Consider the following 57,039-nt stretch of genomic DNA (forward strand, 5'->3'; position numbering starts at 1 on the left):
ATTTCAAGCTTCTAAAATTAAAAGGAAAATTCAATGTTCAGCTTCTTCCGCCGCAAGAAAAAACAGGAAACGCCCGCTCAAGAAGAAACCCGCATTCAGGAAACCGCCGCCGAAGCCGTAGAACACGCCGAAACTGCCGTTTCGCAAACGCTTGAAACGGTTCAGGAAAATATCGGCGAAAAAGTGGAAGAACTGACGGCGGCAGTCGAAACGGCGGTAGAAAACGCAAAAGAGCGCGCCGAAGAAATCCGCGAGACTGTGGTTGAACATGTTTCCGAAACGGTCGAACACATCCGCGAGGCAGTCGGCGAAACGTCGTCTGAAACGGTCGAACAAATGGAAGAACGCGTGGAAGCCGTCAGCGAAACCGTTGCCGAAAATGTTTCCGCAGCAGTAGAACACGTCCATGACGCGGTCAGCGACGGGTCGTCTGAAACCGCAGAAGCTGTCGAAGCCTTAGAAACCCAAGCCGAAGCCGCGCCTGCAACATCCGAAGAACATTCCGTAAAAACCCTTGAAAATACGGCCGTCTCAACGTCGTCTGAAACCGAACCCAAACTAGGCTGGGCGGCGCGTTTAAAACAGGGTTTGACCAAATCGCGCGACAAAATGGCGAAATCGCTGGCGGGCGTGTTCGGCGGCGGGCAAATCGACGAAGATTTGTACGAAGAGCTGGAAACCGTGTTGATTACCAGCGACATGGGTATGGAAGCGACGGAATACCTGATGAAAGACGTGCGCAACCGCGTCAGCCTCAAGGGTCTGAAAGACGGCAACGAATTGCGCGGCGCATTGAAAGAAGCCTTGTACGACCTGATTAAGCCGTTGGAAAAACCGCTGGTCTTGCCCGAGACGAAAGAGCCGTTCGTCATCATGCTGGCGGGCATCAACGGCGCGGGCAAAACCACCTCCATCGGCAAACTCGCCAAATATTTCCAAGCGCAGGGCAAATCCGTGCTGCTTGCCGCCGGCGACACCTTCCGCGCCGCCGCCCGCGAGCAGCTTCAAGCATGGGGCGAACGCAACAACGTAACCGTCATCTCGCAAACCACGGGCGATTCCGCCGCCGTCTGCTTCGATGCCGTCCAAGCCGCCAAAGCGCGCGGCATCGACATCGTGCTTGCCGATACTGCCGGCCGCCTGCCCACTCAGCTTCATTTGATGGAAGAAATCAAAAAAGTGAAACGCGTGCTGCAAAAAGCGATGCCCGACGCGCCGCACGAAATCATCGTCGTCCTCGATGCCAACATCGGGCAAAACGCCGTCAACCAAGTCAAAGCCTTCGATGAGGCGCTGGGTCTGACCGGGCTGATTGTGACCAAACTCGACGGCACGGCAAAAGGCGGCATCCTCGCTGCGCTTGCCTCCGACCGTCCCGTCCCTGTCCGCTACATCGGCGTGGGCGAAGGCATAGACGATTTGCGCCCGTTTAACGCACGCGCGTTTGTGGACGCGTTGCTCGATTGATACTGCCACACGGTAAAACAGTAAACAAGAAGGTCGTCTGAAAAGTTTTCAGACGACCTTTTTCTTTTTGAGGCTGCCCTAGCAAATACGGCAGCCCCACTAATACATTGCTCTCGAAATGCGAATCTTGATTGCCATCAGCTTATGCAACAACCAAAATACCTTGTTCCAGCCAGTCCGACCATTTTTGCGTTAAGGCATCCTGCCAGCCGTTTTCAGACGACATGAACTCTGCCAGCATGGCTTGCAGTCCGTTCAGGGAAGTGGGGGTGTCTGCCAGCACTTCCAGCAATAATGCGTCGAAATAGTCGAGGGTTTGGTACATCACGTCGTCTTCACTGTTGCGCCACACCAAAACGGCGGTTTCGGTCGCCTGCAATTCGTCGGTCACGTCGCAGTGGTAACGGCGGACAAAGGAGGCGGGAGAAAGGGTGTACGCCAAATCGTCTGAATCGGCGGACGAGGCTTGGCTGTCGGTTTGGGCGACTTCGGCGAGCAGTTGAGTGTGTTCAAAGTCCATCAGTGCCAAGAGGTCGTCTGAAAGCGGCAGGCTTTGGCAGTATTGGAGGAATTCGCCGGCAATTTCTTGGAAATAGGGGGTTTGGGCGCGCGCGTCGTGGACGAAACCTTCTTTCAGACGACCCCATTCTCCGCTGTCGAGATATTGCGGCGTTTCGGTATAACAGCGGTCGATGAAGCTGTGGATATTGTTGCGTATCAGGCGGATATAGACGTTCAGGCGGTCTTGCGGCAAGCCGTCGGCGGCTTCGCCTTCGCGTATTGCTTGGGCAAAGCGTTGTTGATATTGGGCGGAGGTTTCAGGCTGCACGGCGGTATTCCTTTCCGGCGCGCGTTTGATATTCGGCGATTTTGGCGACTTCGGCTTCGAGTTCGGCAAAAGGCGGGAAATTGAAATCGCGTTCCAACAGGGTGGGCGGGATGGTCGGCAGCTTGGTGTAGGCGAGTTCGAGCAAGTCCCAAACGGTCGGTAAAACCGCCGCGCCGTGGGTATCAATCAAAAGCTCGGGGGTTTCGACGTCGTGTCCGGCGATGTGGATGTAACACACGCGACCTGCGTCAACGTTTTCCAAAAAGGCTTCGGGCGACAACAGTCCGTGATTGACGGCGTTGACGTAGATATTGTTCACATCGAGATGAATGCCGCAGTCGGCCTCGCGTGCAACGGCGTTGAGGAACTCGACTTCGTTCATTTCGGCAAGCGGGGAATGCAGGTAGTAGGAGGTGTTTTCTACGGCGATGCGGCAGCCCAACCGGTCTTGCACTTCGCGGATACGCCGCGCGGTATGCCGCACCATTTCTTCAGTGAAGGGCAACGGCAACAGGTCGTAGAGATGGCCGCCGTCGTGGCAGTAGCTCAAATGGTCGGAGAAAAACGTGCAATCGTAACGGCGCATCATCTCTTTGATGCCGTCTATCAAGGCGGTATCCAGCGGGGCTTGTCCGCCCAGCGACATGGATAATCCGTGCAACGCCAGCGGCAGCCGTTCCGCCACGCGGTCAAACTGTTTGCGCGCCCTACCGCCCATTTTCAGCCAGTTTTCGGGTGCGGCTTCGATAAAGCGTATCGGGCTGTCGTCTGAAAGCGAGAGGAAGTCTTCCGCCAAGTCGCGGCGGTAGCCTAAACCTGCGTGTTGAATCATGATGTTGCTCCGTTTTGGATGGTGTTCCGACGGTTTTGGTACGAAATTGCTGTCAAAATCATATAAAAAGCCGCATTTATCAATAAAATGCGGCTTTTTGTTCTAAATTATTTAGAACCGCATTTGCCTTCGCCGCATTTGCCTTCAACTGCTTTAGCTTTGGCTTTTGCTGCTTTGGCGTTTTTAGCGGGGGTTTTTTTCACAGTTGAACCGCATTTACCCTCGCCACATTTGCCTTCGCCTGCTTTAGAAGCAGCGGCGCCGCATGAACCTTCGGCAGCTTTAGCCGCACCGCAAGAGCCTTGGGCAGATTTTTGAACACCTGCTTTGCTACTTACCGGTTTGTCAGCGGCAACAACGCCGGCGGCCAAAGACAAAGACAAAGCACCTGCAAGGGCAGCGGCTACATTTTTTTTCATGTTGATTTCCTTTTTAAAGTATCAAGTTAAACAGATTAAAAATTTGAGTTGGCGCGTTTAAAGTCCGCTCCCCGACCTTTTTCATTGATTTCCGACGCGACATTTCGGGCAGAAGCGTTTTTTCAACAGCGCATCCAGCGATAAACAGCCCGCGCCTTGCAGCAGAATCGGGATTAAAACCACGATATAAATCAAAGCCATTTTATAGCCGTTGTCGCAGACATTATAACCCGCACCCGCATGGACTGCCGCCCATGCTACCCCCGTTACAATGATTAATCCCAAGGCAGACAGGCGGGTTGCCAATCCTAAAAGCAGCAAAACCGGAAAAACTAGCTCCGCCCACATCGCCAAGTTCCAATTCATGCTGTCGGGCAGTAAATTGAACGGAAAGGGGAATTGGTCGTTGATTTCGGCAAACCAGTTTTCGCCGTTCCATTTCTGCATGCCCGATTCCCAAAATTCGTAAGCGGCAAACAGGCGCAAAACCAATAAACCTAAAGCTGATTGCCACGGGGCTGTGATATTCGTTTTCATGATAACCGTTTCATAAAATCATTTCATGCCCGATTAGACGCGACAGCTTGAAAATGCTTACAAGCCAATTGAAAAAATTTTGTTTGTTATTGTTTTATAACGATATTAATATTCAGAAGGTCGTCTGAAATAGGTTTTCAAGGTTTCAGACGACCTTTTTCTGTGTCTTTTTAACGGTCAATCTTGCGTGCAGATTTCTACGATTTCTTCGCCGTATTTTTCCAACCATTCCCCGCTCACGTCATCAATTTTGGAAAGCGCCGTCAAAGTTTGCGGCCGGGCTTTGGCGATGGCGCGTAAAGTCTGTTTTCTGGCGACGGCGTGCATCTCTCCGCCTTCATATCGGGCGGTATCGAAACACCATTGGAACAGGCGGCGGGCGAGCTGGCGTTCTGCCTGTTTCGGCTCGGAAAGCCCGTCTGCGTAGGGGCGGCAGATGTCGAGTATTACCTGCCCGTATTGGGCAATTCTTTCGCTGCCTATGCCGTGAATACCGAGCAGGTCGGCTTCTTCGGCGGGCGTGAAGACGACAAGGTCGGTCAGGCTGATGTTGGAAAGGATTTTGCCCAAGGCGCATTGTTTGGCGGCTGCCTGCTCGGCACGCCAGGTTTCCAGCTTTTGCTGTAATTGCTGTTCGCGCTCGGTTTGGGGGGTAAATAGGGGGTCTTCGTTGCCCGCTTGTCCGCTTTGGTTTTCGGCTGCGTTCTTGCAGACATTGAGGATATCGATGCCGAATTTTTTGATTTTCGCCTCACCCAAACCGTAGATTTGGTGCAAATCTTCCAGCGTTTGCGGCATTTTTTTGACGATGTCGCGCAGGGTTTTGTCACCGCAGACGACATAAGCAGGGACTTCTTCGGAATGGGCGCGCTGCTGCCGCCAATGCCGCAATGCTTGCCATAGGCGTTCTTCGCGTTCGGTACGCAGCCAGTTGTCTTTGGGCTTTTGAGTGGCGGATTTTTCGCGGCGCAGCGGGCGCAACATGACTTCGGTTTCGCCTTTAAGGACTTTTTTTGCAGCTTCGGTCAGTTGCAATGCCTGATATTGTGCGGTATTGACGGTGAGGTAGCCGAGGCTGATGCACTGGCGGATGACGCTGCGCCATTCTTTGTCGGTTTGCCCGTTGCCGATGCCGAAGGTGGAGAGTTTGTCGTGGCCGTTGCGCTCTATCCAGTCGTCGCTTTTACCGCGCAGCAGGTTGGTGATATAGCCGGCGGCAAAGCGTTGTCCGGCGCGATACACGCAACTGAGGAGCTTTTGTACGAGGACGGTGCCGTCGAAGCGTACGGGCGGATGCAGGCAGTTGTCGCAATGCCCGCAGGGGGCGGATTCTTCGCCGAAATGCTTGAGCAGAAGGACGCGGCGGCAGGCGGCGGTTTCGCAGACGGAAAGCATGGCATCGAGCTTCTGCATTTCGATTTGCTTCTGCACTTCGTCGCTGTTGCCTTCGGCGATACGTTCGCGCAGCAATACCCAGTCGTTCAGCCCGTAACACAGCCAACTCACGGCAGGCAGCCCGTCCCGCCCGGCGCGGCCGGATTCTTGGTAGAAATGTTCGACGCTTTGGGGCATATCGAGATGGGCGACGAAGCGCACGTCCGGTTTGTCTATGCCCATACCGAAGGCAACGGTGGCGACGACGATGATGTTGTCTTCGCGGGTAAAACGGCGTTGGTTTGCTTCGCGCACTTCCATGCTCAAGCCGGCATGGTAGGGAATCGCGTCCAATCCGTTTTCGCAGAGGAATTGAGCGATGTCTTCGACCTTTTTGCGGCTGAGGCAATAGACGATACCGCTTTGCCCTTCCATTTCTTTGCGGATGAAGTCGAAAAGCTGCTTTTTACCGTTGTTTTTTTCGATGACCTGATAATAGATATTCGGGCGGTCAAAGCTGGAGATGAATTCGGGCGCGTCTTCGAGATGGAGGAAATGTTTGATGTCGGCGCGGGTCGCCGCATCGGCGGTCGCGGTCAGGGCAATGCGCGGCACTTGCGGATAGCGTTTGGCAAGCAGCCCTAATTGCTGGTATTCGGGGCGGAAATCGTGCCCCCATTGGCTGACGCAATGTGCTTCGTCTATGGCGAAAAGGCTGATGGTTTGCTGATCGAGAAAACGCAGGAAACGGTCGGTAACGAGCCGCTCCGGTGCGACGTAGAGCAGTTTCAGACGACCTTGGGCGAGTTTGTCCGCCACTTCGCGGGCTTCTTCCACCGTTGTACTGCTGTTGACCGCTGCTGCTTCTATGCCTGCGGCGTGCAGGCTCGCCACTTGGTCGTTCATCAGGGCAATCAGCGGCGAAACGACGATGGCGACGCCTTCGCGCATCAGCGCGGGAATTTGGTAACACAGCGACTTGCCCCCGCCCGTCGGCATCAATACCATCAGGCTTCCGCCGCCTGCCAATGTATTGACGACAGCCTCCTGCTTGCCGCGAAATTCGGGATAGCCGAATACTTCGTGCAAAATCTGTTGGGCGGAAGGCTGGGGCATGATGGTTCCGTAGGAAGGGAAAAACGTTATTTTAGCGGTTTTAGACACTGCCTGCATGGGGGATATTTGAGTTATCCACATGGGGTCATCTGAAAACGGATTATGCTTGGTTGGGTATCGCAGATTGATTTTTGATTGAGACAAGATGGCGGAACTGCCGACAATACGGATATGGGAAACTGGTTTACCCAATGCGTTACCGTTCTTTTTAATCTCCGGCAAAGCGGCGGCATACCGGTTTCCAGTCAATCGGCTAGAAAACCTGTTTTCAGACGACCTTTTCATTTTTTGGCGGTTTTAAGACTTTGCAAAGCCGATTTACTGCCCCGCCGTCTTCGCGCATAATACGGCAGTCTAATAATTTATCCTAAGCACCCGAAACTTATGAACATCAAACACTTTTCCCTTATTTCGACTTTATCGACAGCCCTGCTCCTGAGCGCCTGTCAAACGACTACGACCACAAGCGGCGGCGTCAGCGGCAACTGGGACAACATCGGCACGATTTCCGACGGCAATATCAAAGTGGCGATTGATAAAAACAGCATCAAGAAAAACGGTACTTTGGTTACTTTCCGCGATAGAAAAACCGTGTCAAAGATGAAAGAAGAACGCTTCGTCAACACGCCTGCCTACAAAACCGCCATCGGCGACTGGGAAATCCACTGCACCAACAAAACCTACCGCCTGACCGCTTTGCAGCTCCTCGACGAACACGGCAAAGAAATTTCCAAACACAGCTACACGGCGACGAATATCCGCCCGATGAGCGTAATGAACGGCACAATTACCGAAAAACAATTCGAAGCCGTATGCGACAGCAAGCTCTAATACTCAACTTATCTACATACTTATCCACAAGATAGTTAAATCAAAAGGTCGTCTGAAAACCATGAATATGGGGATTCAGACGACCTTTTTGATTTTTTTCGGGAAAGTTATATTCAGGATTATCCACATTTTATTGAAGTCGCGGTTTATCGGTTCAAACCATAATTTCTGCTCATCTCATCCATCCGATTTCTAACGCAAACGAACACCTGTTTCCCCATCAATAATCTGACTCGGCAACTTTTGTTTGCCGATTAAACCGTCGACTACCCATACATCTCTTCCAAACTGCCTTCTTACTTCCCGCTCCGTCCTACACGCGCGTTTGCCTGCGCGGTTGCACGAAGTCGAAACCAAAGGTGTTTTCAAAGCCTGACACAAGCGGCGCGCACCTACATGGGCAGGAACCCTGACCGCCAGTTTGCTGCGCCTTTTTCCGCGTAATGCGGGCAAAACGTCAGCAGCAGCAGGAAGCAGAAAGGTTTTGGGCGCAGGCCATTCGTTTCTGAGCATAGTTTGAATGTTTTCAGACGACCTTTTGAGCAGGGGCTGTAATTGCTCCAATTGGTTGCCAATGACAATCATGCCTTTATGTTGCGGTCTTTTTTTCAGATGAATCAGTCGGTTAAGTGCTTTAGGCAAGGTCGGGATACAGCCTATGCCATAGCAGGACTCGGTAGGATAGGCGACCAAGCCGCCTTTTTTAAGATGGGATTGCAGCTTGCGAAGCGTCGAAGCTGAAAGGATTCTGGGGAATGACATGACAGGGAAGGTCGTCTGAAACACAATCATGTTTTCAGACGACCTGTTTCTTTGATTAACGGTTGATGGCTTTGTCGGCAATGTCTTTACGGTATTGCATACCGTCGAAGCTGATTTTTTCCAATGCGCTATACGCCTTGGCTTTGGCTTGAGCTACATCGTCACCCAATCCTACGACACACAATACGCGACCGCCGTTGGTCAATACATCGCCTTTCTCGTTTGCCGTTGTGCCTGCATGGAAAACTTTGCCGATTTGGTTGGCTGCATCCAGACCGGAAATAACCTCACCTTTTTTGGGCGTTTCGGGGTAATTTTGCGCCGCCAGCACTACACCTACGGCAGTTTGCGGGTTCCATTCCGCTGTTATGCTATCGAGTTTGCCGTCTATTGCCGCTTCGACCAAATCCGACAAGTCGCTGTTCAGACGACTCATAATCGGCTGGGTTTCGGGATCGCCGAAACGGCAGTTAAACTCAATCGTATAGGGTGCGCCGCTTTGATCAATCATCAAACCTGCGTACAGGAAGCCGGTGAACTCATACCCTTCCGCTTTCATTCCCGCTATGGTCGGCAAAATAATCTCGTTCATCGCGCGCTCGTACACGGCGGGCGTTACCACAGGCGCGGGACTGTACGCGCCCATACCGCCCGTATTCGGGCCTTTATCGTCGTCTAAAAGACGCTTGTGGTCTTGGCTGGTCGCCATAGGCAACACATGATTGCCATCAACCATGACGATAAAGCTCGCTTCTTCGCCTTGCAGGAAATCTTCAATCACAACGCGCGCGCCGGCATTGCCCATTTTGTTGCCCAGCAGCATATCGTCAATCGCGGCATGCGCTTCATCTAAAGTCATCGCCACAATCACGCCTTTACCTGCCGCCAAACCATCGGCTTTGATGACGATAGGCGCACCTTTCTGATTGACGTAATCGTGTGCAGCATCGGCGTTTTCAAAGGTTTGGTATTGCGCGGTCGGAATATTGTATTTCGCCATAAATGCTTTGGCAAAATCTTTAGAACTTTCCAACTGCGCTGCATATTGTGTCGGACCAAATATTTTTAGCCCTGCGGCACGGAAATCATCCACAATACCCGCCGCCAAAGGCGCTTCAGGACCAACGACGATAAAAGCAATATTTTCTTTGCGGCAGAATTCAATCAAATCCTGATGCGCAGTCAAGGCGATGTTTTGCAATTTAGGTTCAATCGCCGTACCGGCATTACCGGGTGCAACAAATACTGTTTCCACTTTAGACGACTGCGCCAATTTCCAAGCCAACGCGTGTTCGCGACCGCCATTACCGATAACAAGCAACTTCATCCCATCTCCTTGACAAATATGTACTTTTAACGAAAACTCGACACAAAGGGACTATTGTCCCATTTAAAGAAATTTTAGTGGAATCAAACAAAAACCGCTTCATTCCACTCTGCAACCTATTTAACTTATCCACAAAATTGAAAAAGGACAAGCAGCTATGCAAAAACGTATTGATGAAATCCAAAGTAAATACCGCGAATGGTGTCATTTACTACCGCAATTGGAAGAAGACATCCGGCGTTGGAAACATGCCGTCGCTTTGATTCGCGATATGGATAATTTCTATACCCACGAATATCAGGCTTGCCATCGGGCTATTGAAGATGGAGTGGAGGTGGATTTGCGTACAGAAGGCGAATATAGCATTATGAGCGAAGATGCCTTATGGAACGCGCTGGGCGAATTCCATCAATTGGCTTGGCTATATTTGCGCTCCAGCGTCGATGCCTTGGACAGATATACGCAAGAAGATTAATCAGCAAAGAGGTCGTCTGAAATACCATCACAAAGCATTTCAGACGACCTTTCATTCAAAAGGCTTTTCCGTATTTACTTCAATCTGCCGTGTATTCTTCCAAGCTGCAACACAGGCCTCATAATTTGCCAACGATAAACTTACCGTCAATCGGCAATCCAACTGTAAATCCTGCTCCAATATATCCGCCTGATATTGTTTAGCAATGCGTATTGCTTCATTCAAAAACGGATATTCACATTTCAGCCAAACGGTTTTTTCAATATTCTTTTCAACCACTTCCGAAATTGCCAACGCCTGAGCCGTCGCCTCTTTGTATGCGTGAATCAGACCGGGAACACCCAATAAAGTACCGCCGAAATAGCGCACGACAACGACCAAAACATCGGTTACACCCACCGAATCAATCTGTCCTAAAATTGGTCGCCCAGCGCTTCCTGACGGCTCTCCATCATCATTGGCACGAAATTGCATGCCATCTACGCCCAAACGATAGGCATAGCACCAATGCCGCGCTTTATGATGTTCTTCCTTTAACGGATCGAGGTATTTTTTCACATCAGCAAACGTCCGAATCGGATAGGCAAATGCAATAAAACGGCTGCCTTTATCTTTAAACTCAGCCTGCGTCGGGGAAGTAATGGTTTTATAAGTCGTAATCATGCTGAAATGTTTTCAGACGACCTCATTAATAACAAGGTCGTCTGAACGTTTCACGTGAAACATCAATTTTTCAATGCTTCTGTTAATTGCGGAACGATTTCGAATAAATCGCCTACCAATCCGTAATCGGCTACATTGAAAATCGGCGCATCGGCATCTTTATTGATTGCGACAATGACTTTGCTGTCCTGCATACCGGCAACGTGTTGAATCGCACCTGAAATACCGATTGCAAAATAGAGCTGCGGTGCAACCACTTTACCAGTTTGTCCGACCTGCACATCATTCGGCGCATATTCGGCATCAACCGCCGCACGGGATGCTCCGATTGCCGCGCCTAAAACATCCGCCAACGGTGTCAGCACTTCATTGAATTTTTCCGCACTACCCAAAGCACGGCCACCGGAGACAATGACTTTTGCCTGAGTCAGCTCAGGACGATCGGAATGGGAAAGCTGGCGGTTCACAAAACGGCTCAGGTTTTGGGCAGGGGTTGCTTCAACATTAATTACCTCAGCATTACCACCTTGCGCCGCCGCTGCGTCAAAAGCCGTCGCACGGAAGGTCAGCACTAATTTTTCCGAATCAGCTTGCACGGTTTCAAATGCATTACCCGCATAAATCGGGCGCACAAAAGTCGTGTTATCCACAATCTCGGTCAAATCAGAAATTTGCGGGACGTCTAATAAGGCCGCTACGCGAGGCAAAAGGTTTTTACCAAATGTGGTTGCCGTTGCTGCAACATAGCGGTAATCCGCCGCCAATTTGACAACCAGCGGAGCCAGTTCTTCAGCCAAACCTTCGGCATAATGGGCAGCATCCGCAACCAAAACTTTTTCCACACCCGCAACTTGTTTCGCGGATTCCACTACGGCCGATGCACCGCTTCCGGCAACCAATAAATCGACTTTGCCCAGTTTGACAGCGGCGGTAACGGCATGCAAAGTGGCAGGATTCAACTGTTTGTTGTCGTGTTCAGCAATAATCAATACACTCATTTCAGTCTCCTCAAATCACTTTGGCTTCGTTTTTCAATTTTTCAACCAATTCGGCAACACTTGCTACTTTCACGCCTGCCTGACGCGCTTTAGGTTCGGCGAATTTCACCGTTTTCAGACGAGGTGAAATATCCGCAACCAAATCGGCAGGAGCCAGCTTTTCCAAAGGTTTTTTCTTTGCTGCCATAATATTGGGGAGTTTGACAAAGCGCGGCTCATTCAAGCGCAAATCAGCACTGATAACCGCAGGCAGTTTCAATGCGATGGTTTCTTCGCCACCATCGATTTCGCGCACAATCTGAACTTCGTCGCCTTCAATTTGTACTTTTGAAGCAAACGTACCTTGCGCCGCATTCAGCAAAGCTGCCAACATTTGCGCCACTTGATTGGCATCATCATCGATCGCCTGTTTGCCCAAAAAGAAAATTTGCGGATTTTCTTTGTCCGCAACAGCTTTCAACAGCTTGGCAACTGCCAGCGGCTCCAATTTCGCATGGGTTTCAACATGAATTGCACGGTCGGCACCCATCGCCAAAGCTGTACGCAACGTTTCTTCGCATTTTTTCTCGCCCAAAGAAACCGCTACGATTTCGCTTACTTTTCCGGCTTCTTTCAAACGGACGGCTTCTTCCACAGCGATTTCGTCAAACGGGTTCATCGACATTTTGACATTACCGATATCCACATCCGAACCATCGGCTTTTACACGAACTTTGACGTTATAGTCCACTACGCGCTTTACTGCGACCAGTGCTTTCATTGAATTCTCCTAAAAAGAACGCTGCTTTCACCATCCAGCGAAACCAAACCTTCTTCTCTATAAAATCAAATCCGTTTTTCTTAAAAACGAATTCATTCAGAAATCTTTCGGATAATGCTTGCCGATTATACCATTTTTAAAGCATTTACTCAGACTGGCGAATATACATTCCACACTCAACAAACTGAAAAATATCAAGCGCTATTTCAGTTTCAAACGACCTTTGAACCTTCATCGGCAGCCACACAATCCATCAACGTTTGATAAACCAAATCCACAGTCGGAATCTGCCCGATATTGCCTAAATTTTTTGCAACAGCCGAAACTTGAACGCCTGTTTTAATCGGATCGGTATCGGTATAAATACCGACCACAGGTTTTTCCAAGGCATTTGCCAAATGCAGCAAACCGGTATCCACGCCGACAATTCCGACCGCATGTTTCAGCAAATACGCTGCCTGCAATAAATTTATTTTGTCGCACACAATAGCAAACGGCAGTCCGTCTGCAATTTGTTTGGCACGCGTTTTTTCATTTTCATTTCCCCAAGGCAGGTAAATATTGCATTGCTGTTCTTCATTCAACTTTTGCAGCAACGCCCGCCAGTTTTCCACAGGCCATAATTTACTGTCTCGGCTAGTCGCGTGCAAAGCAGCATAATACGGTTGCTCCAAATTTTTCAGACGACCTGCTTCGGGAACGGTCAAGCCGAATACCTGCGTTTCCGGCATTGCATACCCAAATACTTGGGCAAACAGTTCACGGTTGCGCCAAACAGCATTTTTCCCTTTCGGTACAGCGTATGTTTTCGCATACGCCAGCGCAGCCAGTCCCTCGCGCGCGCTGTGTTTATCCAAACCATAAATAGGGGATTTTGCCATTTTGGCGAAACACGCGCTTTTAATCAGACCTTGACTGTCCAATACAAAATCAAATGCTTCCTGCCGCAAGGTCTGTTTCAGACGACCTATTTCCTGCCAAGTTTCTGCCTGAAAGAGATGTTTGCGCCATTGCCGCCATTTCATCACATGGATTTTTTTCACAAACGGATGCAGGCGCGCAATATCCGCAAATCCGGCTTCACACAGCCAATGGAGTTCCACATCAGGGCATTGTCGCGCCAAATCTTCGATTGCGGGCAAAGTGTGAATTAAATCGCCCATACTGGACAAGCGGACAAGCAAAATTTTCATATTTAGGAAGGGTGTTTCACGTGAAACAATTTTAACTTATTGATTATTAATATATTTTTTAATTTCTTCAGCGTTTTTTAAGATCATTGCACCGGCAGAACGCATTTCCTGCCATGCCGTTTCGATGGTATCCGGCGCAATGCCCCGACAAGCCGCTTCATTAACGATAACCTGCCAATTGCCGCCTTTGAGCAACTGCAAAACCGTTGTTTTCACACAATAATCCGTAGCCAAACCGCCGACAATGATCGTATCCGTATTTTGACAACGCAGCCATTCAATCAATCCAGTGCTCAGTTTTTCCTCGATATCGTGAAAACACGCGCCGTAAGGATGCAATTCAGGATCAACGCCTTTCCAAACGCAATAATCGTATTCCTTGGAAGAAGGCAGTCCGTCCAACAATTCATAGCCGCGCGTACCGACCATCGCATGAGCCACCCAAGTCAAATCCGCATCAGGCAAACCTGTCGGCTTCAACATATCAACAGGGTTATCCACAAGCCATTTCGCCGCCATATGATGCGCATCTTTCGTCATCACGCGCAAATCCGCCAAAGCGGCTTGGGCATTCAATTCTTCGACAATCAAATGCCCCTCTTTTACAGGCAGCTCTTTAGGACACAAAGGCGTAAAAGTTTTTTGTGCATCAACATCAATGGAAACAATCATCTCATCATTTCAAAGCGATTAAAATGCCCTGTATTATAACAAATTACTGCCCGAAAGCGGTAAAACCGGCTGTGATAAGATAACGTTTTTCCGAAAAACTTGTCCACAATCCTCATGACTTACACCATCGTCCCCATCGCCACCGCCCGCTCGCCCTACAAACAGAAATTCGGCGTCGCCCGCCAGCCCGGTTTGGTTCCCGCCGCAGAGGTCTGCATCGAACTGAATCCCGAATTTACCGCAGACAGCGTACGCGGATTAGAACACTTCGATTATGTGTGGATAAGTTTTATTTTTCACGGCGTATTGGATGAAGGCTGGGCGAAAATGGTGCGCCCGCCACGGCTCGGCGGCAAGCAGAAAATGGGCGTATTCGCCACGCGCAGCCCCCACCGCCCCAATCATCTCGGACTATCACTCTTAAAACTCGACCGCATCGAAACCGACAAATCCGTCCGCCTCTATTGCAGCGGCGCAGATCTGCTCGACGGTACGCCGATTGTCGATATCAAGCCCTACATCCCCTTTGTCGAATCCAAACCCGACGCATCATCCGGCTTCGTCAGCGGCAAACCCGAAGAGCTTGAAGTCGTATGGCTGGAAAACATCGGCGCAGAAAATTTATCTGAAAGCACCAAAAACCTCATCAGCCAAAGCATTGCCCAAGACCCGCGCCCCGCCTATCAGAATATTCCCGAACGGATTTACGTTATGAATATTGAGGATTATAAAATCAGGTTTCAAATCGAAGGAAACCGCGCGACGGTTATTGGGATAAGCGTCGTTTGAAATTTAGTGATTGATTTCATTAAAAAAGGTCGTCTGAAAATCCTAAGATTTCGGTTTTCAGACGACCTTTTTATTCAATCGATACGGGTCTTATTCAATGAACACTTTGGATAAACCGAACCCGTAGTGTGGGCTTCGCCCACGAACCTACCACCTGACAATCCAATCAGACAACAGTCGAATAGGCATTCATTTGGACATTCATATCGTGGGCAAAGCCCACGCTACTCGCTGCCGAAACGGCAACTTGTCCCTTCCCCCGTCCGGCGGGGGAAGGTTAGGATGGGGGTGGTTTTATGAGTTTAGGTAAAAGCAAATTTGTACACCCCATAGAGCCACCCTCTCCCCAACCCTCTCCCGCCAGACGGGAGAGGGGGCGGGTTGCAGGTAAAAAAGAGGTCATCTGAAAACTTTGAGATTTGAGTTTTAGAGAAACTCGTTCTACCCCCGTTTTCAGACGACCTTTTCTCTTACTTATCCACAGACTGGTTTACCCAATCCGAAATCCTTTAGATTTTGCCTGCGAAGTATTCCAAAGTGCGGACGAGTTGGCAGGTGTAAGACATTTCGTTGTCGTACCAAGCGACGGTTTTCACCAATTGTTTGTCGCCTACGGTCATCACGCGGGTTTGGGTGGCGTCGAAGAGTGAGCCGTATTCGATACCGACGACATCGGAAGAAACGATTTGATCTTCGGTGTAGCCGTAAGATTCGCTCGCGGCAGCTTTCATCGCGGCGTTGATTTCTTCTTTGGTTACAGGGCGTTCGAGGATGGAAACCAATTCGGTCAGCGAGCCGGTGGCAACGGGAACGCGTTGGGCGGAGCCGTCGAGTTTGCCATTCAATTCGGGGATAACCAAACCGATGGCTTTGGCGGCGCCGGTGCTGTTGGGCACGATGTTGAGCGCGGCGGCGCGGGCGCGGCGCAAATCGCCTTTGCGGTGCGGCGCATCAAGGGTGTTTTGGTCGCCGGTGTAGGCGTGGATGGTGGTCATCAGGCCTTCGACTACACCGAATTCTTTTTGCAGGACTGCCGCCATCGGGGCAAGGCAGTTGGTGGTGCAGGAAGCGGCGGAGATAACGGTTTCGCTGCCGTCCAAAATGTCTTGGTTCACGCCATATACGACGGTTTTCACGTCATTGCCGCCGGGCGCGGAAATAACGACTTTGCGTGCGCCGGCGCGGATATGGGCTTCGGCTTTGGTTTTGCTGGTAAAGAAGCCGGTACATTCGAGGACGACGTCCACACCCAAATCGCCCCAAGGCAATTCTTCAGGATTCGGATTGGCGAAAACTTTGATTTCTTTGCCGTTCACCACGATGGCATCGTCTTTCAATTCGGCAGTACCTTGGAATCGGCCTTGGGTGCTGTCGTATTTGAAAAGGTGCAGCAGCATTTCGGCAGGGGTCAGGTCGTTAACGGCGACGACTTCGATACCTTCGGCTTTTTCAATTTGACGCAATGCCAGACGGCCGATGCGGCCGAAACCGTTAATCGCTACTTTGATGCTCATTTTGATACTCCTGTCAGTAGGGAAAGGGATAAATTTCAATAAGGGCTATTGTAGCCTGAAATAAAACTACTACCTAGAATTACACGACGCTACTTTTAAAATGTTTGATTTAAATAAAAAAACCGTGAAATAGGTCGTCTGAAAATGCAGATTGGTACGGTTCGCCCCCATATTTGGGGATAAATTTTGGTTGTTTTTAAAATTAATATGTAATTATTTAAAAAAATGATGATAGTGATGAGTGTATCTCTGTTTTGTGGATAACCTTATTACTGGTTTTATAATCAAATTGTTGTATTTATTTAAAGGCTGCGTTCAAGTTCTGTTTTTTGTGAGAACAAAGTCGGATAATCTGTAATTGTTTGAATTTTTCTGTGGATAAAATCAGATTTGTCCACTTCGATTACACGGTATATTGTGGATAATCTTATCGGTACAAAAGGTCGTCTGAAAAATCTATGGCTCCGAAATACCTACATTAGCAAATACTATTAAAAATAATGGATTATTTTTTCCTTTTTATCGTATTATCCAAAAATCAAACTAATTATTAAATAAGGAGGCGGTTTATGCTGCAACGAACTTTGGCAAAATCCATCAGCGTAACCGGCGTCGGATTGCATTCAGGCGAACGGGTCGCGCTGACCTTACACCCTGCGCCTGAAAACAGCGGGATTTCTTTCCGTCGTACCGATTTGGACGGCGAAATGGGCGAAACCATCAAACTTACGCCCTACCTCATCAACGATACGCGCCTCTCGTCCACCATCGTAACCGACAAAGGCGTGCGCGTCGGCACGATTGAACACATCATGTCCGCGCTTTCCGCCTACGGCATCGACAATGCGCTGATTGAGTTGAACGCGCCCGAAATCCCGATTATGGACGGCTCCAGCCTGCCGTTTATTTATCTTTTGCAAGATGCGGGCGTTGTCGATCAAAAGGCGCAAAAGCGGTTTTTGAAAATCCTCAAGCCTGTCGAAGTCAAGGAAGCGGGCAAATGGGTGCGCTTTACGCCGTATGACGGCTTTAAAGTGACGCTGACCATCGAATTCGACCATCCGGTTTTCAACCGCAGCTCGCCCACTTTTGAAATCGATTTCGCGGGCAAATCCTATATCGATGAAATCGCGCGCGCGCGCACCTTCGGCTTTATGCACGAAGTGGAAATGATGCGCGCCCACAATCTCGGACTGGGCGGCAATTTGAACAACGCCATTGTGATTGACGACATGGACGTTTTGAATCCGGAAGGTTTGCGTTATCCCGACGAGTTTGTCCGCCACAAAATCCTCGATGCCATCGGCGATTTGTATATCGTCGGACACCCGATTATCGGCGCATTCGAAGGCTACAAATCCGGCCACGCCATCAACAACGCCTTATTGCGTGCGGTTTTGGCGGACGAAACCGCTTACGAATGGGTGGAATTCTCTGACGATGAGAATTTGCCATCAGCCTTCCACGAGCTGCCGGCGGCTTGAGATAAGACGGTGTAAAAAAAGGCTGTGGATAAACAATCATCCACAGCCTTTTTATTGAATAAAGGTCGTCTGAAATCTTGATTTTAAGTTTTCAGACGACCTTTCAAGCGAGACAACCATCTCCCGCCAATATTTCAGACATGATTATCCACATGGCTATCTAATCTATCCTTCTGAAAAATAAAAAGATTATATTTTTTCTCAAATTTTATACACATTTTATCCATAGCTTTTCTCCAGCAGTAAAAAAGGTCGTCTGAAAACCCAAATTCGGATTTCAGACGACCTTTTTCCACAAGCTTATCAGTGATCAATCGCCCATGACTTTGCCTTCGCGGCGCGGGTCGGCACCGCCGAGCAAACCGTCTTTGCCGATCACAATGCCTTGTACGCCGGAATTCAAATCGCGGATTTGGACTTTGTAGCCCAGTTTTTCCAATGCTGCCGCTTTGTCCGCCGCCGCGGTTTTTTCCTCGATTTCATACTGGCTGCCGCGATTGAGCATATTCGGCAGGGAGATTGCCGCCTGAATGTCCATACCCCAATCGATATGCGCCACCAGCGTTTTGGCGACGAAACCGATGATGCGGCTGCCGCCGGGCGAACCGACCGCCAAATAAGGCTTGCCGCCTTTCATCACAATGGTCGGCGCCATCGAAGAACGCGGCCGTTTGCCGCCCGCCACGCTGTTTGCCACCGTTTTACCGTCCGCGCCGACGGGGTTGAAAGCAAAATCGGTCAATTCATTGTTGAGCAGATAGCCGTTTGTCATTAGTCCCGAACCGAACGCGTTTTCAATCGAAGTCGTCATCGACACGACGTTGCCGTCTTTATCCACAACCACCAAATGGCTGGTGGACGGCAGCTCTACCGCCATACCCTGCGCGTATGCCTTGCCGAACTTGCCTGCCTGAATGTTCTCCAACGCCTTGTCGGATTGGCGGATTTCTTCGGCGCGCGGTTTCAGATAAGCCTGAGAAATCAGGACACGGGTCGGGACGTTGACAAACGCGGGATCGCCGACGTAATAATCACGGTCGGCAAACGCAATCCGCGACGCATCGCCTATCCAGCGCCAACTGTGGATATTTTCTGCGCCCAACGCCTTCATATCCTGATTTTGCAGGACGCCCAAAATCTCGCCCAAAGCAATCGCGCCCGAACTTGGCGCACCCATACCGCAGACTTCGTATTCACGATACGGCGCGCAAACCGGTTTGCGCTCGATAACGCGGTAGTTTTTCAAATCCGCCATACTGATTTTGCCGGGGTTATCCACAGCGCCGGTAACGGCACGGACAATATTCTGCGCCTGCTCCCCCTGATAAAACGGCGCGCTGCCTTTTTCCGCCAACAGGCGTACGGAGCGGGCAAATTCAGGGTTTTTCAACACCGTTCCCGCTGCCAAAGGCTTGCCGTCGGGCAGGAAATACGCGGCGGTTTGCGGATAACGTTTCAAAGGCTCCAAATTTTGCTCGATGGATTTCGCCATGCGTGGTGAAACGGTAAAGCCTTGTTCCGCCAAAGCAATCGGTTTGTCAAACAGACTTGCCCAAGGCAATTTGCCATAACGCTTGTGGACATCTTCCAGCAGCTTCGGAATCCCCGGCACACCGACCGAACGGCCGCCGACCACCGCGTTCATAAAGCCCATCGGCTTGCCGTTTTCATCCAAAAAAAGCGCCGGCGTTGCCGCTTTCGGCGCCGTTTCTCGGGCATCAAACGTCGTCAGTTTTTTCGCCTTATTGTCCCAATATACCAAAAACGCGCCGCCGCCCAAACCGGAAGACTGCGGTTCGGTCAGACCCAAGGTTGTCTGCATGGCGATCATCGCATCTATCGCGCTGCCGCCGCGTTTCAAAACCTCATATCCCGCCTCGGTTGCCAACGGATTGGCAGACGCCGCCATATAATGTTTGGCGCGGATCAATTTCTGCTCGGTCAGCCCCGTCCCTTGTTCCGGCGCATGGTTATCCACAGCCGTCGGCACAGGCGCAGCATCAGGTTTCTGCATCGGCTGGTGCGCGCACGCCGCCAAAACCAAAACAGCCGACAGGTTTAATCCAAAAGAAAATTTCATATCTGCTCCCTTTTCGTTGAGATATTTTTCAGACGACCTGCGGTTGAAAAACACAAAAGGTCGTCTGAAACATGAAAACCGATTGGACTGTTTATCTCTTCGGACAGTTCCGTTTGAGCCCGGTATAAAACCGGCAGGCTGTGTGTATAGCCGGAAAGTTATACACAAATAAAAACCGGATTTCAAAATTATCCACATCTGCAAACAAGGCAAACGGCAGTTTATCCGCATCCAAACTCTACATTCAACTTATTGAACTAAAAAAGGAATAAAAGTTATACACAAACAAATGCGCGACTCAATATAATCATCCATTTATTATTTAAAATCTTATTTATAGTTTGTTTCCCAACGCGCAGCCAAAGCCCGCAACGTAAAGGCATCTTTTCAAAAAATTAGATAGTTAAGGATTGTTAAACCTCTGTAAATCAGATAGAGTTACGGCTGATAAATTAAATTAATAATGGAGCTTCCATCAATGAAAGGCGATATCGGCGTCATCGGCTTGGCCGTTATGGGTCAAAATTTGATTTTGAATATGAACGATCACGGTTTCAAAGTCGTGGCGTACAACCGGACCACTGCTAAAGTAGACGATTTTCTCAACGGCGCAGCCAAAGGCACCAACATTATCGGTGCCTATTCATTGCAAGATTTAGTGGATAAACTGGAAAAACCGCGCAAAATCATGATGATGGTACGCGCAGGTTCTGTCGTGGATGACTTTATCGAGCAACTTGTCCCGCTTTTGGACCAAGGCGACATTATTATTGACGGCGGCAACGCCAACTATCCCGATTCCACCCGCCGCACCCACGAGCTGGCGGCAAAAGGCATCCGCTTTATCGGCGCGGGCGTTTCCGGCGGCGAAGAAGGCGCGCGTCACGGTCCATCCATCATGCCCGGCGGCGACGAAGCCGCATGGCCCGCCGTCAAACCCATCTTCCAAGCCATTGCCGCCAAAACCCCGCAAGGCGAACCCTGCTGCGACTGGGTCGGCCGCGACGGCGCAGGCCATTTCGTCAAAATGGTGCACAACGGCATCGAATACGGCGATATGCAGTTGATTTGCGAAGCCTACCAATTCATGAAAGACGGCTTGGGTCTGAGCTACGACGAAATGCACCGCATTTTCAGCGAATGGAACCAAACCGAGCTGGATTCCTACCTGATTGAAATCACCGCCGCGATTTTGGGCTACAAAGACGAAAACGGCGAACCTTTGGTCGAAAAAATCCTCGATACCGCCGGACAAAAAGGCACAGGCAAATGGACCGGCATCAACGCCCTCGACTTGGGCATCCCGCTGACGCTGATTTCCGAAGCCGTGTTTGCCCGCTGCGTATCCGCGTTCAAAGACCAACGTGTTCAAACCAGCCGCTTGTTCGGCAAAACCGTTACCCCCGTTGGCGGCGACAAAGCCGCATGGGTCGAAGCCCTGCGCCAAGCCCTGTTGGCATCCAAAATCATCTCCTACGCACAAGGCTTCATGCTCATCCGCGAAGCCAGCGAAAACAACGATTGGGCATTGAACTACGGCAACACCGCCCTTCTGTGGCGCGAAGGCTGCATCATCCGCAGCGCGTTCTTGGGTAACATCCGCGACGCATACGAAGCCAATCCCGATTTGGTGTTCTTGGGTTCCGACCCCTATTTCAAAGGCGTATTGGAAAACTGCCTGCCCGCATGGCGCAAAGTGGTCGCCAAAGCCATCGAATGCGGCATCCCCATGCCCTGCATGGCTTCCGCGATTACCTTCCTCGACGGCTACACCACCGAACGCCTGCCCGCCAACCTGCTGCAAGCCCAACGCGACTACTTCGGCGCGCATACCTACGAGCGCACTGACAAACCGCGCGGCGAGTTCTTCCATACCAACTGGACAGGCAAAGGCGGCGATACCGCATCGACCACTTACGATATTTGATTTGTCTGAGTTAGCAACAAGGTCCTTGGATTCGGATTTCAAGTGCAACACTAGTGTATCAGTGGTTTGAACAGATTCAAGAATAAAACACTTGGCGTTTCGTAGCCAAGTGTTTTTCTTGGCCGGTGATTCAATTCATCTTGAACCCTGCGTATCTCCCGATTGCTGATGTTTCGGAAATCGGTTTGTTTGGGGAAATATTGGCGGATGAGTCCGTTGGTGTTCTCATTCAGCCCTTTCTCCCACGAATGGTAGGGGCGGCAAAAATAGGTTTTCGCCTTCAATGCTTCGGCTATTTTGGTGTGTTGATAGAACTCTTTGCCGTTATCCATAGTGATGGTGTGCACTCTGGCTTTATGTGCCTTTAATGCCCTAACGGCTGCCAGAGCAGTGTCTTCGGCTTTGAGGCTGTCCAATTTGCAGACGATGGTGTAGCGGGTAACGCGTTCGACCAAGGTCAGTAATGCGCTTTTCTGTCCTTTGCCGACGATGGTGTCGGCTTCCCAATCGCCGATGCGGGCTTTCTGGTCGACGATGGCGGGTCGGTTTTCTATGCCGACGCGGTTGGGCACTTTGCCTCTGGTCCATGTGCTGCCGTAGCGTTTGCGGTAGGGTTTGCTGCATATTCTGAGGTGTTGCCACAAGGTGCCGCCGTTGCTTTTGTCTTGGCGGAGGTAGCGGTAAATGGTGCTGTGGTGGAGTGTTATCCCGTGATGTTTGCGCAGGTAGGCGCATACTTGTTCGGGACTGAGTTTGCGGCGGATAAGGGTGTCGATGTGTTGAATCAGCTGCGAATCAAGCTTATAGGGCTTTCGCTTACGCTGTTTGATAGTCCGGCTCTGCTTCTGTGCTTTTTCGGCACTGTATTGCTGCCCTTGGGTGCGGTGCCGTCTGATTTCGCGGCTGATGGTGCTTTTGTGGCGGTTAAGCTGTTTGGCGATTTCTGTGACGGTGCAGTGGCGGGACAGGTATTGGATATGGTATCGTTCGTCTTGGGTCAGTTGTGTGTAGCTCATGGCAATCTTTCTTGCAGGAAAGGCCGTATGCTACCGCATACTGGCCTTTTTCTGTTAGGGAAAGTTGCACTTCAAATGCGAATCCGCCGTCGTCTGAAAACTAAGATTCAGGTTTCAGACGACCTTTGCCGTTTGAAAGCATCGGTTTTTGATAAAATCCACGGATTGCTCACAACTTATCCACAATTTGAACTTCATCCCAATTCAATCAAATCAAACTTAATTCATTGAAAAATATCAATATACAAAAGGTCGTCTGAAAATTTTCAGACGACCTTTTAAATTGTTCACAAAATTATCAACAGGACTAGGGTTATCGGCATCAAACCAGATTCTGCGGATTGCCTGCGACGAAGCGGTTGATGTTGTCCACAAGGATGTCAAACAGACGGTTGGCGGCCTCTTGGCTTGCCCATGCAATGTGTGGCGTGACAATGAGGTTGGGCAGTCGAGCTTTCAGCAGAGGGTTGCCGTCGCGCGGCGGCTCTTGTGTTAACACGTCAAAACCTGCCCCGCCGATTTGCCCGTATTTCAAGGCGGCGATGAGCGCGTGTTCGTCCACCAGTCCGCCGCGTCCGCAGTTGATGATGACGGCGCCGGGCTTCATCTGCTGCAATTCGGCTTCGCCTATCATATTTGCCGTTTCCGGCGTGAGCGGGCAATGCAGCGACAGCGCGTCGGCAGTGCGGACGGCTTCGTCAAAGGAAACGTAGCCGTCGCGGACGGTTTCGGCGTGTTTGTGTTCGACAAACACGACCTTCATTTTGAACGCCTGTGCATAAGTTGCCAGCGTTTTACCAATATTGCCGCGACCGAAAATCGCCAGTGTTTTACCGTTTAAATCGCGCATCGGTGCGCCGAGGTGGCAGAAAAACGGCGAGTTTTCCCACAAGCCTGCTGCAACGTCTCGCTGATAGGCAGGCAGGTTGCGCATCAGGGTAATCATCATCATAAACGCGTGTTCCGCCACGGATTCATTGCCGTAAGCGCGGATGTTGCACACGCTCACGCCCGCTTGCTTGGCGGCAGCAAGGTCAACATTGTTGACGCCCGTCGCGGCTAGCGCAATCAGTTTGAGCTGCGGGTTGGCGGCGATGTGTTCGGCGGAAATCACGACTTTGTTGGTAATGATGATGTCCGCGCCCTGTATGCGCTCGGCGGTCTGATGCGCCTCAGTCGAACCATAGCTGCTTAAAGTATGCGGAAAATCAAAGTCAAACGGACGGTCGGCAAGCGTGTCGCGGTCGAGAACGGCAATACACAGTGGATTCATATTTCACCTATCAAAAATAAAATAATGATTTAAATAAACTAATTTTGAATAAAATATTCAAAAGATACGGCGTAGTTGAGAATGGTTATAGTGGATTAACTTTAAATCAGGACAAGGCGACGAAGCCGCAGACAGTACAGATAGTACGACAAGGCGAGGCAACGCCGTACTGGTTTAAAGTTAATCCACTATATTATCCGAACCATACAGACATCACCAATCAGGAAACCATCATGATTAAAACCATGACCTTTGCCATTTTACATTTCGCCACCGCGTTTGGCGTTGCCTATATTTTGACCGACAGCATCGGCATCTCAAGCGCAGTCGCGCTGGTCGAACCGCTTGCCAACACCGTCGTTTTTTATTTCCACGAAAAGGCATGGCGACGCTACGAAAAAAATAAAACTTTGAAGCAGGAATGGACTACGCCGCTGCACCATTGTGGATAAGTTTTGACCGGGGGTCGTCTGAAAACGGGTTAGGGTTTATTGTTTCTTATTGATAAATATTCTTTCAATAAAATGGATATTTATTAATCCAAACGAAATCAATAAAATGCTTTCCATCGCTTGAACGCCTATGCAGTTCATCTTTTATATTCAACATCATAAGGAAAGTATCATGAAAAAAGCACTCTTCGCCTCCCTCATCGCTGTTGCCGCCGCCGCATCTTTCGCCGACAGTCGCATTCCTGAATGGAATCATGCCAACGACTCCGGCCCCATTCCGGGCTTAACTCAAGTCGAATATCACGACGCGTACGATATGCGTAAGGATGATGACCGCGTGAAATTTACCGTACCTGCCACAGGCGTGCGCGAAATCACCGACATCGGCTACAACGACACCTATGCCCGCTCATTGCAAAACGGCTCAAATTGATTGCCAAGCAGTTGACGATACATTGAAAGGTCGTCTGAAACGTATCCATCCGTTTTCAGACGACCTTTTGCTTTATCGGAAACGGCAGCTATGATACCCTTCAGCGCGGAATATCGAAGAGTCGATATTGTTAACCGATTGAAAACGCTATGAAAGGATAAAACATGAGCGGTTTGATTATTGAAGATTTGCAGGAAGGCCACGGCAAAGAGGCCGTGAAAGGCAAGGAAATTACCGTGCATTACACCGGTTGGCTGGAAGACGGCACCAAATTCGACTCCAGCCTCGACCGCCGTCAGCCGCTGACGATTACGCTGGGCGTGGGCCAGGTCATTCAAGGCTGGGACGAAGGTTTCGGCGGCATGAAAGAAGGCGGCAAACGCAAGCTGACCATTCCCGCAGAAATGGGCTACGGCGCACGCGGCGCGGGCGGCGTGATTCCGCCAAACGCGACATTGGTGTTTGAAGTGGAGCTGTTGAAAGTTTATGAATAATGCCTGACGGCATCGGGATGGATTTTCTGCTTTGAATCTGCTTTGAAAAAGAGCGAAAGGTCGTCTGAAACCTGAATTTTCAGGTTTTCAGACGACCTTTCATTGTCCGATTCCGTCTAAAAACAGTAAAATACCCGTTTTAAAAGATTCTGGAGCCATCATGACCGTCAAAACCCGTTTCGCCCCCAGCCCCACCGGCTACCTACACATCGGCGGCGTGCGCACCGCCTTGTTTTCATGGGCGTTTGCCCGCCATCACAAAGGCGAGTTCCTATTGCGTATCGAAGACACCGACTTGGCACGTTCTACCGCCGAATCCGTCAACATCATCCTCGACGGCATGAAATGGGTCGGTCTGAACTACGACAACGCCGACAACGTCGTGTATCAAACCCGCCGTTTCGACCGCTATACGGCCTGAGCCTATGATTTTTTCAGCCGCTATTTCAATTGGATGTAAAACGTACCGTCCGGCACGACGGGCAGGTATTTGCGGTAGAAGTCCAGATAGGTCTTGTTTGGGTCTATGTCGGCAAACTGCTGCGGATACAGGGTTTTGGCGATAAATTGCGCGCTGGCCAAATCGGCGATCGAGCGGGAGGCGGTGTGGTAGATGCCGTAAACGCGTTTGTTTTTGACGGCAGGAATGTCTGCCCAGCCTTTGCGTTTGACAAATCCGGCCAGGCGACGTTGCGCATCGGCCTGGCTGATGCCTATGCCCATCGCCATAATGCCAGGCTTGTCTTTATGGCCGTTTTCCGTCCCCGAAATGATGATGACGTCGGGTTTGGCCGTCAAGAATTTTTCAGGGTTTATCGGTCCCCAGTTTTTAACGTAAGGCGCGGCGATATTGTTGCCGCCTGCTGTGTCGGCAATCGCGCCCCACATATCTTTGCCGAAGGTGTAGCTGTATTCGGACGGGCCTTTGTCGCCGAACTCGATATAGATTTTCGGTTTGGACTGCTTGGCGCGCGCGACGCGTTTTTGGATATCGGCAATGCCTCGGGCGTATTCGGCGGCAATTTTTTGGGCGCGCGCCTGCGTACCGTTGAGTTCGCCGAAAATTTCCGCACTGCGCGTGTGCCGCGCGACGGTTTCGGCGTTGAAATCGACCACGACGACGGGTATGCCTGCCGCTTTAATGCGCGGCAGGTGGGTGGCGACGGCCTTATACTGCCAGTCGGCCAGAATCAATACGTCCGGCTTGAGCGCGAGCGTTTTCTCCAGTGAAAACGTGCCGGTGCTGATGTTGCCGATGTCCGCAATGTTTTGCAGCGTAGGCAGCTTCTGTTTGAACATCGCCCAGCTGCCGGGATTGAATTTCTCCCAAAACTCACGCGAAATGCCGATGACGTTTTTAAATTTGTCCGCGCCCGTTACCGCGATATAGTCGGGATAGTAAAACGCCAAAACCGCGCGTTTGACAGGGACATCGACTTTGACTTCGCGTCCCAATACGTCTTTGATAGTTTTGATTTCGGCTTGGGCAAAAAGGGGCAGGAGGGCGAGGGCGGCAAATAAAGCGCGTTTGTTCATGAGCGGATACTTTCAAAGAAATGATTATCATTTGTCTTGTTTTCAGGAGAAAAGTTCCCAGATGGTCCTTCTGCGCCGACATTATTTTCAGACGGCCTTACATTGTTTAAACCTTGCCGAAAAAGTAAAATACCTGTTTTCAAAGACTTTGGAGCCATCATGACCGTCAAAACCCGTTTCGCCCCCAGCCCCACCGGCTACCTGCACATCGGCGGCGTACGCACCGCCTTGTTTTCATGGGCGTTTGCCCGCCATCACAAAGGCGAGTTCCTATTGCGTATCGAAGACACCGACTTGGCGCGCTCTACCGCCGAATCCGTCAACATCATCCTCGACGGCATGAAATGGGTCGGTCTCGATTACGACAACGCCGACAACGTCGTGTATCAAACCCGCCGTTTCGACCGCTATAAAGAAGTCATCGCCGAACTCTTGGAAAAAGGCGCCGCCTACTACTGCTATTGCAGCAAAGAAGAGCTGGAAGCCATGCGCGAGAAAGCCGAAAAAGAAGGCACGGCGACTTACGACCGCCGCTGGCGTCCCGAAGCAGGCAAAACCCTGCCCGAAATCCCTGCTGACGTGCAACCGGTCGTCCGCTTCAAAACGCCTTTGGACGGCGTGACCAAATGGACGGACTTGGTCAAAGGCGAAATCTCCATTCCCAACGAAGCACTCGACGACCTGATTATCGCCCGCGCCGACGGTACGCCGACTTACAACTTCTGCGTTGTCGTGGACGACTACGACATGGGCGTTACCCACGTTATCCGCGGCGACGACCATGTGAACAATACCCCGAAACAAATCAACATCTTAAAAGCCATCGGCGCAAACCTGCCCGAATACGGTCATTTGCCCATGATTCTCAACGAACAAGGCAAAAAAATCTCCAAACGCAGCGGCGATACCGTCGCCATCACCGACTTCGGCGCGATGGGCATCCTGCCCGAAGCCATGCTCAACTATCTGGCACGCTTGGGCTGGGCGCACGGCGACGACGAGTTCTTTACGATGGAACAATTCATCGAATGGTTTGATTTGAAAGACGTTTCCCCGTCTCCAAGCCGCATGGACTTGAAAAAACTCTACTGGATCAACGGCGAACACATCAAAATCACCGCCAACGAAAAACTCGCGGAACTCATCAAGCCCCGCCTTGCCCTGCGCGATATTTACGACACGGCAAAACCCGCGTTGGAAGACGTGTTGGCATTGGTCAAAGACCGCGCCCAAGACCTGAACACCCTCGCCGACGAGTGCCTCTACTTCTACGTTAAACAAACGCCCGCCGAAGCGGACGTGCAAAAACATTGGGACGACGAAGCTGCCGCCCGTATGCTGCGCTTCGCCGAACGCCTCGAAGGGCTGGAAGACTGGAACGCCGAAGCCATCCACGACCTGTTCAAACCTTTCTGCGACGAAGAAGGCATCAAAATGGGCAAACTCGGCATGCCCCTGCGCCTCGCCGTCTGCGGCACGGCGAAAACCCCCAGCGTTGATGCCGTGTTGGCATTAATCGGCAAGGAAGAAGTGTTGAAACGGATTCGTTCTTAAAACGTTGAAAAGGTCGTCTGAAAATGTTCAGACGACCTTTTTGATTTTTCCGATACCCATTGATTTCTTGTGAAATAGACGGCAGGCTGGAACAGAAAACACCTGTTCCGTCATTCCCGCGCAGGCGGGAATCCGGCTTCTGCGTTTGAGGGAATATTTAGAAATCACCATTATTTCAACTTTCCGGACTCCCGACTGCGCGGGTAAATCCCAGAATAGGGATTTGTCGTTTGAAACCCCTATAACAAGCGTTGGGAAGAAGAAAGCCGTTTCGAGCATAAAAAACGTCGTCTGAAATCTAAAACCTGTTTTCAGACGACGTTTGCGTTTATTCAGCCCGAACTTTACTGCGCACCGACCACGACGATATTCAAGTCTTCGGGGCGGACGCGTTTTTGCCAGGCGGCTTTGACGTCGGCGGCGGTCAGTTTGGCGACGGCTTTGGGGTAGGCTTCAAGGTAGTCGTCGGGCAGGTTATAGACGCCGATGAGGTTCAAGTAGCCGAGCAGTTTGGCGTTGGAATCGAAACGCAGGGGGAAGCTGCCTGTGATGTTGGCTTTTGCCTGAGCCATTTCTTCTTCGGTCGGACCTTCAGCGATGAACTGCCTGATGACTTCCTGTGCTGCGGCAAGCGAGGCGCGGGCGGCGGGTTTGCGCGAAGAATAAGCGATGGTGAACATGCCTGCCTGACGTTCCGGAGTAAGGTTGCTGTACACGCCGTAGGTGTCGCCCCTCTGATTGCGCAGGACTTCCATCAGGCGGCTGTCGAATCCGCCGCCGCCGAGGACGTAGTTGCCGGCAACAAGCGCGTAGTAGTCGGGGTCGTTACGGGTAATCAGCGGCATTCCGAGCATGATTTGCGCCTGTTCGCCGGCGAAGGGGATGTCACGGCGTTGTGCAGGATGTTTTTTGACGGGCGGAACATCGGCCGATGCGGCAGCATGGTCGGGCAGGCCGGACAATGCGTTTTGCACGAGGCGGTCGGCACCTTTGCGGTCTATATCGCCGACGATGGCGACGACGGCATTGTTTTTGCCGTAGCGGGTGCGGTAAAACGCGCGGATGTCGTCAAGCGTGATGCCGTTTATGCTTTGTACGGTGGTGTATGCGCCTTTGCCGTAAGGGTGGTCGGGATAGGAGAGGCGCGCCAATGTTCGGGCGGCGGTGAAGTCGGGTTTGGTTTCCTGTTGTTGCAGGAAGGTGGCGGCTTGCGTTTGGTTGCGGCGGAACACAGCTTCGTCGAAACGCGGGCGGGTCAGTGCGCCGTTGAACAGGGAAACGGCTTTTTTGAGTGTGTCCGGACGGCTCAGGCTGCGCAGGGTGGCGGTGGCGGTTTCGTTGTCCGTACCGCTGCCGATTTCAACTGCCAATCCGTTGGTTTGGGCGTTGAAGGTTTCTTCGTCCATTTCTTTTGTGCCGCTGGTCAACAGGGCGGCGGTGAAGGCGGCGGTTTCGCTTTTGCCGTCGGGATCGGACGCGTTGCCTGCGCCTCGGAAGCTGACTGCCATGTCGATAATCGGATTTTCATGCCGCTCGGCCAAGAGGACCTGCACGCCTTGCGGGGTGGTCCAGCGTTGGATGTTGACCGCTGCCTGTACGGACAGGGGCAGGATAAGGGCGAGGAAGGCAGGAGCGTATTTCATTGTTTTTCCTTTCGGACGGTATTCTTCAGGGGCAGTATAGTGCAAGTACGCGGAATGAAACACCCTTTGGCGGGAAGGTTACGGCGGTTTAATTGTCTGGCCGCCGAAAATTAAGGGTCGTCTGAAACCTGATTTTCGGTTTCAGACGACCCTTCCATCCTTCGGTCAGATTCGTAATTTATAACCAAAAAAGAAGGGCGCAATCTTGCGCCCTGACGAGATGATTTTGAACTGGGGTCGTCTGAAATTCAAAACCGGATTTTCAGACGACCTTTTGTCTTACTGCAAGACACTCAATTATGTTCCCAATCAACGTGTTCGCTCAAGAAACCGCCGCTTTGGTGCGCCCAGAGTTTGGCGTAGAGGCCTTGTTTTTCGAGGAGTTCGGCGTGGCTGCCTTCTTCGATGATGCGGCCTTTGTCCAAGACGATGAGCCTGTCCATCGCGGCGATGGTGGAGAGGCGGTGGGCGATGGCGATGACGGTTTTGCCGTCCATCATTTTGTCGAGACTTTCTTGGATGGCGGCTTCGACTTCGGAGTCAAGCGCGCTGGTGGCTTCGTCGAGCAGCAGGATCGGCGCGTCTTTGAGCATGACGCGGGCGATGGCGATGCGTTGGCGCTGACCGCCGGAGAGTTTCACGCCGCGTTCGCCGACGTGGGCGTCATAGCCGCGCCGCCCTTTGGCGTCGGAAAGGTTGGGGATGAAGTCGGCGGCTTCGGCGCGTTCGGCGGCGGAAATCATTTCGGCGTCGGTGGCATCGGGGCGACCGTAAACGATGTTGTCGCGCACGGAACGGTGCAGCAGCGAGGTGTCTTGCGTGACCAAACCGATTTGGGCGCGCAGGCTTTCTTGGGTTACGCTGTCGACGTTTTGCCCGTCAATCGAAATCGTGCCGCTTTGCGGTTCGTAGAAGCGCAAAAGCAGGTTGACGATGGTGGATTTGCCCGCGCCGCTGCGTCCGATCAAGCCGACTTTTTCGCCCGGACGGATGGTAAGGTTGAAGCCGTTGAGCAGCGGTTTGCCTGCTTCGTAGGAGAAATCGACGTGTTCAAACTTGATTTCGCCTTGCGACACTTTCAGCGGCAGGGCGTTCGGCTTGTCGAGGATGGTTTGCGGTTTGGACAGGGTTACCATGCCGTCGTTGACGGTGCCGATGTTTTCAAACAATCGGGCGGATTCCCACATGATGTATTGCGACAAACCGTTGACGCGCAACGCCATGGCGGTGGCGGTGGCGACTGCGCCGACGCCGACTTGCCCGTGATACCAAAGCCAGATGCCCAGCGCGGTCGTGCCGGCGGTCAGCGAGCTGTTGACGATGAAGCTGCATGTGTGCAGGAGCGTCGCCAAACGCATTTGGGCGTGTACCGTAACCATAAATTCTTCCATCGACTGCTTGGCATAAGCCGCTTCGCGCGCGCCGTGGGAGAAGAGTTTGACGGTGGTGATGTTGGAATAGGCGTCGGTAATGCGGCCGGTCATCAGCGAGCGCGCATCCGCCTGACGCGAAGCGGTTTTGCCGAGCTTGGGAATCAGGAAGCGCATCACTAAGGCGAAGCCAATCATCCAGCCGATAAAGGGCAGCAGCAGCCAGCCGTCGAGCGCGACCAGAATCACGCCGGAAGTAATGAAATACACCAGCACATACACAACCATGTCGGCAACCGTCATCACCACGTCGCGCATCGCCAGCGCGGTCTGCATGACTTTGGCGGACACGCGGCCGGCAAATTCGTCCTGATAGAAACCGAGGCTCTGCCCCAGCATCAGGCGGTGGAAATTCCAGCGCAGGCGCATGGGGAACACGCCTTGCAGGGTTTGCAGGCGCACGTTGGACGCGAGGAAGGTCCAAAGGGCGAAAAACACCATCATTCCCGCCATCGCCGTCAACGCCCAGCCTTTTTCGGCAAACAGGGTCGCGGGCGTGTATTTGCCAAGCCAGTCCACGACTTTGCCCATAAATTGAAATAACAAGGCTTCCATAATGCCGATACCGGCGGTAAACACCGCCAAGACGGCAATCCATTTGCGCAAGCCTTCGATGTTGCTCCAGACAAACCGCCACAGCCCTTTTTCAGGCGTTTTCGGGGCGGCTTCGGGATAGGGGTCGATTCGGGATTCGAACCATGAGAATATTTTTTGAATCATTGTATTGTTTTGATTGAGATAGAGTGGATTTCAGACGACCTCTACGGTGGGGACAGGTCGTCTGAAAACAAGTATCGGGAGTTAAAGGCATTATTTTACGGGAAAAAACGGCGGGAAGACACCGCGAAGGAGAAGCGGGAACGATAATTCGGCAGATGTTTTGCCGAGAGCGGGTTTGCCAATCTGATTTGGGTTTTGCCGAAACAAAGGTCGTCTGAAAATCCGAATGATGTTTTCAGACAACCTTTGAGTTATCGCGGATTCACTGTTATGGCTGTTATCGGGTATGGCTGCTTTCGATGCCCGTTTTGATTTCGCCATAGACTTGCGAGCTGCCGCCCGTTCCCGTTGCAGAAGTACAGGCGGCAAGGAAGAAGAGGACGGTGAGGCTGAGGACGGTTTTCATGGGGTTCCTTTCTCGGGAGGGAAAGAGGTCGTCTGAAACCATATTTGGTTTCAGACGACCTTTTGGGTTATTTAGGATCGCAGCGGAAATGGTATGCGCAGATTTCGAAGCCGTTTTTGAAATACAGGCGGTGCGCATCGACGCGGTCGTGATTGACGTGGACGTTAAGGTGGATTTTGGTTACGCCCGTTTCCGCACCGATTTTGCGGACTTCTGCCAACAGGCGTGAGGCGTAACCTTTGCGGCGGCTTTGCGGCAGGGTAACGATGTCGTCGATGTGGATATGGCAGCCGCTGGCGAGGTTGCAGGATTCGCGGAAGCCGCAGACAGCGACGGCGTTGTGTTTGCCTTCTTCGAAAATACCCAAGAGGCGGTAGCCGGCGGGGCGTTGGACGGTGTTGATTTGTTCGGTGAATTTGCTGATGTCGGTCAATGCGGAACGCAGGACGCTGAGGGCGGCGAAGGCAGTGGATGTGTCTTCGGGCGGGATTTCGCGCAGAATGTATTCGGCAGCGGCGGCTTCGGCCTGTGCTTTTTCGGCGGCGTGTTTTTCTTCGATGGCTTGTGCCAGCAGGACGCGTTCGGCCGGTTCGCCTTGCGCTTTGTCTTCCTGTTCTTTCAAAAGCTCTTTGCAGTCGATGATGCGCAAGTCGTTGTCGGCGGCAAAGTCCATCAGGAAACGGAACATCTGCGGATTGTCTTCTTCGAGTTTCTTATCGACGGCGACGCAGCGGACGTTGTCCACCAGCATGGGGCGCACCCAGTTGGAGTAGGACAACCGGTTGTCTTTGGTGAATGAGGACAATATGCCGCACAAGCGTTCTGCCCAGTCGCTGGGACGGAAAATCTTGCCTTTGTTGGTTGTGCCGTGAATCACGACTTCGTAGGGGTTGCAGACTAACATGGCGGTTTCCTGTGTAGAGTTTGAAATTCGGGCGGACACATGAAAACAGGATATTCAAATTGCCGCCGTTCCTTTTTGCGGGAAGGACGGCGCGGGCCATTCCTGTTTGAATGTACGGTCAGATGGTGGGTGGGATAAATGCTTTGTGTCCGTTTTTGATTGATTTCACTATAAGAATGTTCATGATTATACCGCACAGTCCGGGTTTCGTGGCAGTCGGGCGGATGTAAGCCGCTTTTGAGGTCGTCTGAAACTGAAAGAAGCCGGTTTCGCTGAAATAAATAAAGCGGTGCTTGTCCGAACCTTTTTCAGACGACCTGTTTGCCGCAGCATTGTTTTCTCCGTCCTGCCAACCTGCTTGCATTGATACTGCTTAATTACTTAATTATCGGCTCTCATTCCTGCCCCACTCAGGCGGAGGTGGGAGGGGCGGTTGAGGGCTGGTGTCGTTCAAAAGCAAAGCGAATCAGTTAAAAATAAAAAAGGCGCATCATGCGCCCTTTTTGTCTTTGATACGTCGTCCGAAACCCGACGAAGGACAAACCGTCAATCTTCTTCCCCTTCCGGCAAACCTTGATCCTGCAAAGTATCCTGCAAGGCGGATTCTTGGGCGGTTTCCACCAAATCGCGTTGCAGGCGTTTGGTGGTTTTCACGCCCAACGCGCGCAGTTTTTCGGCGCGGCTGACGAGGTTGCCGCGTCCTTGCGAGAGCTGTTTGAAGGCTTGTTGGAACTGGTTTTGCGCTTGGTCGATGTTTTTGCCGACGCCCTCGAGCGTTTGGACGAAGCCGGTGAATTTGTCGTAAAGCCTGCCGCCTTCTACCGCGATGGCGAGGGCGTTTTGGTTTTGCTGCTCGTTGCGCCAGATGTGGGCGACGGTGCGCAGGGTGGCGAGCAGCGTACTCGGGCCGACCGGCATGATGCGCTTGTCGAAACATTCTTGGAACAGGGCGGTATCGTGTTGCAAGGCGAGCAGATAGGCGGGTTCGACGGGGATGAACATAAACACGAAGTCCAGCGTGCGCACGCCTTCGAGGTCGGTATAATCTTTTTGCGAAAGGCTGCGGATGTGGGCGCGGATGCTGGCGACGTGGGCGGCGAGTTCGCGCTCGGCGGTTGCAGCGTCGGCGGCTTGGGTGTAGCGGACGTAGGCGGTCAGCGAGACTTTGGAATCGATGACGATTTGTTTGCCTTCGGGCAGGTTGACGAGGACGTCGGGCTGGAGGCGGCGCGCGCCGTCTTCTTCTTGGCGGACGGCGGCGGCTTGGACGGTGTATTCGCGCCCTTTTTGCAGGCCGGAATGTTCCAAAACGCTTTCTAAAATCATCTCGCCCCAGTTGCCTTGGGTTTTGTTTTGCGTGCCGGTGAGCGCGTCGGTGAGGGCTTTGGCGTCGCTGTGCAGCTGGGTGTTGAGGGTTTGCAGACGTTTGAGTTCGTTTTCGAGGGTCAGCCTTTCGCGCGCTTCTTTTTCATAAGTTTGCTGCACAAGCTCGCTGAAGCCGTGGATGCGTTCGTTGAGCGGAGTGAGCAGTTGGTTGAGGTGGTCGCGGTTTTGCTCGGTGAAGCGGCGGCTTTTCTCTTCCAAAATGGTGTTGGCGAGGTTTTGAAACTGGTCGCCCAAGCTTTGTCGGGCTTCGGCAAGGAGCTTGAGCTTTTCGTCGGCGGCGAGGCGTTCCTGTTCGAGCTGGATGTGGAGGCGTTCGTTGCGGACGTGCAGGTTGTGCGCGTTTTCCTGAAGCTCGGCGTAATCTTGTTTCAGACGACCTGCTTCCTGTTCGCGCTCTTGGAGGTAGCCGATTTGGCGTTCGGCGGCGGCGAAGCGGTTGCCCAATTCCTGCAACTCGCCCTGCAAATCTTGGACATGATAGCGCGCATCGGCAAGCTCGGCGGCGGTTTGCGCCTGATTTTGTTCGGCAAATTCAAGATGCTGGCGGCATTCGGCAAGCGATTGCATCAGGGCAAACTGCTGCGTCTGCGCCTTGTTGCGGGCGAGCAGCCAAGTAATGAGCGCGCCGGACAAAAAGGCAAGCGCGGCGGTCAGAAGGAGCGGGAGATTCATAGGTCGTCTGAAAACGGAAAAAGCAAAAACGGCAATATAGCATGTTTGCAAGGCAAGCTCGCTGCGCGCTTGAGTAGGATAGGGCGGAATGGCTGATAAACCGATGCCGAGCAGCGGGTCGCAGAATGCAGGGCGCAGCAGTCGTATCCAACCGATTTCATTGGGGGCGAACAACAGAGCCGAAACAGAAAGCCTTTTCAGACGACCCTGCCAACATATAAAGATAGACAGGTCGTCTGAAAACCTGAAAACAAGTTTTACACGTTTCGTTGCGCCGGATGAGAGATTTATTTAATGAGCGATTTCACAAGAAAACAGCGGATTCAGGTTTGTCGGGCAGGGATTTTGGTTTCAGACGACCTGTTTTTGCCAAAAATGGATAGATAATTTAAAAAATGGCAATGGCGATTATAGTCTAAGGCTAAAAACCAAAAAGCCAAGCGGAAAAGTGTTGTTTTTTATCTGATTGAAAAATAAAAGGAAAATTTAAAATTTGTCTGAAATGATGTAATTTGGCAACAAAAAATCCGAGAGCATCTATTCTAAAATAAACAATTTGTAATCGGCTTGTAACTAAAACATCGGTGTCATTCCGCAAGACATCGGTGTCATTTTCAAAACCAAAAATAATTTATCAAAATAATTACATTATAGCATTAATACCGCTATTTTCTTTACAAAAAAACTGTATAATTTATCAATTAAGGCGGTATCATGATCCCTATCGATACGGCAGACACGCCGACGGAGAATGCAGATGTTATTAAATAACATTTGATGAATATGAGAAAGGATTACCCGAAATGAAAAATTTATTGACCTTAGCCGCAGCCTCTTTAATCGGTATGGCAGGCGTTACCGTTTCAGCCGCTATGGTTGTCCGCAATATCGAAACTGCTGCAAAAAAATAATTTGAAAACAAACGAAATATTTTAAACGCTTCCCAAAACCCCACAAACAACCCTTCCCGCCCAAGGCGGAGCGGCTTTCGGCTTTCAACCGATTCCGGCATCAGATGCCGACACAAGCGCGAACCGCAGACCGCCAGATTCGATTCAGCGGCGGGAACAAAAGAAAGAGAGATTACCATGAAAAACTTAATCAAATTGGCAGCCGCCTCCCTGATTGGCATGTCCGGTCTGACCGCCAGTGCGACGACCGTCGCCAAAAACATCGCCGAAGCCGGCAAATAATAAGCCGACCCGACGATAACATCCGCAACACAAACACAAGAAAGAGACTCAAAATGAAAGAATTGATCAAACTCGCCGCCGCATCCCTGATCGGTATGTCCGGTCTGGCCGCCGGCGCGACCCACATCGCCGACAATATGCGTACTGCAATTAAAAAATAAGCTCGGGCTGTTTTAAACCCCCAAGCTCTTGGAAGTAACAGCAAAGGTCGTCTGAAAATTTTCAGACGACCTTTTTTGATTTGTCCGACGGGTCAAACGACAGGCGGGACACAAAACATCATCGCAAGGGTTCAAACCAAACGATTTGTTCTTTATCGATATGTATCGGCACGGTATCGCCGGCGGGTAAGTGTTCGGCGGGTAACAGGGTGGTCAGTTCGCCGTATTCGGGGTGGGCGAAGGTCAGGCGCAGGCTGTCTGGCAAGGGCGTGAGGGACAGGATGCGGCAGGGTGTGCCTTGCGGGTCGGGACGGATGGCGTGTGTCGGGATGTGGCGCGCATCGTCGGTGTTGGGCAGCCCGAGCAGGCGGGCGGCTTGGGCGTTGGCGGGGCGGCGGAAGAGTTCGGCGGGCGTGCCGTATTGGAGGATGCGCCCTTCGTGCATGAGGGCGATATGGTCTGCCAGCGCGGCGGCTTCTTCGGGGGAATGGGTCACGAGGACGGCGGGGATGTTTTGACGGCGGATGCTCTCGTCGGTCAGGCGGTAGAGGGTGTGGCGCAGGTGGGTGTCGAGGCTGGAGAAGGCTTCGTCCAAGAGGAGCAGGGACGGTTTGATAATCAGGGCGCGGGCAAGGGCGAGGCGTTGCTGTTCGCCGCCGGAGAGGCTGCCGGGTTTGCGGCGGGCTTCGTTTTCCAAACCGATGTCGCGCAGCGCCTGCATGGTTTGTGCTTCGATTTCGGCTTTGGGCAGGCGGCGCATTTTGAGTCCGAAACCGACGTTTTCTTGGGCGGTCAGGTGCGGGAACAGGGCGTAGTCTTGGAACATAAGCGAGACGTTGCGCTTTTCGGGCGGGACGGCGGTGATATTTTGCCCGTCCAGCCAGACTTCGCCGCTGTCGGGTTTGACGATGCCTGCGATGATTTTGAGCAGGGTGGATTTGCCGCAGCCGGAGCGTCCGAGGACGGCGAGGGTTTCGCCGGCGGCGACGGTCAGGCTGATGCGGTCGGCGACAGTTTTGCTGTCGAAGCGTTTGCAGATGTCGGTAAGTCGGAGCATGGGTTTCAGACGACCTTTTGGGGAATCGTGAAAGGGAAACGGCGGGGTTTTGTTTATTGGTTTCGTTTAGCGGCAAAGGCTGTCCAGCCAAAGGCTTAGCGGATGCTGCCTGTCGAGCGCGCCGTAGCGTTTGAGGGCTTCGAGGGTAACGAGCTGGGCATCGTGCATCATGGTTTGGGACAACATGGTTTCGATGATTTGTGAAACGTTCATCAATTCAAACCCTGCGACTTCGCCGTCTTGGTTTTCGGGGCGGACGGTTTCGGGCAGGACGATGTCGAAGATGTGCAGGATTTCGTTGTGGATGCCGCGCGAGACGGGACGCAGGCTGTGGATTCGGGCGGCGGGTCGGAGGGTGTCGAGGGCGGGCGGCATCAGTCCGGCTTCTTCTTCGCTTTCGCGGCAGACGGCTTCAAACGGAGTTTCGCCGCTGGCAATGCCGCCACCGACGAGGTTGTCGAGTTTGTTGGGATCGATGGCTTTGTGCGGGCTGCGGCGGCCTATCCAAAAATACCAGCTACCGTCGGTTTGCACCAGTCCGTTGAGGTGGACGGCTTGGCTCATGAGTCCGAACGGGCGGAAGGCGGCGCGTTCCAACGCAAAGAGAATCTTGCCCGCGTCGTCGCACACGTCAAACTTTTCGTCGCGCCAGCCGTGCAGCAGTCCGAGGCTTTTCCATTCGTGCGCCAAGTGCTGCAAACTGTCGCCCATCGCCAGCCAGTTGTCTGTTTGCAGGCAGAGGTCGTCTGAAATTTCAGAAAGCCCTTCCTGCCAGTCTTGTTTGATCCGTTCGCGCCAAAACGGATTCAGACGACCCAAAGCCAGCCCGTTCAGATAGAGCGTGTTCCAGTCGTCCGACGCGCCGTAACTTGCCCGCGCCCAATCGTAGAGCGCGTCGTGGGTGCGGCGGTCGATCGTTTCGGAAAAACAAGGGTGCGAAGACATGGCCGTTCCTCAGTCCAATCATAAACATAAAGCGGATTGTATCTGCTTTGTTTCAATTTGCAATCAACTCTATCCATAGCCGGACGGTACACAATGCAAAGCCAAACCGCCTGAAAACCGCTATAATCGTCCCATTCTGTCGGAGGTCCAACACCATGAGCGAATTGAGCGAAATTCTCGCCTATAATCAAAATTTTGTCGAATCGGGCGAATACGAAAAATATTTCACCGACAAATATCCCGGCCGCGAACTGGCCATCCTGTCCTGCATGGACGCGCGCATCATCGAACTGCTGCCCGACGCGCTCGGACTGAAAAACGGCGACGCCAAGCTCATCAAAAACGCCGGCGCGGTCGTTACCCATCCTTGGGGTTCCGTCATGCGCAGCCTTTTGGTCGCCGTGTTCGAACTCAAAGTCAAAGAAATCATGGTCATTGCCCACTACGATTGCGGCATGAAGGGGCTGAACGCCGCCGGTTTCCTTGAAAAAGTACACGAAAGCGACATCCCCGACGACCGTATCGAAACCTTGCGCAACGCGGGCATAAACCTCGACAACTGGCTGACCGGTTTCGACAACGTAGAAGACAGCGTCCGCCACACCGTCAAAGTCATCCGCAACCACCCGCTTATGCCCGCCGACATCGCCGTCCACGGACTCGTCATCCACCCGACCACCGGCAAACTCACCCTGGTTGTCGACGGCAGCCCCGAAGCAAAAAGCCTTTCAGACGACCCCGACAACCCATAAACCCGACAGGTCGTCTGAAACCTAAACAGAGCGCACACCCCACACCCAAGGACACCCATGAAAAACATCGGACTTTTCGGCGGCACCTTCGACCCCATCCACAACGGCCACCTCCACATCGCCCGCGCCTTCGCCGACGAAATCGGACTCGACACCGTCGTCTTCCTGCCCGCAGGCGACCCCTACCACAAAGACCCGTCCCGCGCCCCCGCCCAAGACCGCCTCATCATGACCGAACTCGCCATCGCCGACGACCCCCGCTTCGCCGCCAGCGACTGCGACATCGTCCGCGACGGCGCAACGTACACCTTCGACACCGTCCAAATCTTCCGCCAGCAATTCCCCGCCGCCCAACTTTGGTGGCTCATGGGCAGCGACAGCCTCATGAAACTGCACACTTGGAAAAAATGGCAGACCCTCGTGCGCCAAACCTATATCGCCGTCGCCATGCGCCAAGGCGACAACCTCAACCAAACCCCGCGCGAACTCCACGCCTGGCTGGGCGAAGCCCTCCAAAACGGCAGCGTCCGCATCCTCAACGCCCCCCTGCACAACACCTCCTCCACCCAAATCCGCCAAACCCTTCAAAGCGGCAGACTTTCAGACGACCTCCCGCCCCAAGTCGCCCGCTACATCCTCAAACACAAACTGTACCAAAGCGAAAAATAGCGTAAATTCATACAGATAAGTTATAATACCGTCCAAACCCCATTTCATTCCCACCATTAGGAAAACAATGAACGAACAAGAACTGCAAGACCTGCAAAAAATGGTCGAAACCGCCGTCGAAGCCCTCGAAGACATCAAAGCCAAAGACATCTCCGTCCTCGAAACCCAAGAAAAAACCTCACTGTTCGCCCGCATGATCATCGCCAGCGGCGACAGCACCCGCCAAGTCAAAGCCCTCGCCAACAACGTTGCCGTCAGCCTCAAAGAAGCCGGCTTCGAAATCCTCAGCACCGAAGGCGACAGCGGCGAATGGACGCTCGTTGACGCAGGCGACCTCGTCGTCCACGTCATGCTGCCCGCCGTCCGCGACTTCTACGACATCGACACCCTCTGGGGCGGCGAAAAACCCAGCTTCCACGCCGGCGCGCAAAAACCCTGGCACGCCGCCGACTAAACCATCATCCCAAGCCGTCTGTGCATACAGACGGCTTTATTGCGCACACCGAATCCTATCTTTGCCCAAACCGAAGTTTTCAGACGACCCCTTGACCGAACAACCAAAATATCGGCTTCAAGAATCCCGTTTCACCATCAGAGACCTTTGCAAAAATAGCCTATTAACGAAATTTGACGCATAAAAATGCGCTAAAAAATCTTCAATTGACTAAAACCTTCCTAATATTGAGCAAAAAGTAGGAAAAATCAGAAAGGTTTTGCATTTCGAAAATGAGATTGAGCATAAAATTTTAGTAACCTATGTTATTGCAAAGGTCTCCATCATTCAAACCAAAAGGTCGTCTGAAAACTTTCAGACGACCCCATCCGACCAAGGAAACCCATGAACATCACCGTCCTCGCCGTCGGCACTAAAATGCCCCGCTGGGTGGACGAAGCCGTCGGCGAATACGCCAAACGCTTCGGACGCGACGTCGCCTACACCCTCAAAGAAATCAAACCCGAAAAACGCGGCGCAGGCGTCAACGCCGCACAAGGCATGGCGGCGGAAGAAAAACGCATCCTCGAAGCCATCCCGCAAGGCGCGTTCCTCGTCGTCCTCGACGAACGCGGCAAAGCCCCGACCTCCGTCGAGCTGGCGGAACACCTCAAAAGCTGGCAGCAAAACGGCGAACACGTCTGCTTCGTCATCGGCGGTGCCGACGGCATGACCGACCGCCTCAAACAACAAGCCCGCATGATGATGCGCCTCTCCAGCCTTACCTTACCGCACGGCATGGTGCGCGTCCTTCTGACCGAACAGCTCTACCGCGCCGTCTCCATCCTCCACAACCATCCCTACCACCGCGAATAGCAAAAGCCGTACCCATAGGCAGGCTTTTCGGCTTAAAAAGTAGTTACTTGAAATTATAGGAATTTTTTGTTCCGAACAATTTAATCAAGAAAATTCTTGACAACTTTCCAGAATGAAAGTATAGTTTTACCTTCTGACGCGGGATGGAGCAGCATGGTAGCTCGTCGGGCTCATAACCCGAAGGTCGTAGGTTCGAATCCTGCTCCCGCAACCAATTTCAAAAACCCTCGGTTTTCCGAGGGTTTTTTATTGTCTGCTGTTTTGGTAAAGCAGCAAACGGATTGGTTGCCGCGGGAAGGGGTTATGGCTGATTTTCTTAATTTTTGACACATTCCTTGTCTCGCATAGGCAGGGGAATGACACCCCGCAAATAAAGCAGTATCAATGCGTACGGAACGACCATGGCGTATTGTAAAGGTCGTCTGAAACCTTGGGTTTTGGGGTTTTAGACGACCTTTTTAGAAGATTGGTAATGTGGGCGGACCACTTGAACAGTTCAGGTATTTTTAATTTCTGAATCATCCGGCAGCAAGTCGTGTATGGAACAGTTTAAAGCAGAAGACAGTTGATACAGTTTATCGACCGTTATGTTGACCTCCCCCCTTTCTATTCTACCCATATAGCTTCTGTCTATATCGGCAAGTAAGGCTAAGTTTTCTTGGTTGATATTGGACTGTTTGCGGATTTCTCGGATTTTTACACCTATCAATATACTGATTTTACTCATGAGATTTGTCTTCACAAATCTCAAAATATCCAATTTTGACGTTTATTTATCCACGGATTATAATCCGTATTTTAGGAAATACATAATGTGGAGAACGTCAAATGGCAAGTTATATTGAAAGCTCTTTAGGGCGGAGTGAACGTATCGTTTATAAAGCGCAAGTATCGTGGCTGTCCCAATTCTGGGGGATTGTTTTTGGTATTCTGCTGTTGATGTGGGTAATCGGTATCGTATTGATAGTGTCCGCGGTATTGAATGTAATGACAACCGAGCTTGCTTTAACCAACAAAAGGGTTATCGCAAAGTTTGGCTTTATCCGCCGGCAAACAATTGAGTTAAATATCAACCGCATCGAAAGTATTTCGGTAAATCAAGGTTTTTGGGGCAGGATTTTCAATTATGGCTCCATAGTGGTCAGGGGGACGGGTGGCAGTCATGCTCCGATTCCTTATATCGCCCGACCGATGGAGTTCCGTCAACAATTCAATGACTTTATAGATAACGAAATTGATGTCGCCTCGAAAAATCAAATTGAAGTAAAACCGCCTGCCGTTTGAGATGGGCGGAAACGGTGTTTTTTGTTTTATATAGCAAAATCATAATAAAATATTTATTTCTAGTGATTCGAATATGAAAAGGTCGTCTGAAAACCTGGAAGCGGTTTTCAGACGACCTTGGATTCGGATTTCAAGTGCAACACTATGGTACCAGTGGTTGGAACAGATTCAAGAATAAAACACTTGGCGTTTCGTAGCCAAGTGTTTTTCTTGGCCGGTGGTTCAATTCATCTTGAACCCTGCGTATCTCCCGATTGCTGATGTTTCGGAAATCGGTTTGTTTGGGGAAATATTGGCGGATGAGTCCGTTGGTGTTCTCATTCAGCCCTTTCTCCCAAGAATGGTAGGGGCGGCAAAAATAGGTTTTCGCCTTCAATGCTTCGGCTATTTTGGTGTGTTGATAGAACTCTTTGCCGTTATCCATAGTGATGGTGTGCACTCTGGCTTTATGTGCCTTTAATGCCCTAACGGCTGCCAGAGCAGTGTCTTCGGCTTTGAGGCTATCCAATTTGCAGACGATGGTGTAGCGGGTAACGCGTTCGACCAAGGTCAGTAATGCGCTTTTCTGTCCTTTGCCGATGATGGTGTCGGCTTCCCAATCGCCGATGCGGGTTTTCTGGTCGACGATAGCGGGTCGGTTTTCTATGCCGACGCGGTTGGGCACTTTGCCTCTGGTCCATGTGCTGCCGTAGCGTTTGCGGTAGGGTTTGCTGCATATTCTGAGGTGTTGCCACAACGTGCCGCCGTTGCTTTTGTCTTGGCGAAGGTAGCGGTAAATGGTGCTGTGGTGGAGCGTGATTTGGTGGTGTTTGCGCAGGTAGGCGCATACTTGTTCAGGACTGAGTTTGCGGCGGATAAGGGTGTCGATGTGTTGAATCCGCTGCGAATCGAGCTTATAGAGTTGTCGCTTACGCTGTTTGATAGTCTGGCTTTGCCGCTGGGCTTTTTCGGCGCTGTATTGTTGCCCTTGTAAGCAGTGCCGCTTGATTTCTCGGCTGATGGTGCTTTTGTGGCGGTTAAGCTGTTTGGCGATTTCGGCGATGGTGCAGTGGCGGGACAGGTATTGGATGTGGCATCGTTCGTCTTGGGTCAGTTGCGTGTAGCTCATGGCAATCTTTCTTGCAGGAAAGGCCGTATGCTACCGCATACTGGCCTTTTTCTGTTAGGGAAAGTTGCACTTCAAATGCGAATCCGCCGACCTTTTGATGTATTTTTTCCGAAAGGAAGAAATCAGCGTTTTTTCTTGGCGTTTTTCTTTTCGGCGGTGGCAAGGCGCATGGCGACGAATTCGACCATCAGCTCTTTTTTTGTCCAGAAGAAGTTTTTCATTTTTTCCAGAGAATAGATTTTGCGCACCATCATGGGCAGGCCGGCATGGATGATGGCGGCGACTTCGCCGTTGCGGGTTTCGTCCGCCATGGCGGTTTTGAGGTCGGTATTGTTGGCGGCGAGGTAGTCGCCGATTTGTTTTTGAACGCTGGTGCTGATTTCAAATTGCTTAATCATGTTTTCTTTCCGTTTTGTGTTTGTTCCGCGAGGTCTGGCGGCTATTAGTTTTAATTACATGCGCATTTTAACAAAATTTAATCTTATTGCATATCAACTGTGCGAAATTATGACGTAATTTACAATTTTTCGAGCGTAAAACAGACAGTCGTTGATATAAAGAAAACAGCCGCCGCGGTTTGGCGGGTAAAATATGCGTTTTCGAGCATGAGGTCGTCTGAAAATGTATTTGTGGTTTAAGCTCTTGCATGTGTTTTTTGTGATTTCGTGGTTTGCCGGACTGTTTTATTTGCCGCGGATTTTTGTGAATCTGGCGCAGGTCGAAGCGGCGGAGCAGCCGGTGGAATATGAGCGGCTCTCGGCGATGTCGCGGCGGCTGTATAAGTTTATGTCGCCGTTGGGGTTCGGGACGCTGGTGTTCGGCATTTTGATTCCGTTTGTTACGGGCTGGTGGGGGCAGGGCTGGCTGCATGTGAAGCTGTTGATGGGCTTGCTGCTTCTGGCTTATCAATTTTATTGCGGCGCGCTGCTTCGCGGTTTTGAGGAAAAACGCAATGCGCATTCGCACAAGTGGTACAGGGTGTTTAACGAAGTGCCTGTATTGATGATGATCGTCGCTTTGTATATGGTGGTGTTCAAACCGTTTTGATGTGTTTGCGAAACTGGCAAAACCTGTTTTCAGACAACCTTCTTTTATATTGGAATCAAACAGATGACTATTGAAATCGAACGCCGCTTCCTGTTGAAAAACGATGACTGGAAGCGCGAAGCCTCTGCGCCACAGGTGTTGCAACAGGGCTATTTGAGTGTGGAAAAAGAGCGCACCATCCGCGTGCGCATTATTGACGACAAGGCTTGGCTGACTTTGAAAGGCTATATTTCAGATGTCAGCCGCAGCGAGTTTGAATACGAAATTCCTTTGGCGCACGCGCAGCAGATGATGGAGACGATGTGTCCGTTTAAGATGGAAAAACACCGTTATCGGGTGGAATTTAAGGGCTTTGTGTTTGAAATCGACGAGTATTTCGGCGATAACGCGCCTTTGGTCGTGGCGGAGGTCGAGCTGCCTGCGGAAGATGCGCCGTTTGAAAAACCGGACTGGCTGGGCGCGGAGATTACGTCGGAAGGAAAATTTACCAATGCGTATTTGAGCAAGCATCCTTATTCAACTTGGTAGGCGGGTTGAGGAATAACGGCGCCGCCGATACTGGAGGCGGATTGTAGCGTGGGCTTTGCCTGTGGAAAAAGGCTTGGGCGATTGCCCGATTCAGGATTTTGATCGGCAGACTCGCGGGCGAAGCCCACGCTACGGCTGGCTTAATTTAATGCGCTATATCGGCTTGTTTGGTAATCAAAAGGTCGTCTGAAAACGTATCTTCAGACGACCTTTTGACTTTTTAGCCGATTTTAAGGCTGATAGCCGGGTTTCATGCCGTTGGGCAGGAGTTGCCAGACGTAGCCTGTGGTTTTCATTTTGCCTGCGACTTCGCCTGCTTCGTCGCCGTAACCCCAGAAGTAGTCGACGCGGACTGCGCCTTTAATCGCGCTGCCTGTGTCTTGCGCCATGATGAGGCGGTTGAGGGCTTTTTTGGTGGTCGGATGGGCGGTGGCGACAAACAACGGTGCGCCTAAGGTGATGTAGTGGCGGTCGATGGCACCTGCGTATTCACCCAAGAGAGGCGTGCCCAATGCGCCGACCGGACCGGCTTCACTGCTGCCGGTCAGTTCGCGGAAGAAGACGTAGCTGGGGTTTTGTCCCAAGACTTCGGCGAGGCGGCTGGGGTTTTGCTTCATGTAGGCTTTGATGCCCTGCATGCTGGTTTGCGCGAGGGGGAGGTAGCCTTTGTCTGCCATGTAGCGTCCGATGGAGACGTAGGGGTGTTCGTTTTTGTCGGCGAATCCGACGCGGATGTATTTGCCGGACGGGGTTTTCAGACGACCCGAACCTTGGATGTGCATGAAGAAGAGTTCGACGGGGTCTTCTGCGTAACCGAGGATGGGGGCTTTGCCGTTGAGCGCGCCGCCGTTGATTTGGTTGCGGGTGTAATAAGGAACGAAGCGGCTGCCTTCAAATCTGCCTTTGAGGGCGGTGCTGCGGGCGGTAATGGGGAATTGGGACAGGTCGGCGGTGTGTGTGCCGCTGTTGTCGATGACGCCGCTGTTGGCACCGGTTTGGCGGATGCGGACGGTGGCTTTGCTGCTTCTTAAATTGGCGGACAGGGGGACGGAAACGAAGTCGTTGGGGATGCCGTAGATGGGGAAGCGGGCCTTGCTTGTGGCTTTGTCATCGCCGAGCAGGACGGGCTCGTAGTAGCCGGTGATGGTGCCGGCGGGGTTGCCGTTGTTGCTGACCTGCCAAGGGGTGAAATAGCGTTCGAAGAAATGCTTGGCTTGGAAATGGTGGACGGGCGTCTGCATGGCTTGGGCGCACACGTCTTGCCAGCCTGCGCGGTTTTTGAGTTTTTCGCAGCCTAAGCGGAAGGATTGGAGGCTTTTGGCGAAGTGTTGGGTGCTCCAGTGCGGCAGTTCTTGGTGGGACACGACGGTGTAGGTCGCGCCGCCGCCGCTGACGGTGGTGCCTGCGGGGTCGGGCGTGCCGGTGGGGCGGTCGGGGCCTTTGACGGTGGTGGTGTCGACTTCGGGGAGGTTTTTGATGCGTTTGCTCGGGCAGGCGGAGAGGACGGCTGCGGCGATGGTGAGGAGTGTGATGCGGTATAGGTGTTTTTTCATAATGCTGTCTTAAAGGTCGTCTGAAATCGGGTGGATGGGAACGTGGTTTGCAGACGGGATATTGGTTCGTTTATTCAAGAGCTTGGGATTCTAACACAGTTTTTCCGCCTGCTTCGGCTCAAGGCGTGAGGTCGTCTGAACGCGGATGGGGCGGGTTTTCAGACGACTTTGTATGTTGTGGCGGATATTGTTTAAGGGCGGGAATATATTTTGACTGCCGTATCGGCTGTTGGGAGACGGGCTGGAAAAGTACGTTTGTCCGATACTTTCGTCATTTCCTTGTTAACATTCGTAACGGTGTTTATTACTTAAAAATAAAAATTATTTGCATTTGTTTAATTATCGGTTTATAAATATTTAGGCATAAGGTCGTCTGAATTTTCTTGGAGAGGATTTATTGCAGCCGAATAGAATAGATAAGGCGGCGGGTGAAACGGCTTGGGTAAAAGAATAAATGGTTTAGTTTTGGATATTTAGTTTTAAGGTTTGTTTTATATATGTTGATTGCTTTTCTGATTATGTTGCGCGAGGGTATCGAGGCGGCTTTGATCGTCGGTATCGTCGCGGGTTTTTTGAAACAGTCGGGACATTCGCGGCTGATGCCTAAGGTGTGGCTGGGCGTGGCTTTGGCTGCGCTGATGTGTTTGGGCATCGGATACGGCATCCATTCGGCAACGGGCGAGATTCCGCAGAAGGAGCAGGAATTTGTGGTTGGCGTTATCGGTTTGGTGGCGGTGGCGATGCTGACTTATATGATTTTATGGATGAAAAAAGCCGCCCGTTCGATGAAGCAGCAGCTTCAGGATTCGGTTCAGACCGCCTTAAACCGCGGCAACGGTCAAGGCTGGGCTTTGGTCGGCATGGCTTTTCTGGCTGTGGCGCGCGAGGGGCTGGAGAGTGTGTTTTTCCTCTTGGCGGTGTTTCAGCAGAGTCCGACTTGGTCTATGCCCGTCGGCGCGGTATTGGGGCTGCTGGCAGCAGTGGTCATCGGCGCGCTGATTTATCAGGGCGGTATGCGTCTGAATCTGGCGAAGTTTTTCCGCTGGACGGGCGCGTTTTTGATTGTGGTGGCCGCCGGCTTGGTGGCCGGTTCGCTGCGCGCGCTGCATGAGGCGGGCGTGTGGAACCACCTACAAGAGGTGGTGTTTGATTCTTCCAAATACCTGCATGAAGACAGCCCGCTGGGCGTGCTGCTCGGCGGCTTCTTCGGCTATACCGACCACCCGACGCAGGGCGAGGTGCTGGCGTGGCTGCTGTATTTGGTTCCAGTCATGATTTGGTTTCTGCACGGCAGCAAGCCCGCCGCGGTGCAGAGGTCGTCTGAAAGCCATTAGGGACTGTCGACAGCCCCTAGTGGCGCTTAAAAATTCCGTATCTCATTCTTATCAACATGCCAAAGAGGTTTGAAATGAAAAAACTCAATATAACTGCTTTATCCGTGATGCTGGCTTTGGGTCTGACCGCGTGTCAGCCGCCCGAAGCGGAAAAATCCGCGCCTGCCGCGTCAGGTGCATCAAGCGCGAATGCCGACGGCACCGTCAACGTCGGCGTGAACGACACCGCCTGCGAACCGATGGAACTGACCGTACCGAGCGGACAAGTCGTGTTCAACATCAAAAACAACAGCGGTCGCAAGCTCGAATGGGAAATCCTCAAAGGCGTGATGGTGGTCGACGAGCGCGAAAACATCGCCCCCGGACTTTCCGACAAAATGACCGTCACCCTGCTGCCGGGCGAATACGAAATGACCTGCGGCCTCTTGACCAACCCGCGCGGCAAGTTGGTGGTAACCGACAGCGGCTTTAAAGACACCGGCAACGAAGCTGATTTGGAAAAACTCGCCAAACCGCTTGCCGACTATAAAGTTTACGTCCAAGGCGAAGCCAAAGAGCTGGTTGCCAAAACCAAAGCCTTCACCGACGCCGTCAAAGCGGGCGACATCGAAAAAGCCAAATCCCTGTTTGCCGACGCCCGCACCCACTACGAACGCATCGAGCCGATTGCCGAACTCTTCAACGAACTCGACCCCGCCATCGACGCGCGTGAAGACGACTTCAAAGACAAAACCGAAGACGCGGCCTTCACCGGCTTCCACCGCATCGAACACGCCCTTTGGGTCAAAAAAGACGTATCCGGCGTGAAAGACATTGCCGACAAACTCATGAAAGACGTTGAAGCCCTGCAAAAAGAAATCGACGCCCTCTCCTTCCCGCCGAACAAAGTCGTCGGCGGCGCGGCAGTGTTGATTGAAGAAGTTGCCGGCAGCAAAATCAGTGGCGAAGAAGACCGTTACAGCCACACCGACTTGAGCGACTTCCAAGCCAACATTGAAGGCGCGCAAAAAATCGTCGAACTCTTCCGTCCGATGATTGCCGAGAAAAACAAAGCCCTGCTCGAGAAAGTCGATGCCAACTTCAAACAAGTAACCGACATCCTCGCCAAATACAAAACCAAAGACGGCTTTGAAACCTACGACAAACTCAGCGACGAAGACCGCAAAACCCTTCAGGCACCAATTAACGCCCTTGCCGAAGACCTGAGCCAACTGCGCGGCACACTGGGCCTCAAATAAACTTGACCCGCCCGTTTCAGACGACCTTTTGAAGAAATACAAGGGGTCGTCTGAAAACTTATCGCTGACAGCAGTAATCGCAGTCGTAGCGTGGGCTTTGCCCACGAAAAAAACTAAAACCGCGGCACACCTTGCCACCATACCCAATACATTTCGAAACCATGTAACCCTTACTAAACGACGATTCAAAGTTTTCAGACGACCTTAAACGTCGTCTGAACATTCAAAACAGCCAACTGTAAACACAACACCCGCGTACATACCGCCGCCCGAATCCCCCGCAAAGGACTCCATTATGAGCCAAGACAACAACCCACAACCCACCCAACCGACGAAACGCACCCTGTTCAAAACCGTCCTCGCCGCAGGCGCAGCCGGCGCGGCAGGCTGGTTTGCCGGCAAACAACAAGGCGAAACCGCCGCCGAGACCCGCCACAACGAACACTCACCGCAAGCCTACCCCTGCTACGGCACCCACCAGGCCGGCATCACCACCCCGCACCAACTCTTCGGCATCATGTGCGCCTTCGACGTAACCGCCAAAGACCCCAAACAACTCGAAAACCTCTTCCGCACCCTCACCGCCCGCATCGAATTCCTCACCCAAGGCGGCGAATACCAAGACGGCGACGAAAAACTCCCCCCCGCAGGCAGCGGCCTACTCGGCAAAACATTCCGCCCCGACGGCCTCACCATCACCGTCGGCGTCGGCAGCAGCCTCTTTGACGACCGTTTCGGACTCAAAGACAAAAAACCCCGCCACCTCCAAGAAATGCGCGACTTCCCCAACGACCGCCTCCAAAAATCATGGTGCGACGGCGACCTCAGCCTCCAAATCTGCGCCTTCACCCCCGAAACCTGCCAAGCCGCCCTGCGCGACATCATCAAAAACACCGCCCAAACCGCCGTCATCCGCTGGAGCATAGACGGCTGGCTGCCCAAAGCCGAACCCGGCGCCATCGCCGCCCGCAACCTCTTAGGCTTCCGCGACGGCTCCGGCAACCCCGACGTGTCCGATCCCAAAATTGCCGACCAAGTCCTCTGGACAGGCATCGCCGCCAACAGCCAAGACGAACCCGCCTGGGCGAAAAACGGCAGCTACCAAGCCGTCCGCCTCATCCGCCACTTCGTCGAATTCTGGGACAGAACCCCCTTGCAGGAACAAACCGAAATCTTCGGCCGCCGCAAATACAGCGGCGCCCCCATGGACGGCAAAAAAGAGGGCGATACCGCCGACTTCGCCAAAGACCCCGACGGCAAAACCACCCCCAAAGACAGCCACATGAGGCTCGCCAACCCGCGCGACCCCGAGTTCATGAAAAAACACCTGCTCTACCGCCGCGCCTTCAACTACTCCCGCGGCCTCGCCGCCAACGGTCAGCTCGACGTTGGCTTAGTGTTCATCTGCTACCAAGCCAACCTCGCCGACGGCTTCATCTTCGTCCAAAACCTGCTCAACGGCGAACCGCTGGAAGAATACATCAGCCCCTTCGGCGGCGGCTATTTCTTCATCCTCCCCGGCGTCGAAAAAGGCGGCTTCCTCGCCCAAACCCTGCTCAGCGCGTGAACACAGGTCGTCTGAAACCTGACGGCGCATAGGTTCTATCCGTCAACCTCTCCCTGTAAAAGGTCGTCTGAAAACTAAGTATTCCAGTTTTCAGACGACCTTTCCGTCAAGTGGACACAGGCTTAGGACAAACCAAACCCGTAGCGTGGGTTTCACCCACGACCTGCCGCCCGAACATCCGAATCCAATCATATCCGTTCATTCGTGGGTAGAACCCACGTTGCAGGCGGCTGGCTCTCCCGTCTGGAGGGAGAAGTTGGTTCTACGGCTTGCACGAATTTGATTTTACCTAAACCCAAAAAACCACCCCCATCCTAACCTTCCCCCGCCGGACGGGGGAAGGAACAAATTGCTGTTGCAGCAACCGGTAGCGTGGGCTTCGCCCACGACCTTCCGTCCGAATATCCGAATCCAATCATCTCTGTTCATTCGTGGGTAGAATCCACGCTACGGGCGGCTGGTAACGGATAGGGTAAAGCAAAAAAGGTCGTCTGAAAACCTAATTTTGGTTTCAGACGACCTTCTCTTGTCTGCTGTACGGCTTATTGCTGCTTCGCCGCCCATTCCGCAGGCGTGGCGGCAACGGAAATTGACAGCGCGTGCAATTCGTTGCTGGCCAATTGCGCCTTCAGACCGTCTTTGATCAGGCGGTGGCGGGCGAGGCGGGCTTTGCCTTCAAACTCGGAAGAGACGATGACGGCGAAAAAGTGATGTCCGTCGCCTTCGACTTCGACGTGTTCGCAAGCGGCAACGCCTTCAATCAGCGATTTGACTTGTTCTGGGGTAAGCATTTGTATTCCTTGTTTCAAAAACATTGCGGCATTATACAGAATAATGCCGTCAAACATCGCTAACTTGCTGAGGATGTATCTGAAACATTATTCATTAATATTGAATCAACATGAGATTTGCAGAGGTCGTCTGAAACATTTTCAGACGACCTCTTTGCTTGTTTTGAGATGCCGGATACTTAAAAATATCATTTTTTTAGTACGGATGAATCCGGGTAAAAGGGTTTTGGCATATAAATTGTTTTCAAATAAAAAGATAAAGTTTCGCTTTAATTGCAAATTAAGGTTAAGAAAATAGAAGTTATTAAAGATAAGCGGATATATAAATAACTAAAAGGTCATGAAATCAGGTTTGAGAGATTGTTATCTAAGGTATAGATAAATTCTGAAATTTGTTTGAAAGTGACAATATACGTCATATCCGTTGAATAATTTTTGCAATTGAAATATTGGCATCGAAGAAGATGATTTCATTTTTGGTTATTGGGTCGAATGTTTGAAAAGTAGGTTGGTTCGACAATCCAATAATATATTAAATTTATTTGTTTAACATTTTAAGTCAGAGAGTAAGCATGAATAAAATCTATCGTGTCGTATGGAACGAAACCACACAGACGTGGAACGCGGTGGCGGAATTCGCCAAAGCGCATGGGAAAACAGCTTCATCAGGCATAGGCGGTATTGTTGCCTCCGCAGGCGTGCGCTTCGCGTTTACCGCCATCATGTCCGGTCTGTTGCTTGCCAGCGGTCAAGCTATGGCTACAGCAGAAAATAACGGTAAAACCCTTGCTAATGGTAAAGCTATCTCTGCGGCTACCGAAGGTACCGACTACAACACCTGCTATTTCGATACCACCAGCTACAATGTTGTCTGCGGCGATGATACGACGACTGCATTAGATTTCATTCCTCAAGACAACGGACAACCTCCAAAACAAGGTAAATCTGTTTCTATCGGACAAGGAGCCCAAACCAGCGGAGAAAGTAATGTTGCCATCGGTCCGAAAACGGTTACTGCCAACACAGGCTCTATTGCCATCGGCGTGGCGGCAAGTGCCAATCACAACCAATCTATCGCTATGGGACAGGAGGCATCAGCAAAAGGTGAAGCCGATGTCAGTATTGGAAAATTGGCAGGCGATACCGTTTCTTCCGACGGCCGCAATATTGCCATTGGCGAGAGCGCGCTGAAAGGCGGTTTGGGAGTCAATAATGTCATCGCCATCGGTTCATCGGCGGGCGTTGATTCCAACAGCAGTCATTCGGTTTATATTGGTACCGGTGCGACCGGTAAGGAAGCTAAAAACGTTTCTATCGGATATTTGTCGAACACCAAAAGCGGCAGTATTGCAGTTGGTGACAACTCAAATGCGCAGGGCAATTCGTCCGTTGCCATCGGTACCAAATCCGTTGTAACCGATGTAGCAGGTAATGGCGTTGCCATTGGTTTCAATTCCACTACTTCGGGATTGAGTGCTGTCGCCATCGGTGGTTCAAGTTCGATCGGTAAAGGTGCCAATGCATCGGGTCCTGCCAGCCTGGCAATAATGGGTACTGCCGTCGCTTCTGCACAGCGTGCCATCTCCATAGGCGAATTTACGGTCGGTTCAGGAGCTTATGGTATTGCCATCGGCGGTAAAGCAAATGCACAGGGCACGTCCTCCATCGCGATTGGCGGCAGTCAGGCGACGGACAAAGCGACGAACGCAACCGGTAATTTCTCAACTGCTATCGGTTATGGTGCCAAGACCGTCAATCATGATACCACTGCCGTCGGTAAAAACAGCACGGCAAACGGCCTGCGCGCCACAGCCTTCGGTGTAGACAGCAATGCAGGTGCTGAAAACGCCTTGGCTGCCGGTCCGCAAACCACTGCTTCTGCCAAAGGTGCAATTGCTGTCGGTTTTGCCACTCAGGCAACCGGTTTGAGCAGCATTGCAGTCGGTAAGGAAGCCATTGCCACTACAGAAACTTCTACTTCACTCGGTCAAAACAGCCAAGCCACCGCCAACAACGCCGTTGCCATCGGTAACAAAGCCGTAGCGGCAGGTACGGGCAATATCGTAGTGGGTACGAACGCAGGTGTGTACGACGCTACCGTTTCCGCAGGGCGCACAGTCGGTGCGGACACCGTCTATATCGGTGCGGACAGCGGTCGCAATGCCTATACCAACGAACGCCAAATCTCCATCGGTAAAGGTACGGGCAACAACGCTACCGGCGTGGACAACATCGCCCTCGGCTTGCGTTCCGGCGCATTTGTGTCCGGTGCAAACAACGTCGCTATCGGTAGGGAAGCAGGCATGGGTACGGATGCCCAAAAACTGAGCGTCACTTCCACTGTCGCCATCGGTGAAGCTGCAAAAGGCAGCTTCAGCAACACCGTAGCCATCGGTAAAACGGCCTTGGCAGAAAAAGAATCCGCAGTTGCCGTCGGTATGGTTTCCAAAGCCAGCGGCGACAATTCGGTAGCCATCGGTAAGACTGCCAATGCCAGCGCACACGAAACCGTAGCCATCGGTCATGAGACCGTTGCCGGAGCCGTTTCTTCCGTCGCTGTTGGTCAGCGTGCCAACGCATCGGGCAGTGAGGCGGTTGCATTGGGTATCGATTCCAATGCCTCCGGTAAGTTTGCTGTCGCCATCGGTAACATGGCGAAGGTAACCGACAGCAAACTCAACGGCATTGCCATCGGCAGCAATGCTGTCGCTTCGGAAGACTATGCAATGGCGATGGGTCTTGACACCCAAGCAACGGGCAACAGCTCGATTGCCTTTGGTAATACTGCGAAAGCGCTTGGGAAGGAAGCTGTTGCCTTTGGTCATTTGGCAACTGCTGCAAAAAATAATACCCTCGCACTTGGTGTTTCTGCTAATTCCGCCGAAGTCGGTGCAGTAACTTTGGGTGCATACACCAAAGCTGATGCTGTTACGGGAACTGCATTGGGTTATTCTGCTCATGCCGTCAATGAAAACGATGTCGCTTTGGGCGGCAACAGTTTGACTGAAGCGCACCACAACGGCGACTACACGCTGAATGGCAACTATACCGCTGCCGGAACAAGCTCTTACGGTACGGTTTCCGTCGGTAGCATCAATACCGCTGAAGCAGGCAAACCTAGCAATGCCTTCACCCGTCAAATTCAAAACGTCTCCGCGGGTGTCATCAGCGCAACCAGTACCGATGCCATCAACGGCAGCCAGCTTTACGCGACCAATTCTTACCTGCTCAACTTGGGTAAAAACGTCAAAGATGCCTTGGGTGGCAGTACCCAAATCGACGATGCAGGCAACCTGACCCTGAACAATTTAGGCGGTACAGGCAAAGCCAATGTTCACGACGCTTTGGAAGCGATGAACAACAAAATCGACCAATTGGGTGGCGGCAGCTCCAGCCATTTTTACAGCGTTAATACGGCCTCTGATACCCGAGGCAACTACAACAATAACGGTGCAACCGGATTGGATGCTCTGGCAGCAGGTGCGGACGCGCAGGCAGCGGGCGATTTTGCCGTAGCCGTCGGTACAGGCGCGCAGGCGGTGATTTCCAACTCTATCGCCATCGGTAAAAACGCCTCCGTCAACGAAGACACGGCATCTGACGCGAGTGTAAACGGTTTGACTAAAGGCGAAGGTTCCGTCGCCATCGGTGCGAATACCAAAGCCAGCGGCACTAATGCTACCGCCGTTGGCCAATCATCCAATGCTTACGGTCAAAACTCCTTCGCAGGCGGTCAGTCTTCCAAAGCGTTGGGTAAATCCAGCGTAGCGGTCGGTGACGGCGCGCAGGCTATTCACGACTCCACTACTGCAATCGGCGCATACAGCCAATCCACGGCGGCAGGTGCGACCGCATTAGGCTTTAATACCCGAGCTACTGCTTTCGGTACCGTCGCGGCAGGTCGGAACAGCAAAGCCGTTGCCAATAATGCCTTAGCATTGGGTAACGAAGCAGACGCGCAAAAAGACGACACCATCGCCATCGGCTACAACGCCCAAGCCACGCAAAACCGTGCCGTTGCCTTCGGTAAAAACGCCAAAGCCACCGCAGGCGACACCTTTGCCTTGGGCGATTCGGCAAAAGCCTCTGTCGGCAATGCCATTGCCTTCGGTAAAAACGCCAATGCCGCTCATGCAGGTTCTATCGCATTGGGTGCCAATTCCGCGACTGAAGCAGCCGTTCAGACGACCTCTGCCACTGTTGGCGGTCTGACTTTCGGCAATTTCGCAGGTAACACGCCTGAGTCCACACTCAGCATCGGTACGGCAGGCAAAGAGCGAACGATTACCAACGTCGCCGCAGGCCGCATCAGCAACAACAGCACCGACGCAGTAAACGGCAGCCAGCTTTATGCGACTCAAAACGTCATGAACAACATCGGTACGACCGCAGTCGGCGTATTGGGTGGCAATGCAGCCATTGCGAATGACGGTACTATTACGATGTCCAACATCGGCGGTACGGGCGCATCCACCATTGAAGGCGCGATTTCCGCCATCAACGACGCCTCTTACAAGTCGTTCAAACTGAATACA

Annotated in this window: 53 protein-coding genes, 1 tRNA gene and 2 pseudogenes (1 of these 56 only partly in view); 25 read left to right on the forward strand and 31 right to left on the reverse strand. The window is 52.0% G+C overall.

What is annotated here, in order from left to right:
* Positions 1-33: 33 nt before the first annotated feature.
* Positions 34-1,467: a signal recognition particle-docking protein FtsY gene (gene ftsY / locus J7445_RS10085; RefSeq protein WP_083310365.1), complete on the forward strand. Its 1,434-nt coding sequence runs from the start codon at positions 34-36 to the stop codon at positions 1,465-1,467.
* 142 nt (positions 1,468-1,609) lie between these two features.
* On the opposite strand, the gene J7445_RS10090 is transcribed toward ftsY, so the two are convergent.
* From J7445_RS10090 to recQ, 5 genes are all read right to left on the reverse strand, one after another.
* Positions 1,610-2,296 (reverse strand): HvfC family RiPP maturation protein, encoded by a 687-nt coding sequence (locus tag J7445_RS10090; protein WP_070654966.1) that lies wholly within the window; start codon positions 2,294-2,296, stop codon positions 1,610-1,612.
* Positions 2,286-3,128, reverse strand: a complete 843-nt coding sequence (locus J7445_RS10095; protein WP_004565697.1) for an HvfB family MNIO-type RiPP peptide maturase — start codon at positions 3,126-3,128, stop codon at positions 2,286-2,288. The genes J7445_RS10090 and J7445_RS10095 overlap by 11 nt, the downstream gene beginning before the upstream one ends.
* A 107-nt stretch (positions 3,129-3,235) precedes the next feature.
* A complete protein-coding gene (locus J7445_RS10100) occupies positions 3,236-3,547 on the reverse strand; it encodes an HvfA family oxazolone/thioamide-modified RiPP metallophore (protein ID WP_049226118.1) in 312 nt (103 codons plus the stop codon).
* Between the two features lie 81 nt (positions 3,548-3,628).
* Positions 3,629-4,084, reverse strand: a complete 456-nt coding sequence (locus J7445_RS10105; protein WP_049231311.1) for an HvfX family Cu-binding RiPP maturation protein — start codon at positions 4,082-4,084, stop codon at positions 3,629-3,631.
* A 177-nt stretch (positions 4,085-4,261) separates the two neighbouring features.
* Complete coding sequence (gene recQ / locus J7445_RS10110; RefSeq protein ID WP_070654964.1) at positions 4,262-6,574, reverse strand: DNA helicase RecQ; 2,313 nt, start codon at positions 6,572-6,574, stop codon at positions 4,262-4,264.
* 384 nt (positions 6,575-6,958) lie between these two features.
* Between recQ and J7445_RS10115 the strand changes: the two genes are divergently transcribed.
* Complete coding sequence (locus J7445_RS10115; protein WP_070654962.1) at positions 6,959-7,405, forward strand: surface-adhesin E family protein; 447 nt, start codon at positions 6,959-6,961, stop codon at positions 7,403-7,405.
* 192 nt (positions 7,406-7,597) lie between these two features.
* On the opposite strand, the gene J7445_RS10120 is transcribed toward J7445_RS10115, so the two are convergent.
* Together J7445_RS10120 and purD are read right to left on the reverse strand one after the other, a co-directional pair.
* The gene (locus J7445_RS10120; RefSeq protein ID WP_070514236.1) at positions 7,598-8,167 is read right to left on the reverse strand and encodes an L-threonylcarbamoyladenylate synthase; all 570 of its coding nucleotides are present in this window, start codon (positions 8,165-8,167) and stop codon (positions 7,598-7,600) included.
* Between the two features lie 55 nt (positions 8,168-8,222).
* The gene (gene purD / locus J7445_RS10125) at positions 8,223-9,494 is read right to left on the reverse strand and encodes a phosphoribosylamine--glycine ligase (protein WP_070654960.1); all 1,272 of its coding nucleotides are present in this window, start codon (positions 9,492-9,494) and stop codon (positions 8,223-8,225) included.
* Between the two features lie 157 nt (positions 9,495-9,651).
* Here purD and J7445_RS10130 point away from each other — a divergent pair, with 157 nt between their 5' ends.
* Entirely contained in the window at positions 9,652-9,969 is a 318-nt protein-coding gene (locus J7445_RS10130; protein ID WP_070654958.1) for a DUF4298 domain-containing protein, read from the forward strand.
* 51 nt (positions 9,970-10,020) lie between these two features.
* On the opposite strand, the gene J7445_RS10135 is transcribed toward J7445_RS10130, so the two are convergent.
* From J7445_RS10135 to J7445_RS10155, 5 genes are all read right to left on the reverse strand, one after another.
* Complete coding sequence (locus J7445_RS10135; protein WP_070654956.1) at positions 10,021-10,632, reverse strand: IMPACT family protein; 612 nt, start codon at positions 10,630-10,632, stop codon at positions 10,021-10,023.
* Between the two features lie 62 nt (positions 10,633-10,694).
* Positions 10,695-11,630 carry an electron transfer flavoprotein subunit alpha/FixB family protein gene (locus J7445_RS10140; protein ID WP_070654954.1) on the reverse strand — a complete coding sequence of 312 codons (936 nt, stop codon included), beginning with the start codon at positions 11,628-11,630 and terminating at the stop codon, positions 10,695-10,697.
* Positions 11,631-11,640: 10 nt separating this feature from the next.
* On the reverse strand, positions 11,641-12,390 hold the full coding sequence (locus J7445_RS10145) for an electron transfer flavoprotein subunit beta/FixA family protein (RefSeq protein WP_209283029.1): 750 nt from the start codon (positions 12,388-12,390) through the stop codon (positions 11,641-11,643).
* Positions 12,391-12,602: 212 nt separating this feature from the next.
* Entirely contained in the window at positions 12,603-13,583 is a 981-nt protein-coding gene (gene waaC / locus J7445_RS10150) for a lipopolysaccharide heptosyltransferase I (RefSeq protein WP_209283030.1), read from the reverse strand.
* A gap of 36 nt (positions 13,584-13,619) precedes the next feature.
* On the reverse strand, positions 13,620-14,255 hold the full coding sequence (locus tag J7445_RS10155; protein WP_070654946.1) for a nicotinamidase: 636 nt from the start codon (positions 14,253-14,255) through the stop codon (positions 13,620-13,622).
* 114 nt (positions 14,256-14,369) lie between these two features.
* Here J7445_RS10155 and tsaA point away from each other — a divergent pair, with 114 nt between their 5' ends.
* Positions 14,370-15,044 carry a tRNA (N6-threonylcarbamoyladenosine(37)-N6)-methyltransferase TrmO gene (gene tsaA / locus J7445_RS10160; protein ID WP_070654945.1) on the forward strand — a complete coding sequence of 225 codons (675 nt, stop codon included), beginning with the start codon at positions 14,370-14,372 and terminating at the stop codon, positions 15,042-15,044.
* Positions 15,045-15,553: 509 nt separating this feature from the next.
* Here tsaA and gap read toward each other — a convergent pair.
* Positions 15,554-16,558 carry a type I glyceraldehyde-3-phosphate dehydrogenase gene (gene gap, locus J7445_RS10165; RefSeq protein WP_070654942.1) on the reverse strand — a complete coding sequence of 335 codons (1,005 nt, stop codon included), beginning with the start codon at positions 16,556-16,558 and terminating at the stop codon, positions 15,554-15,556.
* A gap of 569 nt (positions 16,559-17,127) precedes the next feature.
* Here gap and lpxC point away from each other — a divergent pair.
* The gene (gene lpxC, locus J7445_RS10170) at positions 17,128-18,042 is read left to right on the forward strand and encodes a UDP-3-O-acyl-N-acetylglucosamine deacetylase (RefSeq protein WP_039408946.1); all 915 of its coding nucleotides are present in this window, start codon (positions 17,128-17,130) and stop codon (positions 18,040-18,042) included.
* 310 nt (positions 18,043-18,352) lie between these two features.
* Here the strand turns inward: lpxC and ggt are convergent, their stop codons facing one another.
* Positions 18,353-20,122 carry a gamma-glutamyltransferase gene (gene ggt, locus J7445_RS10175; RefSeq protein ID WP_070654940.1) on the reverse strand — a complete coding sequence of 590 codons (1,770 nt, stop codon included), beginning with the start codon at positions 20,120-20,122 and terminating at the stop codon, positions 18,353-18,355.
* Positions 20,123-20,600: 478 nt separating this feature from the next.
* On the opposite strand from ggt, the gene gnd reads away from it, so the two are divergent.
* The gene (gene gnd / locus J7445_RS10180) at positions 20,601-22,049 is read left to right on the forward strand and encodes a decarboxylating NADP(+)-dependent phosphogluconate dehydrogenase (RefSeq protein ID WP_070654938.1); all 1,449 of its coding nucleotides are present in this window, start codon (positions 20,601-20,603) and stop codon (positions 22,047-22,049) included.
* A gap of 50 nt (positions 22,050-22,099) precedes the next feature.
* On the opposite strand, the gene J7445_RS10185 is transcribed toward gnd, so the two are convergent.
* Positions 22,100-23,065, reverse strand: a complete 966-nt coding sequence (locus J7445_RS10185) for an IS30 family transposase (RefSeq protein WP_209283031.1) — start codon at positions 23,063-23,065, stop codon at positions 22,100-22,102.
* A 27-nt stretch (positions 23,066-23,092) separates the two neighbouring features.
* Here J7445_RS10185 and J7445_RS10190 point away from each other — a divergent pair, with 27 nt between their 5' ends.
* Complete coding sequence (locus J7445_RS10190) at positions 23,093-23,296, forward strand: hypothetical protein (RefSeq protein WP_209283032.1); 204 nt, start codon at positions 23,093-23,095, stop codon at positions 23,294-23,296.
* Positions 23,297-23,387: 91 nt separating this feature from the next.
* On the opposite strand, the gene J7445_RS10195 is transcribed toward J7445_RS10190, so the two are convergent.
* Positions 23,388-24,338, reverse strand: coding sequence for a D-2-hydroxyacid dehydrogenase (locus J7445_RS10195; protein WP_070655299.1), 951 nt, complete (start codon positions 24,336-24,338; stop codon positions 23,388-23,390).
* An 86-nt stretch (positions 24,339-24,424) separates the two neighbouring features.
* On the opposite strand from J7445_RS10195, the pseudogene J7445_RS12615 reads away from it, so the two are divergent.
* The 5 genes and pseudogenes from J7445_RS12615 to J7445_RS10215 form a co-directional block, all read left to right on the forward strand.
* Positions 24,425-24,532, forward strand: a pseudogene (locus tag J7445_RS12615) (IS5/IS1182 family transposase); the annotation flags it as partial.
* Positions 24,533-24,571: 39 nt separating this feature from the next.
* Positions 24,572-24,790: a DUF2061 domain-containing protein gene (locus J7445_RS10200; RefSeq protein WP_070655297.1), complete on the forward strand. Its 219-nt coding sequence runs from the start codon at positions 24,572-24,574 to the stop codon at positions 24,788-24,790.
* 172 nt (positions 24,791-24,962) lie between these two features.
* Positions 24,963-25,223 (forward strand): hypothetical protein, encoded by a 261-nt coding sequence (locus J7445_RS10205; protein WP_070655295.1) that lies wholly within the window; start codon positions 24,963-24,965, stop codon positions 25,221-25,223.
* Between the two features lie 164 nt (positions 25,224-25,387).
* Positions 25,388-25,717: an FKBP-type peptidyl-prolyl cis-trans isomerase gene (locus J7445_RS10210; protein WP_003743612.1), complete on the forward strand. Its 330-nt coding sequence runs from the start codon at positions 25,388-25,390 to the stop codon at positions 25,715-25,717.
* A 160-nt stretch (positions 25,718-25,877) separates the two neighbouring features.
* Positions 25,878-26,129: pseudogene (locus J7445_RS10215) on the forward strand (glutamate--tRNA ligase family protein); the annotation flags it as partial.
* Positions 26,130-26,158: 29 nt separating this feature from the next.
* Here J7445_RS10215 and J7445_RS10220 read toward each other — a convergent pair.
* The gene (locus J7445_RS10220; RefSeq protein ID WP_070655646.1) at positions 26,159-27,253 is read right to left on the reverse strand and encodes an ABC transporter substrate-binding protein; all 1,095 of its coding nucleotides are present in this window, start codon (positions 27,251-27,253) and stop codon (positions 26,159-26,161) included.
* A 159-nt stretch (positions 27,254-27,412) separates the two neighbouring features.
* Here J7445_RS10220 and gltX point away from each other — a divergent pair, with 159 nt between their 5' ends.
* A complete protein-coding gene (gene gltX / locus J7445_RS10225) occupies positions 27,413-28,807 on the forward strand; it encodes a glutamate--tRNA ligase (protein ID WP_209283033.1) in 1,395 nt (464 codons plus the stop codon).
* Between the two features lie 27 nt (positions 28,808-28,834).
* On the opposite strand, the gene J7445_RS10230 is transcribed toward gltX, so the two are convergent.
* The 9 genes from J7445_RS10230 to J7445_RS10265 form a co-directional block, all read right to left on the reverse strand.
* On the reverse strand, positions 28,835-29,086 hold the full coding sequence (locus J7445_RS10230) for a hypothetical protein (RefSeq protein ID WP_070655661.1): 252 nt from the start codon (positions 29,084-29,086) through the stop codon (positions 28,835-28,837).
* A 65-nt stretch (positions 29,087-29,151) separates the two neighbouring features.
* A complete protein-coding gene (locus tag J7445_RS10235; protein ID WP_019269994.1) occupies positions 29,152-30,450 on the reverse strand; it encodes a M16 family metallopeptidase in 1,299 nt (432 codons plus the stop codon).
* Positions 30,451-30,743: 293 nt separating this feature from the next.
* Positions 30,744-32,600: an ABC transporter ATP-binding protein gene (locus tag J7445_RS10240; RefSeq protein WP_209283034.1), complete on the reverse strand. Its 1,857-nt coding sequence runs from the start codon at positions 32,598-32,600 to the stop codon at positions 30,744-30,746.
* Between the two features lie 277 nt (positions 32,601-32,877).
* Positions 32,878-33,006 (reverse strand): hypothetical protein, encoded by a 129-nt coding sequence (locus J7445_RS12370; protein WP_019269997.1) that lies wholly within the window; start codon positions 33,004-33,006, stop codon positions 32,878-32,880.
* Between the two features lie 67 nt (positions 33,007-33,073).
* Positions 33,074-33,910, reverse strand: a complete 837-nt coding sequence (locus tag J7445_RS10245; protein ID WP_209283035.1) for a GNAT family N-acetyltransferase — start codon at positions 33,908-33,910, stop codon at positions 33,074-33,076.
* Positions 33,911-34,028: 118 nt separating this feature from the next.
* Entirely contained in the window at positions 34,029-34,274 is a 246-nt protein-coding gene (locus tag J7445_RS10250; protein WP_203025819.1) for a hypothetical protein, read from the reverse strand.
* A gap of 182 nt (positions 34,275-34,456) precedes the next feature.
* On the reverse strand, positions 34,457-35,968 hold the full coding sequence (locus J7445_RS10255; RefSeq protein ID WP_209283376.1) for a DNA recombination protein RmuC: 1,512 nt from the start codon (positions 35,966-35,968) through the stop codon (positions 34,457-34,459).
* A 1,472-nt stretch (positions 35,969-37,440) separates the two neighbouring features.
* Entirely contained in the window at positions 37,441-38,379 is a 939-nt protein-coding gene (locus tag J7445_RS10260) for an ABC transporter ATP-binding protein (protein ID WP_209283036.1), read from the reverse strand.
* Positions 38,380-38,445: 66 nt separating this feature from the next.
* Complete coding sequence (locus tag J7445_RS10265; RefSeq protein ID WP_039410472.1) at positions 38,446-39,324, reverse strand: NUDIX hydrolase; 879 nt, start codon at positions 39,322-39,324, stop codon at positions 38,446-38,448.
* Positions 39,325-39,479: 155 nt separating this feature from the next.
* Between J7445_RS10265 and J7445_RS10270 the strand changes: the two genes are divergently transcribed.
* The 5 genes from J7445_RS10270 to J7445_RS10290 all read left to right on the forward strand — a co-directional run bounded on the left by J7445_RS10270 (position 39,480) and on the right by J7445_RS10290 (position 42,268).
* Entirely contained in the window at positions 39,480-40,076 is a 597-nt protein-coding gene (locus J7445_RS10270; RefSeq protein WP_019270002.1) for a beta-class carbonic anhydrase, read from the forward strand.
* Between the two features lie 57 nt (positions 40,077-40,133).
* On the forward strand, positions 40,134-40,745 hold the full coding sequence (gene nadD / locus J7445_RS10275) for a nicotinate-nucleotide adenylyltransferase (RefSeq protein WP_209283037.1): 612 nt from the start codon (positions 40,134-40,136) through the stop codon (positions 40,743-40,745).
* A gap of 67 nt (positions 40,746-40,812) precedes the next feature.
* Complete coding sequence (rsfS, locus tag J7445_RS10280; protein WP_039410466.1) at positions 40,813-41,199, forward strand: ribosome silencing factor; 387 nt, start codon at positions 40,813-40,815, stop codon at positions 41,197-41,199.
* Between the two features lie 384 nt (positions 41,200-41,583).
* Positions 41,584-42,054, forward strand: a complete 471-nt coding sequence (gene rlmH / locus J7445_RS10285; RefSeq protein WP_016687125.1) for a 23S rRNA (pseudouridine(1915)-N(3))-methyltransferase RlmH — start codon at positions 41,584-41,586, stop codon at positions 42,052-42,054.
* Between the two features lie 137 nt (positions 42,055-42,191).
* Positions 42,192-42,268 (forward strand) — tRNA-Met (locus tag J7445_RS10290).
* A gap of 282 nt (positions 42,269-42,550) precedes the next feature.
* On the opposite strand, the gene J7445_RS10295 is transcribed toward J7445_RS10290, so the two are convergent.
* Complete coding sequence (locus tag J7445_RS10295; RefSeq protein WP_029609562.1) at positions 42,551-42,781, reverse strand: helix-turn-helix domain-containing protein; 231 nt, start codon at positions 42,779-42,781, stop codon at positions 42,551-42,553.
* A 101-nt stretch (positions 42,782-42,882) separates the two neighbouring features.
* On the opposite strand from J7445_RS10295, the gene J7445_RS10300 reads away from it, so the two are divergent.
* Positions 42,883-43,338 carry a PH domain-containing protein gene (locus J7445_RS10300; protein WP_101809792.1) on the forward strand — a complete coding sequence of 152 codons (456 nt, stop codon included), beginning with the start codon at positions 42,883-42,885 and terminating at the stop codon, positions 43,336-43,338.
* A gap of 142 nt (positions 43,339-43,480) precedes the next feature.
* Here the strand turns inward: J7445_RS10300 and J7445_RS10305 are convergent, their stop codons facing one another.
* Both J7445_RS10305 and J7445_RS10310 read right to left on the reverse strand, forming a co-directional pair.
* Positions 43,481-44,446, reverse strand: coding sequence for an IS30 family transposase (locus J7445_RS10305; RefSeq protein ID WP_209283038.1), 966 nt, complete (start codon positions 44,444-44,446; stop codon positions 43,481-43,483).
* Between the two features lie 122 nt (positions 44,447-44,568).
* Positions 44,569-44,844, reverse strand: a complete 276-nt coding sequence (locus J7445_RS10310) for a hypothetical protein (protein WP_019270152.1) — start codon at positions 44,842-44,844, stop codon at positions 44,569-44,571.
* A 223-nt stretch (positions 44,845-45,067) separates the two neighbouring features.
* Here J7445_RS10310 and J7445_RS10315 point away from each other — a divergent pair, with 223 nt between their 5' ends.
* Positions 45,068-45,493: a CopD family protein gene (locus tag J7445_RS10315; RefSeq protein WP_070656603.1), complete on the forward strand. Its 426-nt coding sequence runs from the start codon at positions 45,068-45,070 to the stop codon at positions 45,491-45,493.
* A gap of 63 nt (positions 45,494-45,556) precedes the next feature.
* Entirely contained in the window at positions 45,557-46,021 is a 465-nt protein-coding gene (locus J7445_RS10320; RefSeq protein WP_209283039.1) for a CYTH domain-containing protein, read from the forward strand.
* Positions 46,022-46,251: 230 nt separating this feature from the next.
* Here the strand turns inward: J7445_RS10320 and mltA are convergent, their stop codons facing one another.
* The gene (mltA, locus tag J7445_RS10325; protein WP_209283040.1) at positions 46,252-47,574 is read right to left on the reverse strand and encodes a murein transglycosylase A; all 1,323 of its coding nucleotides are present in this window, start codon (positions 47,572-47,574) and stop codon (positions 46,252-46,254) included.
* 497 nt (positions 47,575-48,071) lie between these two features.
* On the opposite strand from mltA, the gene efeU reads away from it, so the two are divergent.
* The 3 genes from efeU to efeB all read left to right on the forward strand — a co-directional run bounded on the left by efeU (position 48,072) and on the right by efeB (position 51,713).
* Entirely contained in the window at positions 48,072-48,908 is an 837-nt protein-coding gene (efeU, locus tag J7445_RS10330; protein ID WP_070492712.1) for an iron uptake transporter permease EfeU, read from the forward strand.
* 74 nt (positions 48,909-48,982) lie between these two features.
* On the forward strand, positions 48,983-50,146 hold the full coding sequence (gene efeO / locus J7445_RS10335; RefSeq protein ID WP_070656607.1) for an iron uptake system protein EfeO: 1,164 nt from the start codon (positions 48,983-48,985) through the stop codon (positions 50,144-50,146).
* A 295-nt stretch (positions 50,147-50,441) separates the two neighbouring features.
* Positions 50,442-51,713 (forward strand): iron uptake transporter deferrochelatase/peroxidase subunit, encoded by a 1,272-nt coding sequence (efeB, locus tag J7445_RS10340; protein ID WP_019270159.1) that lies wholly within the window; start codon positions 50,442-50,444, stop codon positions 51,711-51,713.
* Positions 51,714-52,255: 542 nt separating this feature from the next.
* Here the strand turns inward: efeB and J7445_RS10345 are convergent.
* Positions 52,256-52,504, reverse strand: a complete 249-nt coding sequence (locus J7445_RS10345; protein ID WP_029609441.1) for a BolA family protein — start codon at positions 52,502-52,504, stop codon at positions 52,256-52,258.
* Between the two features lie 572 nt (positions 52,505-53,076).
* On the opposite strand from J7445_RS10345, the gene J7445_RS10350 reads away from it, so the two are divergent.
* Positions 53,077-57,039, forward strand: the 5' portion of a protein-coding gene (locus J7445_RS10350; protein ID WP_209283041.1) for an ESPR-type extended signal peptide-containing protein. The gene runs 3,603 nt beyond the window's last position; 3,963 of the gene's 7,566 nt are visible here — the first part of the coding sequence; it begins with the start codon at positions 53,077-53,079; its stop codon lies beyond the right edge, outside the window.

Origin of the sequence: Neisseria sicca (genome assembly GCF_017753665.1) — a bacterium.
Lineage (GTDB): Bacteria > Pseudomonadota > Gammaproteobacteria > Burkholderiales > Neisseriaceae > Neisseria > Neisseria flava.

Excerpts from the sequence above, each read along its gene's own strand:
- ftsY (WP_083310365.1), top strand. The coding sequence starts at position 34 with ATGTTCAGCTTCTTCCGCCGCAAGAAAAAACAGGAAACGCCCGCTCAA.
- J7445_RS10095 (WP_004565697.1), bottom strand. The coding sequence starts at position 3,128 with ATGATTCAACACGCAGGTTTAGGCTACCGCCGCGACTTGGCGGAAGAC.
- J7445_RS10100 (WP_049226118.1), bottom strand. The coding sequence starts at position 3,547 with ATGAAAAAAAATGTAGCCGCTGCCCTTGCAGGTGCTTTGTCTTTGTCT.
- J7445_RS10105 (WP_049231311.1), bottom strand. The coding sequence starts at position 4,084 with ATGAAAACGAATATCACAGCCCCGTGGCAATCAGCTTTAGGTTTATTG.
- recQ (WP_070654964.1), bottom strand. The coding sequence starts at position 6,574 with ATGCCCCAGCCTTCCGCCCAACAGATTTTGCACGAAGTATTCGGCTAT.
- J7445_RS10115 (WP_070654962.1), top strand. The coding sequence starts at position 6,959 with ATGAACATCAAACACTTTTCCCTTATTTCGACTTTATCGACAGCCCTG.
- J7445_RS10120 (WP_070514236.1), bottom strand. The coding sequence starts at position 8,167 with ATGTCATTCCCCAGAATCCTTTCAGCTTCGACGCTTCGCAAGCTGCAA.
- purD (WP_070654960.1), bottom strand. The coding sequence starts at position 9,494 with ATGAAGTTGCTTGTTATCGGTAATGGCGGTCGCGAACACGCGTTGGCT.
- J7445_RS10130 (WP_070654958.1), top strand. The coding sequence starts at position 9,652 with ATGCAAAAACGTATTGATGAAATCCAAAGTAAATACCGCGAATGGTGT.
- J7445_RS10135 (WP_070654956.1), bottom strand. The coding sequence starts at position 10,632 with ATGATTACGACTTATAAAACCATTACTTCCCCGACGCAGGCTGAGTTT.
- J7445_RS10140 (WP_070654954.1), bottom strand. The coding sequence starts at position 11,630 with ATGAGTGTATTGATTATTGCTGAACACGACAACAAACAGTTGAATCCT.
- J7445_RS10145 (WP_209283029.1), bottom strand. The coding sequence starts at position 12,390 with ATGAAAGCACTGGTCGCAGTAAAGCGCGTAGTGGACTATAACGTCAAA.
- waaC (WP_209283030.1), bottom strand. The coding sequence starts at position 13,583 with ATGAAAATTTTGCTTGTCCGCTTGTCCAGTATGGGCGATTTAATTCAC.
- J7445_RS10155 (WP_070654946.1), bottom strand. The coding sequence starts at position 14,255 with ATGATTGTTTCCATTGATGTTGATGCACAAAAAACTTTTACGCCTTTG.
- tsaA (WP_070654945.1), top strand. The coding sequence starts at position 14,370 with ATGACTTACACCATCGTCCCCATCGCCACCGCCCGCTCGCCCTACAAA.
- gap (WP_070654942.1), bottom strand. The coding sequence starts at position 16,558 with ATGAGCATCAAAGTAGCGATTAACGGTTTCGGCCGCATCGGCCGTCTG.
- lpxC (WP_039408946.1), top strand. The coding sequence starts at position 17,128 with ATGCTGCAACGAACTTTGGCAAAATCCATCAGCGTAACCGGCGTCGGA.
- ggt (WP_070654940.1), bottom strand. The coding sequence starts at position 20,122 with ATGAAATTTTCTTTTGGATTAAACCTGTCGGCTGTTTTGGTTTTGGCG.
- gnd (WP_070654938.1), top strand. The coding sequence starts at position 20,601 with ATGAAAGGCGATATCGGCGTCATCGGCTTGGCCGTTATGGGTCAAAAT.
- J7445_RS10185 (WP_209283031.1), bottom strand. The coding sequence starts at position 23,065 with ATGAGCTACACACAACTGACCCAAGACGAACGATACCATATCCAATAC.
- J7445_RS10190 (WP_209283032.1), top strand. The coding sequence starts at position 23,093 with ATGCTACCGCATACTGGCCTTTTTCTGTTAGGGAAAGTTGCACTTCAA.
- J7445_RS10195 (WP_070655299.1), bottom strand. The coding sequence starts at position 24,338 with ATGAATCCACTGTGTATTGCCGTTCTCGACCGCGACACGCTTGCCGAC.
- J7445_RS10200 (WP_070655297.1), top strand. The coding sequence starts at position 24,572 with ATGATTAAAACCATGACCTTTGCCATTTTACATTTCGCCACCGCGTTT.
- J7445_RS10205 (WP_070655295.1), top strand. The coding sequence starts at position 24,963 with ATGAAAAAAGCACTCTTCGCCTCCCTCATCGCTGTTGCCGCCGCCGCA.
- J7445_RS10210 (WP_003743612.1), top strand. The coding sequence starts at position 25,388 with ATGAGCGGTTTGATTATTGAAGATTTGCAGGAAGGCCACGGCAAAGAG.
- J7445_RS10220 (WP_070655646.1), bottom strand. The coding sequence starts at position 27,253 with ATGAACAAACGCGCTTTATTTGCCGCCCTCGCCCTCCTGCCCCTTTTT.
- gltX (WP_209283033.1), top strand. The coding sequence starts at position 27,413 with ATGACCGTCAAAACCCGTTTCGCCCCCAGCCCCACCGGCTACCTGCAC.
- J7445_RS10230 (WP_070655661.1), bottom strand. The coding sequence starts at position 29,086 with ATGCTCGAAACGGCTTTCTTCTTCCCAACGCTTGTTATAGGGGTTTCA.
- J7445_RS10235 (WP_019269994.1), bottom strand. The coding sequence starts at position 30,450 with ATGAAATACGCTCCTGCCTTCCTCGCCCTTATCCTGCCCCTGTCCGTA.
- J7445_RS10240 (WP_209283034.1), bottom strand. The coding sequence starts at position 32,600 with ATGATTCAAAAAATATTCTCATGGTTCGAATCCCGAATCGACCCCTAT.
- J7445_RS12370 (WP_019269997.1), bottom strand. The coding sequence starts at position 33,006 with ATGAAAACCGTCCTCAGCCTCACCGTCCTCTTCTTCCTTGCCGCCTGT.
- J7445_RS10245 (WP_209283035.1), bottom strand. The coding sequence starts at position 33,910 with ATGTTAGTCTGCAACCCCTACGAAGTCGTGATTCACGGCACAACCAAC.
- J7445_RS10250 (WP_203025819.1), bottom strand. The coding sequence starts at position 34,274 with ATGCAAGCAGGTTGGCAGGACGGAGAAAACAATGCTGCGGCAAACAGG.
- J7445_RS10255 (WP_209283376.1), bottom strand. The coding sequence starts at position 35,968 with ATGAATCTCCCGCTCCTTCTGACCGCCGCGCTTGCCTTTTTGTCCGGC.
- J7445_RS10260 (WP_209283036.1), bottom strand. The coding sequence starts at position 38,379 with ATGCTCCGACTTACCGACATCTGCAAACGCTTCGACAGCAAAACTGTC.
- J7445_RS10265 (WP_039410472.1), bottom strand. The coding sequence starts at position 39,324 with ATGTCTTCGCACCCTTGTTTTTCCGAAACGATCGACCGCCGCACCCAC.
- J7445_RS10270 (WP_019270002.1), top strand. The coding sequence starts at position 39,480 with ATGAGCGAATTGAGCGAAATTCTCGCCTATAATCAAAATTTTGTCGAA.
- nadD (WP_209283037.1), top strand. The coding sequence starts at position 40,134 with ATGAAAAACATCGGACTTTTCGGCGGCACCTTCGACCCCATCCACAAC.
- rsfS (WP_039410466.1), top strand. The coding sequence starts at position 40,813 with ATGAACGAACAAGAACTGCAAGACCTGCAAAAAATGGTCGAAACCGCC.
- rlmH (WP_016687125.1), top strand. The coding sequence starts at position 41,584 with ATGAACATCACCGTCCTCGCCGTCGGCACTAAAATGCCCCGCTGGGTG.
- J7445_RS10295 (WP_029609562.1), bottom strand. The coding sequence starts at position 42,781 with ATGAGTAAAATCAGTATATTGATAGGTGTAAAAATCCGAGAAATCCGC.
- J7445_RS10300 (WP_101809792.1), top strand. The coding sequence starts at position 42,883 with ATGGCAAGTTATATTGAAAGCTCTTTAGGGCGGAGTGAACGTATCGTT.
- J7445_RS10305 (WP_209283038.1), bottom strand. The coding sequence starts at position 44,446 with ATGAGCTACACGCAACTGACCCAAGACGAACGATGCCACATCCAATAC.
- J7445_RS10310 (WP_019270152.1), bottom strand. The coding sequence starts at position 44,844 with ATGATTAAGCAATTTGAAATCAGCACCAGCGTTCAAAAACAAATCGGC.
- J7445_RS10315 (WP_070656603.1), top strand. The coding sequence starts at position 45,068 with ATGTATTTGTGGTTTAAGCTCTTGCATGTGTTTTTTGTGATTTCGTGG.
- J7445_RS10320 (WP_209283039.1), top strand. The coding sequence starts at position 45,557 with ATGACTATTGAAATCGAACGCCGCTTCCTGTTGAAAAACGATGACTGG.
- mltA (WP_209283040.1), bottom strand. The coding sequence starts at position 47,574 with ATGAAAAAACACCTATACCGCATCACACTCCTCACCATCGCCGCAGCC.
- efeU (WP_070492712.1), top strand. The coding sequence starts at position 48,072 with ATGTTGATTGCTTTTCTGATTATGTTGCGCGAGGGTATCGAGGCGGCT.
- efeO (WP_070656607.1), top strand. The coding sequence starts at position 48,983 with ATGAAAAAACTCAATATAACTGCTTTATCCGTGATGCTGGCTTTGGGT.
- efeB (WP_019270159.1), top strand. The coding sequence starts at position 50,442 with ATGAGCCAAGACAACAACCCACAACCCACCCAACCGACGAAACGCACC.
- J7445_RS10345 (WP_029609441.1), bottom strand. The coding sequence starts at position 52,504 with ATGCTTACCCCAGAACAAGTCAAATCGCTGATTGAAGGCGTTGCCGCT.